This window comes from Streptomyces sp. NPDC030165 (genome assembly GCF_055573595.1).
In genome coordinates, this window is the sequence record NZ_JBVIBD010000008.1 from 54,388 (window position 1) to 110,765 (window position 56,378).

At 71.3% G+C, this 56,378-nt stretch carries 51 protein-coding genes, 1 tRNA gene, 1 pseudogene and 1 riboswitch (2 of these 54 only partly in view); of the genes and pseudogenes, 25 read left to right on the top strand and 28 right to left on the bottom strand.

Going from position 1 to position 56,378, the window contains the following annotated elements; genetic code table 11:
- From asnB to ACZ4Z1_RS16950, 3 genes are all read left to right on the top strand, one after another.
- Positions 1–362 carry the 3' end of an asparagine synthase (glutamine-hydrolyzing) gene (gene asnB, locus ACZ4Z1_RS16940; protein ID WP_468487377.1) on the top strand. 1,585 nt of this gene lie to the left of the window's left edge, so the window shows 362 of its 1,947 coding nt (coding positions 1,586–1,947); its start codon lies beyond the left edge, outside the window; its stop codon occupies positions 360–362.
- A gap of 113 nt (positions 363–475) precedes the next feature.
- Positions 476–1,897, top strand: a complete 1,422-nt coding sequence (locus tag ACZ4Z1_RS16945; protein ID WP_468487378.1) for a cytochrome P450 family protein — start codon at positions 476–478, stop codon at positions 1,895–1,897.
- A complete protein-coding gene (locus tag ACZ4Z1_RS16950) occupies positions 1,894–2,904 on the top strand; it encodes an L-tyrosine/L-tryptophan isonitrile synthase family protein (RefSeq protein WP_468487379.1) in 1,011 nt (336 codons plus the stop codon). The genes ACZ4Z1_RS16945 and ACZ4Z1_RS16950 overlap by 4 nt, the downstream gene beginning before the upstream one ends.
- On the opposite strand, the gene ACZ4Z1_RS16955 is transcribed toward ACZ4Z1_RS16950, so the two are convergent.
- The 3 genes from ACZ4Z1_RS16955 to ACZ4Z1_RS16965 form a co-directional block, all read right to left on the bottom strand.
- Positions 2,814–3,659 (bottom strand): ABC transporter ATP-binding protein, encoded by an 846-nt coding sequence (locus ACZ4Z1_RS16955; RefSeq protein WP_468487610.1) that lies wholly within the window; start codon positions 3,657–3,659, stop codon positions 2,814–2,816. The genes ACZ4Z1_RS16950 and ACZ4Z1_RS16955 overlap by 91 nt on opposite strands.
- A gap of 80 nt (positions 3,660–3,739) precedes the next feature.
- Positions 3,740–4,849, bottom strand: coding sequence for a FecCD family ABC transporter permease (locus ACZ4Z1_RS16960; protein ID WP_468487380.1), 1,110 nt, complete (start codon positions 4,847–4,849; stop codon positions 3,740–3,742).
- Positions 4,849–5,952, bottom strand: coding sequence for an ABC transporter substrate-binding protein (locus ACZ4Z1_RS16965; RefSeq protein WP_468487611.1), 1,104 nt, complete (start codon positions 5,950–5,952; stop codon positions 4,849–4,851). Before ACZ4Z1_RS16965 ends, ACZ4Z1_RS16960 begins: the two co-directional genes overlap by 1 nt.
- A 201-nt stretch (positions 5,953–6,153) precedes the next feature.
- Positions 6,154–6,366, top strand: a riboswitch (cobalamin riboswitch).
- Here ACZ4Z1_RS16965 and nicT point away from each other — a divergent pair.
- A complete protein-coding gene (gene nicT / locus ACZ4Z1_RS16970; RefSeq protein WP_468487381.1) occupies positions 6,365–7,585 on the top strand; it encodes a Nickel transporter NicT in 1,221 nt (406 codons plus the stop codon). It overlaps the preceding riboswitch by 2 nt.
- A gap of 94 nt (positions 7,586–7,679) precedes the next feature.
- Here nicT and ACZ4Z1_RS16975 read toward each other — a convergent pair whose 3' ends face one another.
- From ACZ4Z1_RS16975 to ACZ4Z1_RS17000, 6 genes are all read right to left on the bottom strand, one after another.
- Positions 7,680–8,180, bottom strand: a complete 501-nt coding sequence (locus ACZ4Z1_RS16975; RefSeq protein ID WP_468487382.1) for a VOC family protein — start codon at positions 8,178–8,180, stop codon at positions 7,680–7,682.
- 86 nt (positions 8,181–8,266) lie between these two features.
- Complete coding sequence (locus ACZ4Z1_RS16980; protein WP_468487383.1) at positions 8,267–8,818, bottom strand: DoxX family protein; 552 nt, start codon at positions 8,816–8,818, stop codon at positions 8,267–8,269.
- Between the two features lie 211 nt (positions 8,819–9,029).
- Positions 9,030–9,263 carry a hypothetical protein gene (locus tag ACZ4Z1_RS16985; RefSeq protein WP_468487384.1) on the bottom strand — a complete coding sequence of 78 codons (234 nt, stop codon included), beginning with the start codon at positions 9,261–9,263 and terminating at the stop codon, positions 9,030–9,032.
- Between the two features lie 187 nt (positions 9,264–9,450).
- The gene (locus tag ACZ4Z1_RS16990) at positions 9,451–11,757 is read right to left on the bottom strand and encodes an NHL repeat-containing protein (protein WP_468487385.1); all 2,307 of its coding nucleotides are present in this window, start codon (positions 11,755–11,757) and stop codon (positions 9,451–9,453) included.
- 178 nt (positions 11,758–11,935) lie between these two features.
- On the bottom strand, positions 11,936–13,186 hold the full coding sequence (gene wecB / locus ACZ4Z1_RS16995) for a non-hydrolyzing UDP-N-acetylglucosamine 2-epimerase (RefSeq protein WP_468487386.1): 1,251 nt from the start codon (positions 13,184–13,186) through the stop codon (positions 11,936–11,938).
- 643 nt (positions 13,187–13,829) lie between these two features.
- Positions 13,830–13,901 (bottom strand) — tRNA-Val (locus tag ACZ4Z1_RS17000).
- A gap of 177 nt (positions 13,902–14,078) precedes the next feature.
- Between ACZ4Z1_RS17000 and ACZ4Z1_RS17005 the strand changes: the two genes are divergently transcribed.
- The 5 genes from ACZ4Z1_RS17005 (at position 14,079) to ACZ4Z1_RS17025 (ending at position 18,495) form a co-directional block, all read left to right on the top strand.
- Positions 14,079–15,473 (top strand): hypothetical protein, encoded by a 1,395-nt coding sequence (locus ACZ4Z1_RS17005; protein ID WP_468487387.1) that lies wholly within the window; start codon positions 14,079–14,081, stop codon positions 15,471–15,473.
- 365 nt (positions 15,474–15,838) lie between these two features.
- Positions 15,839–16,480, top strand: a complete 642-nt coding sequence (locus ACZ4Z1_RS17010; protein ID WP_468487388.1) for a DUF4383 domain-containing protein — start codon at positions 15,839–15,841, stop codon at positions 16,478–16,480.
- Between the two features lie 98 nt (positions 16,481–16,578).
- Positions 16,579–17,724, top strand: coding sequence for a galactonate dehydratase (dgoD, locus tag ACZ4Z1_RS17015; protein WP_468487389.1), 1,146 nt, complete (start codon positions 16,579–16,581; stop codon positions 17,722–17,724).
- A 131-nt stretch (positions 17,725–17,855) separates the two neighbouring features.
- Entirely contained in the window at positions 17,856–18,110 is a 255-nt protein-coding gene (locus tag ACZ4Z1_RS17020; RefSeq protein WP_468487390.1) for a hypothetical protein, read from the top strand.
- A gap of 166 nt (positions 18,111–18,276) precedes the next feature.
- Entirely contained in the window at positions 18,277–18,495 is a 219-nt protein-coding gene (locus ACZ4Z1_RS17025) for an FmdB family zinc ribbon protein (RefSeq protein ID WP_468487391.1), read from the top strand.
- A gap of 226 nt (positions 18,496–18,721) precedes the next feature.
- Here ACZ4Z1_RS17025 and ACZ4Z1_RS17030 read toward each other — a convergent pair whose 3' ends face one another.
- The 3 genes from ACZ4Z1_RS17030 to ACZ4Z1_RS17040 are packed head-to-tail and all read right to left on the bottom strand — an operon-like array spanning position 18,722 to position 21,174.
- Positions 18,722–19,381, bottom strand: a complete 660-nt coding sequence (locus tag ACZ4Z1_RS17030; RefSeq protein ID WP_468487392.1) for an O-methyltransferase — start codon at positions 19,379–19,381, stop codon at positions 18,722–18,724.
- A gap of 9 nt (positions 19,382–19,390) precedes the next feature.
- On the bottom strand, positions 19,391–20,047 hold the full coding sequence (locus ACZ4Z1_RS17035) for a response regulator (RefSeq protein WP_468487393.1): 657 nt from the start codon (positions 20,045–20,047) through the stop codon (positions 19,391–19,393).
- Positions 20,038–21,174 (bottom strand): sensor histidine kinase, encoded by a 1,137-nt coding sequence (locus ACZ4Z1_RS17040; RefSeq protein WP_468487394.1) that lies wholly within the window; start codon positions 21,172–21,174, stop codon positions 20,038–20,040. The genes ACZ4Z1_RS17035 and ACZ4Z1_RS17040 overlap by 10 nt, the downstream gene beginning before the upstream one ends.
- 108 nt (positions 21,175–21,282) lie before the next feature.
- On the opposite strand from ACZ4Z1_RS17040, the gene ACZ4Z1_RS17045 reads away from it, so the two are divergent.
- Positions 21,283–21,912 carry a DedA family protein gene (locus tag ACZ4Z1_RS17045; RefSeq protein WP_468487395.1) on the top strand — a complete coding sequence of 210 codons (630 nt, stop codon included), beginning with the start codon at positions 21,283–21,285 and terminating at the stop codon, positions 21,910–21,912.
- On the opposite strand, the gene ACZ4Z1_RS17050 is transcribed toward ACZ4Z1_RS17045, so the two are convergent.
- From ACZ4Z1_RS17050 to ACZ4Z1_RS17060, 3 genes and pseudogenes are all read right to left on the bottom strand, one after another.
- Positions 21,875–22,696 (bottom strand): HAD family hydrolase, encoded by an 822-nt coding sequence (locus tag ACZ4Z1_RS17050; protein ID WP_468487396.1) that lies wholly within the window; start codon positions 22,694–22,696, stop codon positions 21,875–21,877. The genes ACZ4Z1_RS17045 and ACZ4Z1_RS17050 overlap by 38 nt on opposite strands.
- Positions 22,693–25,233 (bottom strand): annotated as a pseudogene (locus tag ACZ4Z1_RS17055) (phosphoribosyltransferase). The gene ACZ4Z1_RS17050 and the pseudogene ACZ4Z1_RS17055 overlap by 4 nt, the downstream one beginning before the upstream one ends.
- 72 nt (positions 25,234–25,305) lie before the next feature.
- Positions 25,306–26,478, bottom strand: coding sequence for an HpcH/HpaI aldolase/citrate lyase family protein (locus tag ACZ4Z1_RS17060; protein ID WP_468487397.1), 1,173 nt, complete (start codon positions 26,476–26,478; stop codon positions 25,306–25,308).
- 219 nt (positions 26,479–26,697) lie between these two features.
- Between ACZ4Z1_RS17060 and ACZ4Z1_RS17065 the strand changes: the two genes are divergently transcribed.
- Positions 26,698–27,942: a TerD family protein gene (locus tag ACZ4Z1_RS17065; protein ID WP_468487398.1), complete on the top strand. Its 1,245-nt coding sequence runs from the start codon at positions 26,698–26,700 to the stop codon at positions 27,940–27,942.
- A gap of 329 nt (positions 27,943–28,271) precedes the next feature.
- Here the strand turns inward: ACZ4Z1_RS17065 and ACZ4Z1_RS17070 are convergent, their stop codons facing one another.
- The 6 genes from ACZ4Z1_RS17070 to ACZ4Z1_RS17095 all read right to left on the bottom strand — a co-directional run bounded on the left by ACZ4Z1_RS17070 (position 28,272) and on the right by ACZ4Z1_RS17095 (position 33,209).
- Positions 28,272–29,009, bottom strand: a complete 738-nt coding sequence (locus ACZ4Z1_RS17070; RefSeq protein WP_468487399.1) for a TerD family protein — start codon at positions 29,007–29,009, stop codon at positions 28,272–28,274.
- A gap of 175 nt (positions 29,010–29,184) precedes the next feature.
- On the bottom strand, positions 29,185–30,363 hold the full coding sequence (locus tag ACZ4Z1_RS17075) for a DUF475 domain-containing protein (RefSeq protein WP_468487400.1): 1,179 nt from the start codon (positions 30,361–30,363) through the stop codon (positions 29,185–29,187).
- A 54-nt stretch (positions 30,364–30,417) separates the two neighbouring features.
- Positions 30,418–30,993: a TerD family protein gene (locus ACZ4Z1_RS17080; RefSeq protein WP_030023140.1), complete on the bottom strand. Its 576-nt coding sequence runs from the start codon at positions 30,991–30,993 to the stop codon at positions 30,418–30,420.
- Positions 30,994–31,253: 260 nt separating this feature from the next.
- The gene (locus ACZ4Z1_RS17085) at positions 31,254–31,829 is read right to left on the bottom strand and encodes a TerD family protein (RefSeq protein WP_365834545.1); all 576 of its coding nucleotides are present in this window, start codon (positions 31,827–31,829) and stop codon (positions 31,254–31,256) included.
- Between the two features lie 274 nt (positions 31,830–32,103).
- Positions 32,104–32,562 carry a peroxiredoxin gene (locus ACZ4Z1_RS17090; protein ID WP_468487401.1) on the bottom strand — a complete coding sequence of 153 codons (459 nt, stop codon included), beginning with the start codon at positions 32,560–32,562 and terminating at the stop codon, positions 32,104–32,106.
- A gap of 206 nt (positions 32,563–32,768) precedes the next feature.
- Complete coding sequence (locus ACZ4Z1_RS17095; RefSeq protein ID WP_468487402.1) at positions 32,769–33,209, bottom strand: DUF3052 domain-containing protein; 441 nt, start codon at positions 33,207–33,209, stop codon at positions 32,769–32,771.
- A gap of 469 nt (positions 33,210–33,678) precedes the next feature.
- On the opposite strand from ACZ4Z1_RS17095, the gene aceE reads away from it, so the two are divergent.
- On the top strand, positions 33,679–36,411 hold the full coding sequence (aceE, locus tag ACZ4Z1_RS17100) for a pyruvate dehydrogenase (acetyl-transferring), homodimeric type (protein WP_468487403.1): 2,733 nt from the start codon (positions 33,679–33,681) through the stop codon (positions 36,409–36,411).
- 144 nt (positions 36,412–36,555) lie between these two features.
- Here aceE and ACZ4Z1_RS17105 read toward each other — a convergent pair whose 3' ends face one another.
- From ACZ4Z1_RS17105 to ACZ4Z1_RS17115, 3 genes are all read right to left on the bottom strand, one after another.
- The gene (locus ACZ4Z1_RS17105; RefSeq protein WP_468487404.1) at positions 36,556–36,885 is read right to left on the bottom strand and encodes a small hydrophobic protein; all 330 of its coding nucleotides are present in this window, start codon (positions 36,883–36,885) and stop codon (positions 36,556–36,558) included.
- Positions 36,886–36,953: 68 nt separating this feature from the next.
- On the bottom strand, positions 36,954–37,358 hold the full coding sequence (locus ACZ4Z1_RS17110) for a peptidase inhibitor family I36 protein (protein WP_468487405.1): 405 nt from the start codon (positions 37,356–37,358) through the stop codon (positions 36,954–36,956).
- Positions 37,359–37,705: 347 nt separating this feature from the next.
- Positions 37,706–39,310, bottom strand: a complete 1,605-nt coding sequence (locus ACZ4Z1_RS17115) for an MFS transporter (RefSeq protein ID WP_468487406.1) — start codon at positions 39,308–39,310, stop codon at positions 37,706–37,708.
- 114 nt (positions 39,311–39,424) lie between these two features.
- Between ACZ4Z1_RS17115 and ACZ4Z1_RS17120 the strand changes: the two genes are divergently transcribed.
- The 7 genes from ACZ4Z1_RS17120 (at position 39,425) to ACZ4Z1_RS17150 (ending at position 47,673) form a co-directional block, all read left to right on the top strand.
- Positions 39,425–40,153 carry a TetR family transcriptional regulator gene (locus ACZ4Z1_RS17120; protein WP_468487407.1) on the top strand — a complete coding sequence of 243 codons (729 nt, stop codon included), beginning with the start codon at positions 39,425–39,427 and terminating at the stop codon, positions 40,151–40,153.
- Positions 40,154–40,406: 253 nt separating this feature from the next.
- Positions 40,407–41,630: an alpha/beta hydrolase gene (locus ACZ4Z1_RS17125; RefSeq protein WP_468487408.1), complete on the top strand. Its 1,224-nt coding sequence runs from the start codon at positions 40,407–40,409 to the stop codon at positions 41,628–41,630.
- A gap of 203 nt (positions 41,631–41,833) precedes the next feature.
- Positions 41,834–42,730: a DUF4429 domain-containing protein gene (locus ACZ4Z1_RS17130; protein ID WP_468487409.1), complete on the top strand. Its 897-nt coding sequence runs from the start codon at positions 41,834–41,836 to the stop codon at positions 42,728–42,730.
- A 210-nt stretch (positions 42,731–42,940) separates the two neighbouring features.
- Positions 42,941–44,281: a sensor histidine kinase gene (locus ACZ4Z1_RS17135; RefSeq protein WP_468487410.1), complete on the top strand. Its 1,341-nt coding sequence runs from the start codon at positions 42,941–42,943 to the stop codon at positions 44,279–44,281.
- A complete protein-coding gene (locus tag ACZ4Z1_RS17140) occupies positions 44,278–44,958 on the top strand; it encodes a response regulator (RefSeq protein ID WP_468487411.1) in 681 nt (226 codons plus the stop codon). The genes ACZ4Z1_RS17135 and ACZ4Z1_RS17140 overlap by 4 nt, the downstream gene beginning before the upstream one ends.
- 262 nt (positions 44,959–45,220) lie before the next feature.
- Positions 45,221–46,387 (top strand): alpha/beta hydrolase, encoded by a 1,167-nt coding sequence (locus ACZ4Z1_RS17145; protein WP_468487412.1) that lies wholly within the window; start codon positions 45,221–45,223, stop codon positions 46,385–46,387.
- 59 nt (positions 46,388–46,446) lie between these two features.
- Entirely contained in the window at positions 46,447–47,673 is a 1,227-nt protein-coding gene (locus ACZ4Z1_RS17150) for an acyltransferase family protein (RefSeq protein WP_468487413.1), read from the top strand.
- A gap of 49 nt (positions 47,674–47,722) precedes the next feature.
- On the opposite strand, the gene ACZ4Z1_RS17155 is transcribed toward ACZ4Z1_RS17150, so the two are convergent.
- Both ACZ4Z1_RS17155 and ACZ4Z1_RS17160 read right to left on the bottom strand, forming a co-directional pair.
- Positions 47,723–48,751: an aldo/keto reductase gene (locus ACZ4Z1_RS17155; RefSeq protein WP_468487414.1), complete on the bottom strand. Its 1,029-nt coding sequence runs from the start codon at positions 48,749–48,751 to the stop codon at positions 47,723–47,725.
- Between the two features lie 7 nt (positions 48,752–48,758).
- The gene (locus tag ACZ4Z1_RS17160; protein WP_468487415.1) at positions 48,759–49,226 is read right to left on the bottom strand and encodes a MerR family transcriptional regulator; all 468 of its coding nucleotides are present in this window, start codon (positions 49,224–49,226) and stop codon (positions 48,759–48,761) included.
- A gap of 199 nt (positions 49,227–49,425) precedes the next feature.
- On the opposite strand from ACZ4Z1_RS17160, the gene ACZ4Z1_RS17165 reads away from it, so the two are divergent.
- The gene (locus ACZ4Z1_RS17165) at positions 49,426–50,244 is read left to right on the top strand and encodes a serine hydrolase domain-containing protein (RefSeq protein WP_468487416.1); all 819 of its coding nucleotides are present in this window, start codon (positions 49,426–49,428) and stop codon (positions 50,242–50,244) included.
- A 53-nt stretch (positions 50,245–50,297) separates the two neighbouring features.
- Here ACZ4Z1_RS17165 and ACZ4Z1_RS17170 read toward each other — a convergent pair whose 3' ends face one another.
- Positions 50,298–50,969: a pirin family protein gene (locus ACZ4Z1_RS17170; RefSeq protein ID WP_468487417.1), complete on the bottom strand. Its 672-nt coding sequence runs from the start codon at positions 50,967–50,969 to the stop codon at positions 50,298–50,300.
- Between the two features lie 73 nt (positions 50,970–51,042).
- On the opposite strand from ACZ4Z1_RS17170, the gene ACZ4Z1_RS17175 reads away from it, so the two are divergent.
- The 5 genes from ACZ4Z1_RS17175 (at position 51,043) to ACZ4Z1_RS17195 (ending at position 56,040) form a co-directional block, all read left to right on the top strand.
- On the top strand, positions 51,043–52,233 hold the full coding sequence (locus ACZ4Z1_RS17175; RefSeq protein WP_468487418.1) for a PucR family transcriptional regulator: 1,191 nt from the start codon (positions 51,043–51,045) through the stop codon (positions 52,231–52,233).
- A gap of 89 nt (positions 52,234–52,322) precedes the next feature.
- Positions 52,323–53,264 (top strand): ACP S-malonyltransferase, encoded by a 942-nt coding sequence (locus tag ACZ4Z1_RS17180; RefSeq protein WP_468487419.1) that lies wholly within the window; start codon positions 52,323–52,325, stop codon positions 53,262–53,264.
- Between the two features lie 13 nt (positions 53,265–53,277).
- A complete protein-coding gene (locus ACZ4Z1_RS17185) occupies positions 53,278–54,324 on the top strand; it encodes a beta-ketoacyl-ACP synthase 3 (RefSeq protein ID WP_468487420.1) in 1,047 nt (348 codons plus the stop codon).
- A gap of 120 nt (positions 54,325–54,444) precedes the next feature.
- Entirely contained in the window at positions 54,445–54,693 is a 249-nt protein-coding gene (locus ACZ4Z1_RS17190; protein ID WP_468487421.1) for an acyl carrier protein, read from the top strand.
- 78 nt (positions 54,694–54,771) lie between these two features.
- A complete protein-coding gene (locus ACZ4Z1_RS17195) occupies positions 54,772–56,040 on the top strand; it encodes a beta-ketoacyl-[acyl-carrier-protein] synthase family protein (protein ID WP_468487422.1) in 1,269 nt (422 codons plus the stop codon).
- A gap of 89 nt (positions 56,041–56,129) precedes the next feature.
- Here the strand turns inward: ACZ4Z1_RS17195 and ACZ4Z1_RS17200 are convergent, their stop codons facing one another.
- A protein-coding gene (locus ACZ4Z1_RS17200) for an NAD(P)-dependent oxidoreductase (protein ID WP_468487423.1) crosses the window boundary here: on the bottom strand, positions 56,130–56,378 show its final stretch. Its footprint extends 621 nt past the window's final position; the window shows 249 of its 870 coding nt (coding positions 622–870); its start codon lies off the right edge, out of view; its stop codon occupies positions 56,130–56,132.

Here is a 56,378-nt window from a genome sequence, read left to right on the forward strand (position 1 = left end):
ATCACCGCCTCGTCGAGTACGCCTTCAACGCCCCGGCCGCGCTCCAGGACTTCGACGGGCGGGAGAAGAGCCTGCTGCGCGCCGCCGGCGCCCGCCTCGCCCCGCACTCCGTACTCCACCGCCCCAAGAACCACTACCCGGCCACCCACCACCCGGCGTACAACCGCGGCCTCCAGGACATGGCTCGCGACGCGCTCGCGGCCGGTCAGGGCCGCGTCCGCGACCTGGTGGACGAGGGCGTCGTCAAGACCTGCCTCGACACCCCGCCCGAGCACCTCCAGTGGGGCCACCGCCTGCGCCTGGAACGCGTCGTCGACCTGGCGCTGTGGCTGGAGGACCACCGGCCGGAACTGGCCTTCTGATCACCGATCACCGTCCGGCGTCCGGCGTCCGCCCAACGGCCGTCAGACGGCCCTGCCCACCTGCCCGCCCCGACTGCCCCACTCCGTCACCCACCACCAAGGAGACGCGCCCCATGTCCCTCCCTGAACCACTCCCCCTCTACGGAGAGGGCTACAAGCGTGACCCGTACCCCCTCTACACCGAGCTGCGCGAGCGCGGTCCGGTCCACCGCGTCCGGTTCCCGAGCGGCGTGTGCGCCTGGCTCATCACCGGTCACGAGGCCGCCCACCAGGCACTCAACGACCCCCGGCTGGGCAAACACCACTCCCGGGGCAACGCGGCCTGGCGCGCCCGCGCCTCGATCATGCCGGAGCCGCAGCACTCACAGCTCCAGGTACACCTGCTGCACCAGGACCCGCCCCGGCACACCGCCCTGCGCCGGCTGATCACCGACGCCTTCGCCCCCAGACGCGTCGCGGAACGCCGCCCGCGCTTCGAGGCCCTGGCGGACGCGCTGCTGGACGAGCTGCCGCCCGCCGGCCCGGCCCCGCACGACGCCACCGTCGATCTCGTCGCGTCGTTCGCCGCCCGCTTCCCCTTCCTCGTACTCGCCGAGGTCATCGGCCTGCCGGACGAGTTCGCCCGGCGCTTCGACCGGGACTGGGGCAAAGTCGTCCAGCCCGTCGGGCCGGAGGATCCGGGCCGCCCGGCGTACGAGGCGAGACTGCGCGGCCTTCAGGACTACATCGCCGAGCTGGTACGCCACAAGCGGGCCGGGCTGGAACGCGACAAACAGCAGCAACTCGACAAGCCACTGGAATGCGACGAACAGGAACGCGGCAAACGGCAGGACCGCGGCACCGACCTGCTCTCCCGCCTCGTCGCCGCCCACGACGAAGGAGCCCTGGACGGAGCCGAACTGGACTCCATGATCTTCCAGCTCCTCGTCGCCGGACAGGAACCCGTCACCAACCAGATCACGACGGCCCTGATCGCCCTGCTGCGCCATCCCCACCACCTCCCGGCACTCCGCGCCGACCCCGCCCTCCTCCCCCGCGCCGTCGAGGAACTGCTCCGTTACGACAGCGCTTTCGAGCTGACCACCTGGCGCTTCCTCGCCGAGGACGCGGACGTGTCCGGCACCCGCGTCCCGGCCGGCGACTCCGTGATCGTCTCGCTGTGCGCGGCCAACCGCGATCCCGCCCGCTTCCCCGCGCCCGACACACTGGACCTCGGCCGGTCCCCCAACCCCCACCTCACCTTCGGCCACGGCATCCACTTCTGCCCGGGCGCCACGCTGGCCCGTACCGAACTGCACATCGCCCTGGAGACGCTGCTCCGCCGCCTGCCGGGCCTTTGCCTGGCCGTACCGGACCGCGAGCTGAACTGGATACCGGCGGTGCTCGCACGGGGTGTCGGCGAACTTCCGGTCACGTACGGCTCCCTCGCGGCGGAACATCGCACGGCAGAACGTCCCCCCGTGAGGCATCTCCCGGCAACACGTTCCGGTGCCGCTCGCGGCTGCCCCTTCGGCGCCACCGGAGACGCCCGATGACCAGCACGGCGACCACCATCCTCACCACCCTCCTCCCGCACCGCCGCGCCCTGGAGATGCCGGCCGCAGGCCAGGCCGCCCCCGACCACTTCCCGTACCAACTCCGTCAGCTGGAAGAACTGGTGGCCGCCCGCCGCCCCATCCGCTTCACGCTCCCCGGCTTCCCCTGCAAGTCCCCCAACCCCGCCAAGGTCGTCGGCCGCCTCCCCGACGAGGGCGAACGCCTCGCCCTGCGCTTCCTAGACGGCCTCTGCGCCGCGATCGGCGAGGTGTACGCGCCGGGCGCGCAGCTCGTCATCTGCTCGGACGGGCACCTCTTCAGCGATCTGATCGGCGTCCCGGACCCGCACGTCGACGCGTACAACGACGCGCTGCGCGCCATGATCAGTACGGCCGGGCTGTCCCACCTCGGCACCTTCGACCTGCGGGACGTGTACGCAGACCTGCCCTGCGACGCCAAACGCGCGGAGGTGCACCGCCGGTACGCCCCGTCCCTGGGCTCCCTGCGCGCCGAGACCCGGGGTACGCCCGCCCCCGACGGCGAGGCGGACAGCGAGACACTGCGCCTGTACCGCGGCATCACCCGCTTCCTCTTCGAGGACACCACCGGCTTCACGGGCACCCGCTCCGCCCTGCAACGCGCCTGCCGCAGCCGTGCCTACGGGGTCATCCAGCGCAGCCGCGCCTGGGGCGCGCTGATCGCCGAGCACCATCCGGACGCCGTACGGCTGTCCATCCACCCGCAGCCGCGTGGCGCCGCCAAGTTCGGCATCCGGCTGCTCGACGCGCCCGACGTGTGGATGACGCCGTGGCACGCGTGCGTGCTGCGCGACGCGGACGGCGGCGTACGGCTGATGCGTGCGGCGGACGCGGCGCGGCACGGGCGGCTCGTGCACCGGGACGGCCGCCCGAGCCACTACGCGGAGGAGGCCGGGCGGCCGGTGCCGGGTGAGGACGCCGGGCGGCCGGTACCGAGTGAGGAGGCCGCGCCGGCGGTCTGCCGCTGATCGACGGCGATCAGCGGATCACCCGTCAGCGGGTGGTCGACCACCGCCGCCCGCACCCCGAACACCTCGGCCAGCAGCTCCGGCGTCAGCACGTCGCGCGGCGCGCCAGACGCCACCACCGTCCCTCCGGAGAGCACGTGGAGCCGGTCGCAGACGGAGGCCGCCGCGTTCAGGTCGTGCAGCGAGACGAGCGTCGTACAGGCCCGGCCGCGCAGCAGGGCCAGCAGCTCGACCTGGTGCCGTACGTCCAGGTGGTTCGTCGGCTCGTCCAGTACGAGGACGTCCGGGGCCTGCGCGAAGGCACGGGCGAGCAGGGCCCGCTGCCGCTCCCCGCCGGAGAGCGCCGAGAACCGCCGCCCGCCGTGCTCGGCCAGCCCCACGTCCGCCAGGGCCCGGGCCACCGTCTCCCGGTCGGCGCGGTCGTCGCCCGCGAACGCCCGCTTGTACGGGGTGCGGCCCATCGCCACCACCTCGTGGACGGTGAGTTCGAAGTCGCCGCCGCGTTCTTGGGGCAGGGCGGCGACGTGCCGGGCGGTGCGCGTCGGCGGCATGGCCCGGATGTCCTCCCCGGCGAGCAGCACGCGGCCCGCTTCGGGGTGCAGATGCCGGTAGACCGTACGCAGCACCGTGGACTTGCCGCTGCCGTTCGGGCCGACCACCCCCGCGATCTCGCCCGGCGCGGCCATCAGACGCACCCCGGCCACCACACACCGGCCGGCGTACGACACCCGCAGGTCCTCGATGTCGATCCGCATGCCGGCGGCTGCTTCCGCGCCCGCGCCTGCTTCTGTGTCCCTGCCCGTACGCACGCTTGCGCTCATCCTCCCGTTTCCGCTCACCCTCCCGCTCCCAGCCGCCGGTCCAGCACGTACAGCAGCACCGGCGCGCCGATCAGCGCCGTCACCACGCCCACCGGCAGTTCCTGGGCGTCCATGGCGGTACGGCACACGATGTCCACCACGACCAGCAGGAGCGCCCCGGTCAGCGCGGCCAGCGGCAGCAGCCTGCGGTGGTCTCCCCCGACGATCAGCCTGCACAGATGCGGCACCATCAGCCCCACGAAGGCGACCGCGCCGGACACCGAGACCAGGACGCCGGTGAGCAGGCTGGTCACCACGAACAGCGTGCGGCGCAGCCGGACGACGTCCACGCCGACGCTCGCCGCCGTCTCGTCCCCCATCGTCAGCGCGTTCAGCGCGCGGGCCCTGCCCTGGAGGACCAGCAGTCCGGCCGGTACGGCGAGGGCCGGCAGGAGGAGCGTGTCCCAGGTGGCGCCGCCGAGGCTGCCCATCAGCCAGAACAGCACGCCGCGCGTCTGCTGCTCGTCCCCGGCCTGCAGCACGAGATAACTGGTGAACCCGGCCAGGAACTGCCCGATGCCGACTCCGGCCAGCACCAGCCGCAGCGGCGCGAAGCCGCCGCCCCGGCGGGCCAGCGTCCACACCAGCGCGAACGAGGCGAGCGCGCCGGCGAAGGCGGCCGACGACAGGCCCACACCCCCGCCCAGGCCGAACGTGCTCCCCGCGCCGAACACCCCGCCCGTCCCCGCCACAGCGCCCGCGCCCAGCACGATCGCGGCCACCGCGCCCAGCGACGCGCCGTTGGAGATACCCAGCAGGTACGGGTCCGCCAGGGGGTTGCGCACCAGCGCCTGGGTGGCCGTACCGACGAGCCCGAGACCCGCGCCGACCAGCGCGGCGAGCAGCGCCCTCGGAACCCGTAGCTGCCAGACGATCAGATCGTCCGTACCCGGCCGGGGCGGCGCCCCGCCCAGCCGCCGGAACACCACCGACCACACCTCGGCAGGAGCGATGTCGGTGGCACCGAGCGCGACGGCCGCGGTCAGCGCGGCGAGCAGCGCGATCAGCAGGCCGACGGCGAGCCCTGCGGTACGCGCCGCGCCGGCGGTGCGAGCCTCAGCCGCGGCACAGGCCGACGGCCCCATCAGCGCCCCGCCCCGGCCTCGTCCGGACGCTCCCCGGCCGGACGGCCCTTGCCCAGCCGGTCCGGGTAGAGCGTCTTAGCGATCCGCCGCACCGTGTCCGCGTTCCCCACTCCGGCGATGGTCGTCTGCTCGGAGCCGATACGCAGGAATTTTCCTTCCTTCACCGCGCGCAGCCCCGCCGTGGCCGGAAACTCCTTGAGGAACTTCTCGGCCTCGTCGAATGCCTTCTCATTGGCCGCGGCGCTTCCCCGGTTCCGTACGCCGAGCTGAATCCAGTCCGGGTTCTTTCCGACCACGTCCTCCCACGACACCGGTTTGAAGTCGCTCGCACAGTCCGCGAAGACGTTCCGTGCCCCGGCTTCGGTCATCACCGCGTTGGCCACCTGCCGGTTGCAGACCGCGACGGGCTGTTTCGTTCCCGCGTCGAAATCGAAGAAGAAGTACGACGGCCGCTTGCCCGCGGGGACGTCCGCGATGGCTTCGCGTACCGAGGAGATCTTCTTCTCCATCTCCGCCACCAGCTGCATCGCGCGCTTCGAGGCGCCCGTGATCTGTCCGAGCCGCCGGATGTCGCCCTCCACGGCGGACAGGTCCCGCTGCGGCACCTTCTTGCGCGGCGCACACGCCGTCGAGGCCAGGTAGACGTGTCTGATGCCCGCCGCGCTGAATTCCTCCTCGGTCGGGCCGGCCGCCGCCCCGCCCATGTTGCCCATGGAAGCGAACGTGTCGATATAGACGTCGGCGCCGGAACCGAGCAGCTTCTCCTTCGGAATCACCGTCTTCCCCAGTACCGGGACGCGCTGCGCCCGGGCATCGAGATCAGGTGGCAACGTGCCCTTTCCCGGCGGGAATCCGGTACCGACGACCCGGTCGCCCACTCCCAGCCGGAGCAGCATTTCCAGGCTCGCCGCGTTGCTCGTGACGATTTTCCGCGGGGCCTCGGAGAATGTCGTCCGCCGCCCGTCGCAATCGCTGACCGAGACGGGAAAGCCACCCGCTCCGCCGCCCCGGCCGTCCGCGGCACCCGCTGCCGTACGTCCGTCACCGCTGCCGCAACCAGTGGCCAGCCCGGCCACTGCCAGCGTCGCCAGCACCGCCGCCATCGACCGCCCACCGGCCACCGGCCACATCGACCCCGCTCGGCTCACTCGCCCCACCAGACCCACACGAGAACGCATACGTCCGCTCTCCCTGCCTCTCGACTGCCCGACGGCCCGCCCTTGCGGGCCCAGGACCAGGTAGTCGAGCGGAGAGCGCTGCGGGTTCCCGGCACATTGATCCGATGACCATGCCGCCACCGGACGTTAGAGTGTCCGGGCCGTGGTGTCGGGAAGACCGGTGAAGTCCTTCGGGTCCAGACCGGAGCGGCCCTCGCCACTGTGATCGGGAAGTTCCCGCCCCTTTCCGTACGCGCCCCGCGCCCGTACGGAGCCACTGGCCGCAGCCCGCGGCCGGGAAGGCCGGGGCGGGCGCGTACACCCGTCAGCCAGGAGACCGGCCACGGCATCTCACGAAATGATCCACGAGGTGCTGGAGCGTGACCACCGGATGTCCCTGTCCGCCGATTCCCCTTCGCCGTCCCCGGCTTCTTCGCCGTCCCCTTCCCCTACCCTCACTTCACCCGCGTCCGTTCCTTCCGCCTCCTCTCCCCCGCCCTCCGGTTTCCGCTGGCGGCGTCAGGACACCGTGCGGACCGCGGGGCTGATGGCGGTCATCGCCGCGCTGCACGTCGTCGCCTTCGGCGTGCTCTTCCTCCTGGTCGTGCCGAACCACTACACCGTGGGCTCGCAGGTCTTCGGGGTCGGCCTCGGCGTCACCGCGTACACCCTCGGCATGCGGCACGCTTTCGACGCCGACCACATCGCCGCCATCGACAACACCACCCGCAAACTGATGGCCGACGGCAAGCGCCCCGTCTCGGTGGGCTTCTGGTTCGCGCTCGGGCACTCCAGCGTGGTCGTCGCCATGGCGGCGCTGGTCGCCGGCGGCGCGCAGCTGGCCGGCACCCTGCTCGACGACGGATCGAGCGCCCACCAGGTGCTCGGCACCGTGGGCACCACGGTCTCCGGCACCTTCCTCTACCTGATCGCAGCGCTCAATCTCGTCGCGCTGGCGGGCATCTGGCGGGTGTTCCGCGCGATGCGGCAGGGCCGGTACGACGAGGCGGAGCTGGAGCAGCACCTCGACTCCCGCGGCTTCATGAACCGCGTCCTGGGCCGCTTCACCCGCTCCATCACCCGGCCCGGCCAGATGTACCCGCTCGGCCTGCTCTTCGGCCTCGGCTTCGACACCGCGACCGAGGTGACGCTGATGGTGATGGCGGGCAGCGGCGCGGCGGCCGGGCTGCCCTGGTACGCGATCCTGGTCCTGCCGCTGCTGTTCGCGGCGGGGATGAGCCTCTTCGACACGCTGGACGGTACGTTCATGAACTTCGCGTACCAGTGGGCGTTCTCGAACCCGGTGCGCAAGGTGTACTACAACCTCACGATCACCGGCCTGTCGATCGCCGTCGCCTTCTTCATCGGGACCATCGAACTGGTCACCGTCCTGCACGAGAAGCTGGCCCTGACGGACGGCCTGACCGGCTGGATCTCGTCGATCGACCTGGACAACGTGGGCTTCATCATCGTCGGCCTGTTCGTGGTCGTCTGGGCGGCGGCCCTGGCGTACTGGCGGCTGGCCGGGGTGGAGAAGCGCTGGTCGGCGCGGGCGGCGGAGGCCCGGGAGGCGGCCTGAGCCACCGGGGCCGCCGGATCTGCCGGGGCCCGCCGGACCGCTGGGGCCCGCCGGACCCGTCGCCGGGAGGGCGGGCCCCGCCCTCCCGCCGCCCTCAGGTGGCCGAGCCGGCCGCCGCGCCCGTCTTCAGGTCGCGTCCCCAGCGCGCCAGCTCGGCTTCGAGATCGAGCGGACGGATCCGGTCCGGTTCGTCCGGGCCCGGCCAGTCCGTACGCGGCACCCGCCACATGACCTCGAACTCGTTGCCGTCCGGGTCCTTGGCGTACAGCGACTTGGACACCAGGTGGTCGGAGGCACCGACCAGCGCGCCCCGCGCCGCCAGGTCCGCGGCCGTGTCCGCCAGCTCACCGAGTGTGCCGACCTCCCAGGCCAGGTGGTAGAGCCCCACCCGGCCGTGCTCGGGTCCCGGCGCCTCGGCGCCGACCGCGAACAGCCCGAGATCGTGATCGTTGGCGGTCCCTTCCGCGCTGAGGAACGCGGCCCTCCCCGGAATCTCGGAGTCCACCCGGAAACCCAGCGTCTCCGTGTAGAAGGCCACCGCGCGCGCCACGTCCCGTACGTAGAGCACCGCGTGATTCAGCCGCCGCACCGCCACGTCAATCCCTCACCTTCCGCTTCTCACCGCTCACACCGCTTCACTTGCCCCACTTGGTGCCGCTGCGCCTCGCCCGACGCTCGGACTCAGTCACGCACCAGCAGCATCACGAACGCCACGACCACCCCGAACACCAGGGCGGCCGCCCCGTACGCGAGCCGGTGCGTACGCAGGGCCGGCAGCAGCCGGTCGACCGCGTACCGGCCGGGGCCGGTCAGCGCCAGGGCTGCCGCGCCCGCCGTGAGCAGCAGCTCGTACTCCACACCCTCGGGCGCGAAGAAGCCGCCGCCCCACTTCACCGCCAGCGCGTTCACCATCGTTCCGACGACCGCCGCGCCCGCCAGCGGCGTCAGCAGCCCGAGGACCAGCCCGAGGCCGCCCAGCGTCTCGCTGAGGCCGGCCACCACGGCCATGGCCTTGCCGGCCGGGTAGCCGCTGGCCGTGAAGAACTGTCCGGTTCCGTCCAGCCCGGCCCCGCTGAACCAGCCGAACAGCTTCTGCGTGCCGTGCGCGGCCATGATCAGGCCGACCGCGAGCCGCAGCAGGAGCAGGCCGACGTCGTACGCGTGCGGCGTGGCGGCGTGGCGGTCGTCGACGCCGCTGCCGTAGTCACGGAGGGGGCTGAGGGGGGAGGACATGCGCGTGCTCATTTCTGTCTGGTCGTTCCCGGGCCGGCGGGCCCTGTGGGAGGGCCGGACCGTCCCCGCCGAAGTACTTGAAACTTCAAGTCACACGTCGACGATACACACCACTTGAAAGACGAACAACAGCGCCGCGCCCCGCACCCTCACTCTTCGGACACCCGCCCGCACGGTACGTAACCCTTGTACCTACCCTCCCCCAGGCCATTCAGCCCTCCCCCTCCGCCCCCGTCCACGTGTCCTTGTCGCCCCCGCGCCACTCCACGAGCCCCGGCGCATCCAGGTCGATGTCCTCGGCGTCCGGCGCCAGCCCGGCGTGCCGCAGGAACTCGGCGACATCACCGCGCCCGTGTGCCAGCCCGACGATCTGTCCATGGACGGTGACCCGCCGTCTGCCGGACGGCGAGGGCGGGTGGACGATCACCGGCGGATGCTCAGCCATGCTTTCAGCGTGCACCGGGACCGACCACCACGCATGTCGGCCGCCGCACCGGCTCCGAACACGCCCGTCCCAGCAGGCCCCGCCCGGCCGGAATCCCGTAGGGAAACCGGCCGGACGGGGCCTGCGCGCCGTCGACGGATCAGCGGATCAGCGGATCAGCAGGTCAGCGGGTCAGCGGGTCAGCGGGTCACAGCACCCGGGCGGTCAGCTGCACCGGCGCGAGACGGCCCACATTGGCCCGCCCGTCGGTGGACTGGGTGCCCGATTTCGCATCGGACTGAGCCTTGACCGAAATCGTGTGGATCAGAGCGGTCTTGTCGGTCGTCCCGGTGTTCAGGTGCGGGTTGGAGTGGATGACCAGCGTCTTGCCGCCGTCCTCCAGGCGGGTGTCGAGATTCCCGGTGACGTACGGCTTGACGTTGTAGTAGCCGTACGAGGCGCCGCCCGTGAAGACGAAGCCCGTCGGGGCGGTGAGACGCTGCTCGATCGTGCCGGGATTGACCGGCTGGTTGCCGAGCGAGCGGATCTCCAGGTTGAACTTGCCGGTCTGGCCCGGCGCCAACGAGGGCACCGAGGCCTGCACCACGCGCAGCGCGGTCTCGTCCTGTGCCGTACCGGTGACGGTGCCGGAGAGCTGGACGGGCGTGTGCCGGCCGATGCTGGCCGACCCGTTGTCGTACCGCCCGGGCACGGCGTCGGCACGGGCCTGCACCGGAATGGTGTAGATCACCGAACCGGCGTCACTGGACGTGGTGTTGACGTGCGGGTTGGCCGTGATGACCAGGGTCCGGCCGTCGTCCTCGACGCGGTGGCCGAGGTCCCCGGCGATGACGCCGTGGATGGTCTCGTAGTACGCGTACGACGGCCCGCCGGTGAAGACGAAGCCGGTCGGTGCGGTGTACCGCTGGACGATGGTGCCGGGGTTGACGGGCTGGCCCGTGGCCGAGACGTACCGCATGGTGAAGACCGTGCGCTGGCCCGGCGCGACGTCCGGCACGGTGTCCTGGTAGATCGTCAGAGCCGTCTCGTCCGCCACCGGGGCGGGGACGACGACCGTGACGGGCAGCCTGAAGGTGTTGTCCTTCAAATTCAGATCCCCGCCATACTGGATCTCCAGCGTGCACTCGTACGTGCCCGCCGGCGTACCCTCCGGCGCGCTGATCCGGAACACGCCGTCCAGCAGGCCCTGGTACGGGACGAGTTCCTGGCCGGTGAACGTACGGCTGAGCCGCCGCCCCGACGTGCCGGGGCCGCCGGACAGCCCGTCGGCCAGCGTCAGCACCACGGTCACGAGGCCGCCGTCGGCCGGGTTCGGGCCCCGGTTCCCGACCCGGGCACCGAGGTCGAACTCCTGGCCGCGCTGCACCCGGTACGGGCTGACGACCTCCCCGTACAGGTCGGCGGTCGGCGGGGGCGGCGGAGTCATGCTGGCGACGCCGGTGACACCACGGATGCGGTGGTTGGCGTAATCGGCGATGTAGAGGTTGCCGGCCCGGTCCAGCGCCAGCCCGAACGGGTGGTAGAGGCGCGTGCCCGCGGCGGGCCCGCCGTCGTCCACGTACCCGGCGACGCCGTTGCCCGCCACCGTCGTGATGATGCCGTCCGAAGTGACCTTGCGGACCCGGTGGTTGTGGCCGTCACCGATGTACAGATTGCCGGCCTCGTCCAGGACGACGCCCCAGGGATAGTGCAGGCGGGTGCCGACCGCGGGCCCGCCGTCGGAGACGTACCCGGCGGTGCCGTTGCCCGCCACCGTGGTGATGATGCCGTTCGGAGCCACCTTACGGATGCGGTGGTTGTGCCGGTCGGCAATGTACAGGTTGCCGTCGGCGTCCACCGTCACGCCCAGGGGGTAGTACAGACGCGTCGAGATCGCCGGGCCGCCGTCGGACACGTACCCGGCAGTGCCGTTGCCCGCCACCGTGGTGATGATGCCGTTCGGCGTCACCTTACGGATGCGGTGGTTCCCGTGGTCCGAGATGTAGAGATTGCCGCTGCGGTCCACGGCCACCCCGTGGGGGTGCGAGAGCCGAGTGGCGATCGCGGGCCCACCGTCGGACACGTATCCGGCCTGCCCGTCACCCGCCACCGTGGTGATGTTGCCGTTCGGGGCCACCTTACGGACACGGTGGTTGAGGGTGTCGGCGATGTAGAGGTTGCCCGAGTCGTCCACCGCCACGTCCGCGGGGTGGTACAGCCGAGTGGCGACGGCCGGTCCGCCGTCGGACATGTACCCGGCCTGCCCGTCACCCGCCACCGTGGTGATGTTGCCGTTCGGGGCCACCTTGCGGACACGGTGGTTGTTCCGGTCGGCGATGTAGAGGTTGCCGGCCTTGTCGACGGTCACGCCGTAAGGGGCGTTGAGCCTGGTCAGCGGCCCGGGTCCGCCGTCGGAGATGAATCCGGCCGCGCCGTTGCCCGCCACCGTACCGATGGCGCCTTCGACGAGCCCCGCGGGCTGCGGGCCGGTTCCGGTGCTGGATGTGGTTGCCATGAGTGGGTGCTCCTGCCTCTGGTTCGGGAGAAATGAGCGCTCGGGGAGGGAGGAATGCGGCTGGGGAGGGGGCCAAGGCGCATCTGGAGGCCCATGGGACCGGAAGGTTCAGGCACGTCCGGAAGGCTCACGGGGCGGAAGGTCCGGGCACGTCCGGAGGCTCACAGGGACCGAAGTCTCATGCCTGCCCCCTGCCGGACGCCACGCCCGCCCCCCAGCCCGACACCACGCCTGACGACACGCCCGCCCCCACGTGCGGGGCCGCGTCCTCCCCCATGTCAGGAGGCCGGGAGGCCAGCCCCAGCAGCCAGCCGCACGCGGCCGCACAACGCCGGGCCGCGCGCCCGTCGCCGTAAGGATTGCGGCGCGGAAAGGACCGATGCGCCGCCACCGACAACGCGCCTTCGTACGCGAATTCCTTTTCCGCCGCCGCCACGATCTCCGGCTCCCGCGTACCGACGAGCCGGGCCAGGCCGGATTCGACCCCCTCGGTGCGCTCGGTACTGTCCCGGGTCACCAGGACCGGCACGCCGAAAGCGGCGGCCTCTTCCTGAATACCGCCCGAATCCGTGACGGCCAGAACGGACCGGGCGAGCAGCCGGGCGAAGGCGTCGTACGGAATGGGGCCCGGCAGATGCACATTGGGCCGCCCGTGCAACGACTCCTCGACGGCCGCGCGTACCGACGGATTCATGTGCGCCGCCACCACGAAACCGACTTCCGGATATTGACGGCTGAGTATCGCCACCGCCCGCCCGATACGCCGGATCGGTTCACCCCAGTTCTCCCTGCGGTGCGCGGTCACCAGCACCAGCGGGGCGACATCGCGTTCGATACGGCGCAGAGCGGGGTCGTCGGTGGTGGGCGGGCACCGGCTCGCGGTGACGACCGCGTCGATCACGGTGTTGCCGGTCACCAGGACCCGCTCGGCCGCCACGCCCTCGGCGAGCAGATTCCGGCGGGCGGCACGGGTGGGCGCCAGGTGGAGGTCGCTCACCCCCGCGATCATCCGGCGGTTCGCCTCCTCAGGGAACGGATAGCGCAGGTCACCGGAGCGCAGCCCCGCCTCCACGTGCACCACGGGGATCGCGGAGTAGAACCCGGCCAGCGCCCCGGCCAGCGCCGACGACGTGTCCCCCTGGACGACCACCGCCTGGACCGCCGGCGCCCGCAACTGCTCGCCCAGCCTGCTGAGCAGCCCGGCCGTCAGCTCACTCACGGAATCCGCGCCGGGCGCAGGGGGTAACTCGACCTGCGCGCGCAGCCCGAAACACGCGAGGGTGTCACGCACCACCGCACCGTGCTGCCCGGTCGCGACGAGCACCGGCTCCGCCCAGCGCCGCCGGTGCAATTCTCTGACGAGCGGCGCAAGTTTCACGGCCTCCGGCCGGGTCCCCACAACAATGGCGATGCTTCGTCGGCTGTTCAACGTCCCCTGCTCTCCGTCCGTCGCACGCGGAATACGGCAGCATCCCTGACGGCGTCACCAGAAAGTCAGCACAAAAAATCCCCCCACCCGCACTACGAAAGATCACGCGGCAGCGCACAGATACGCGCCCATGAGCCCTGCACGCCCTGCCGCAAAAGTTGAAACAGGCACCTTCGCGCCTGTGCCGATCAGCGCACGAAGCGAACTCCGCCGCTGAAGCTAACCCCGGTTCCGCACACCGTGCAATGCCACCCACTCATCATGAACGATCGGTTCCGGACAGTCTCCCCTCCCACCTTCCGAAATACCCGCCAGCCCCCCGGCCCCGATCCCCCTTTTCCAGCCACCACCCCAATCCCCCTCACAACTCCCTCCCCCTCCTCCACAAATCCCTCCCCCCAATAAACCTCCCCCAACAAACACCCCACAGCCCCAAAACCCCCAGTCCCAACCCAGCCCCAACCCAGCCCCCACAACCACCACAGAACCAAACACCCCACAGGCCCCCGCCCCCACTCCATGGGACCGGCCGAACCCCACCGAAGACGATGTGGACTCTCAGCGGACCCACACCACCAAAACGGCCCCCGATCACTCCTGATCGGGGGCCGCGCTCCAGCCGCTCACCTGCGGACTGGCCATGTGGGCACAACAGGATTTGAACCTGTGACATCTGCTTTGTAAGAGCAGCGCTCTACCGCTGAGCTATGCGCCCTGGCTGAGCCGACAGACTACCTTGCTTCCTGGGCTGCACCGCAAACCAGGGGCGCGGGCCCCGGGGCGGGACCGGTGAACCGGGCACCGAGATCGCGAACCAACCGGCCGCTGTGTTCGTTCCTACTGGGTGGGAGAATGGCAGCCGGGCCTGGGGCGATGCGATCGGGAGAGGGATGTGACGGCGACACACACGCAGCCGCACGAGCAGCGAGCACGCCGTGCAGTACGCCGCCGCCCTCGAAGAGGCGCGTTCCGGGACACGATGGCCCTGCTCCTGCTGCCGCTGCCGTTGCTGGCGGCCGCGGCGCCGGCCGCGTTCGCGGGCGGGGGCACGCGGCGCTGGTTCGGGCGCGGGGAGAGCCAGCGTGCGGATGCGCAAGCCGCGAAGGATGCCGCGGCAGCGGCTTTCTACGAGCTGGACACGGCCCAGCGCGATCTTCGGATCTCCATAGAGACGATCACGGCGGTCGACAGATCACCGGCGGCCAGACGGGCCGCGGAGGACTACGAGAACTTCGGGCGGCGGATCGACGAGGTCAGCCAGGGCTACATCACCGCCGTCGACGCCCATGACCTCGACCGGGACGACCTCGACGCCGGCGCCGCCTCCCGGGCCCGCGCCGACCTGACCCGGGCCAAGGAGGAGCTGGAGCGGGTCAAGGCCGACCTCGACCGTTTCGCGCAGGGGCTCGGCCCGCTCCTGCAGACCGCGGAGACGCAGCTGGCCCGGCTCGCGCCGGCGGTGGAGCGGGCCCGGCAGGCCCTGCTCGCCGCGAGCAACGCCCTGGACGCCGTCCGCGCGCAGGACTACAAGGCCGACGATCTGGCGGCCCGGCTGGCCGCCCTCTCACCCGAGCTGACCAAGCTGAACCAAGGCGCCGGACAGCACGGCGTGCAGGAGACGATCCGGCGCGCCGACGACGTACTGCGCCAGGCCGAGTCCGTACGCGCCGAGGCGGAGCGGCTGCCCGAGAAGGCCGCGGAGATCGACAAGCGGCTGGTGTCGCTGCGCACCCGGGCGCAGGCCATCACGACCCGGGCGAGCAACGTCGACCCCGTACTGAGCGAACTGCGGCGGCGTTACAGCGCGGCCTGCTGGCAGGACCTCCAGCACGTACCGGCCCAGGCCGCGGACGCCGTCGCGCAGGCCGAGGCCAAGGTGCGGGAGGCCCAGCGGGCCCGGGACGAGCAGCGGTGGGCCGACGCCACGAGCCTGCTGGCGACCGTACGGGCCCTGCTGAACACGACCGACGAGGCGGTCTCGGCGGCCGGCGACCGGCTGCGGCGGCTGGACGAGGTCTCCTTCGACCGTGAGAAGGAGGTCGAGCGCACACGCTTCGCCGTACGGGACGCGCAGCGGCTGGCCATGGCGGGGCGCAGCACGCCCGACCCGCGGCACGCGCGGCCGCTGGACGACGCGGTGGCGCGTCTGGACCGCGCGATCGCCGGCCTGGAGGGGCGGCATCCGGACTGGTGGCACTTCCTGACCGAGACGGAGGCGGTCCGGCAGACCGCGGCCCGGGTCGTCCAGGAGATCCGCGACGAACGGGGCGGCGGCACGGCGGGCTGAGCCGCCTGGGGCGGCTGACGCGATGACGGCGATGGCGGCGGTGACCAGCCCTCCGGTCCGTCGTCCGGGTCTGGCCTGCCGGTCCGGCCTTGGCTCCTGTATCGGCCGGTGCCGGTCCCGGTCTGGTGCCAGTCCCGCCCCGGTGCCGGTCCGCGCCCGTTGCCCGTCCGCCTTGGTGCCGGTCCCGCTTCGGTGCCGGTCCCACCCTGCCCGTCCCGCCCCGGTACCCTTCCCGCCCCGGTCGGCCGCACCTCGCTCAGCCGCGGGTAGCGCCCATGACCTGGCCCTATGGCGTTCCGCCGGGGACAGGCGGATGCTGGAGTCAGGCACGGCCCAGGCGGTTCATCGCGCTAAGGAGGCCGCACATGGACGCTGGCCAGGCTCTGCACGGGCCCTCCCGGACGCTGCACGGCAAGGTGCGGCACACGCGGCTCGACGAACACCTACCCGTCGATCACCGGCTCAGCACCGTCTACCGTTTCGGCGCGGGACTGATGGGCCTGGTCCTGGTCGCCTTCGGCATCCTGGGGCTGATCGACAAGATCGGATTCTTCGACACCGGCGGTGACACCGTCGCCGGCCTGAACACCAACGGCGCACTGAGCGTGCTGTCGATCATCGTGGGTCTGGTCCTCTTCGGCGGCATGGTGATCGGCGGCAACTTCGCCTCCACCCTCAACATCGTGCTCGGCATGGCGTTCCTGCTGAGCGGCTTCGTCAATCTCGCCATCTTGGAAACCGGCTTCAACTACCTGGCGTTCCGCCTCCAGAACGTTCTGTTCAGCTTCGTCGTCGGCCTGATGCTGCTGGTCTTCGGCATGTACGGACGGGTCTCCGGCGGTCTCTCGCACGACAACCCGTACTGGCGCGCCCGTCACCCGGAAGTGGCCCGGCAGCAGCCCCGGCGCCCCCTCCCACCCCGCACCGGCGCCCACGCGACACCGCGGTACGCGGCCGTCACGGACAACCGCCACCGCCGCCCGAAGCACCGCAGACACACCGTGTGAGGCCCCGCCCCACCCCTGCCGTCCCCCTCCCTGATTGATAACCCCGCCCCCACATGCCAGCCTCTGACCAGCCACAGTCGGAGGAAGGACAGCGGCCTGTGAGGATCAGCCGTGTCGAGACGTTTCTGGCCCCGCCGCGCTGGCTGTTCGTCCGCGTGGAGACCGACGAGGGGCTCGTCGGCTGGGGCGAGCCGGTGGTCGAGGGCCGCGCCGAGCCGGTACGGGCCGCCGTCGAGGTCCTGTCCGAGTATCTCCTCGGCCAGGACCCGTCACGCATCGAGGACCACTGGCAGGTCATGACCAAGGGCGGCTTCTACCGCGGCGGCCCGGTGCTCTCCTCCGCCGTCGCCGGGCTGGACCAGGCCTTGTGGGACATCAAGGGCAAACAGCACGGCGTGCCCGTCTATCAACTCCTCGGCGGCCCCGTACGAGAACGCGTCCGCGCGTACGCCTGGATCGGAGGCGACGAACGGGACGAGATCCGCGACGCACTGACCGCCCAGGTCGAGGCAGGTTTCACCGCCGTCAAGATGAACGGCTGCGGGCCGATGACACCGGTCGCCACCCGCGCGGAGGTACGCGACTGCCTGCGCCGCGCCGAGACCGCCCGTGCCGTGCTGGGCGACGAACGGGACTTCGGCCTGGACTTCCACGGCCGCGTCTCCCCCGCCAACGCCCGACGCCTCCTTCCCCTACTCGCCGAGTACGCGCCGATGTTCGTGGAGGAACCCGTCCTCTGTGACCATCTGCACGCGCTTCCCGACCTGGTCAACGCATCCAACATCCCCCTCGCGCTGGGCGAGCGGCTCTTCACCCGCCAGGAGTTCCTGGCTCCTCTCCAAGCCGGCGTCGCCATCCTCCAACCGGACATCTCCCACGCGGGCGGCATCTCCGAACTGCGCCGGATCGCCGCGCTGGCGGAGACGTACGGAGCCCAGCTCGCCCCGCACTGCCCACTCGGCCCGGTCGCCCTCGCCGCCAGCCTTCAAGTCGCCTTCACCACCCCCAACTTCCTCATCCAGGAACAGTCCATCGGCATCCACTACAACCAGGACGCCGAACTGCTCGACTACGTGACCGACCCGGAACCCTTCCGCTTTCACGCCGGCTCTCTCTTGCGCACCGACCGTCCCGGGCTGGGCGTGACGGTCGACGAGCCGGCCGTACGAGCCGCCGACAGACGGGGGCACGCCTGGCGCAACCCGGTCTGGCGGCACGCGGACGGCTCCTTCGCCGAGTGGTGAGCCCGGCCACCCACGCCATCCCGGTGTCCCCCGACCAGCAAGCACGCCCCCGAAAGGCACGCTCCCCAGAGACACGCGCCCGAGTGACACACGCCCGAAAGGCACACACCCGAAAGGCACGGGCCCGCCGTATGAACTCCGCCGACGCGCTGCGCACCGCGCGCTTGGTCGCCATCGTCCGTGGCACGGACGCCGTCGCACCGTTCCGTACGGTCATGGCACCGGCCGAGGCGGGCGTCTCCCCGATCGAGGTCTCTCTCACCGGACGGGACGCCCTCCACGTCATCCACCGAGCACGCGCCGAACTGGTCGCTGACGCCTGGCCGGATACCTCTCCGCTCTGCTGGATGGCGAGGACGTCGCCGGGCGCCTCGAACGAGCCGTGACGACCAAGGCCTTCGCGGTCGCCTCGCCCGGCGACTGGTAGGGCGCACCCACCCGTGCCGAACTGAGCCTGCTCAGCGCGCCGCCCGGCACGGTCGTACGCTGACCCGGGCCTCTTCCGCCTCACGTCCCACCCCCTCCTTCCCGCTCGCGGGCTAATCTGTCGCCATGCCTCGTTACGAATACCGCTGCCGTTCCTGCGGCTCGACCTTCGAGCTGAACCGCCCGATGGCCGAGTCCTCCGCCCCGGCCACCTGCCCGGACGGCCACGAGGACACGGTCAAGCTGCTGTCCACGATCGCTGTCGGCGGCACCGCCGCAGCTCCCGCCCAGGCGCCCAGCGGCGGTGCAGGCGGCGGCTGCTGCGGAGGCGGCTGCTGCGGTTAGTACCGGTAGAGCCGATAGCGCCGACAGAGCCGGTAGCGGTGGCAGCACCGTCGGCCAGTCCGGGCCCCGGGCGACGGCCCTCGCCACAGCCCGGCGCTCGGCTCTCACCTGCTGACTGCCGACTGCCCCTACCGCCTGCCGCCCCTTACCCGGAGCCGCACCCGCACCGCCCCCGGCCTGGTACCGGCACTGACACCGGCGCCGGGGCGGACTATCGCCGCATCCATCACGATCTCCGTGCCACAGTCAGTCCGTCTGCCACGGTGAGCATCACCGCCTCCACCCGCTCGTCCGCCGTGACGTGCTCGTTGAACTTCCTGATCGCCGCGGCCGCCCCTTCCGCATGTGGGTCGACAACGGCCCCGCCGAAGAGGACGTTGTCCGCGACGATCAAGCCGCCGGACCGCAGGCGCGGGACCAACTCGTCCCAGTACGGGATGTAGTTGCCCTTGTCCGCGTCGAGGTACGCGAAGTCGATGTGCGGCTCGGCGGACATTGCCCGCAGCGTGTCCAGTGCGGGGGCGATCCGTAGACCGATCCGGTCCGCCACACCGGCCTTCTCCCACGCCTCGCGGCCGTACGCCGTCCATTCCTCGGAGATGTCGCAGGCGATCAGCTCGCCGTCCGGGGGCAAGGCCTGCGCCATCGCCAAGGTCGAGAAGCCGGTGAAGGTGCCGACCTCCACAATCCGGCGCGCCCCGCACAGGCGGACCAGGAAGGCCAGCAGTGGGCCCTGTTCCTGGGCCGACTGCATCTGTGCCTGGTCGGGGAAACGCTGATATGTGGTCTCCACCAGCTCCCGCTGCACGGCGTCCAGCGGGGGGTTGTGCGCGAGGACGTAGTCGTACAGCTCCTCCGTGATCGTGGTGGTCTTGCTCTTGGTCACCGGTGCTCCTCAGGTCCCCAGATAGCGCAGTACGGCCAGAACGCGGCGAGAGTAGCCCGAAGTGCCGGTCAGTCCGAGCTTGTCGAAGATCGCGTTGGTGTGCTTTTCCACCGCACTCTGCGAAATGTGCAGCCTCCCGGCAATGGCGGCATTGGTGTGGCCCTCGGCCATCTGGGCGAGCACCTCACGCTCACGGGCCGTGAGCGAGTTCAGCGGGTCGGTGCGACTCCTGCGCGAGAACAGGACACGTACGACTTCCGAGTCGAAGGCCGCCTTCCCGGAGCCGACCCGCTCCAGCGCGTCCAGGAACTCGTCCACCTGGACGACTCTGTCCTTGAGCAGGTAGCCGACCCCCTCGCTGTCCTCGGTGAGCAGCTCGGCGGCGTAGCGCCGCTCGACGTACTGCGACAGGACGAGCACACCGACATCCGGCCAGCGCTCACGGATCTGCACCGCCGCTCGCAGCCCTTCGTCCGTGTGCGTGGGCGGCATCCGTACGTCCACGACCACCACGTCGGGCCGCTGCTCCGCCGGCGCGCGCTCCAGAACGGTCATCAGTTCAGTGGCGTCTCCGACCGCGGCCGTCACCTCGTGCTCCTCTTCCGTCAGCAGTCGTACCAGGCCCTCTCGGAGCAGGGTCGAATCGTCGGCAAGTACTACGCGCACGGCAACTCCGCGGTGATCGTGGTGGGCCCGCCGACCGGGCTGTCCACCCGTAACCGGCCGTCGAGGGCGGCGACCCGGCGGGCCAGCCCGAACAGACCGCTCCCCGAAGCGTTCGCACCGCCCCAGCCGTCGTCCTGGATCCGAACGGACAGGATGTTCTCGGCGCGGTCGACGGTGACGGTTATCCCTTCCGCGCACGAGTGCTTGACGGCGTTGGTCACCGCCTCGGAGACGACGAAGTAGGTGACGGACGCCACGGCGGTCTCGGGCTCCTGCGTGAGGCGGTAGGTCAGCCGGACCGGGACCGCGGAGCGCTCCGCGACGGTTTCCAGTGCGGCCTGCAGTCCGGCCTCGTCCAACACGGTCGGGTAGATACGCCAGGCGACCTCGCGCAGCTCGGTCAGCGCCTGGCGGCTCTCCGCATGAGCCTGGCGCAGCAGCTCGGCCGCGTGCACTTCGTCCTTGCTGCGCAGCGCACGGCCGAGCAGCATCCCGAGGCCCACCAGTCTCTGTTGGACACCGTCGTGCAGGTCGCGCTCGATGCGGCGGCGTTCGTCGTTGACCGCGGCGACGACTCCGGCCCGGCTGGAGGCCAGTTCCGCGACCCGGCGCTTCAGCTCTCTCTCGTGTGTGGGGCCGAGGAAGTGGCGGGCCAGCCGGGCTTCCAGGGCCGCCACCCCGAACACCGCCTGCAGGCTGAGGAAGAGCAGGAAAAAGGCGCCCACGCCGGTCTCCGCGACATCGACCGGATGCTCGATGCGGGAGAACATCCATGCCGTCGACGCCCACACGACCACGGTCGCTCCCGTGAGCGCGGCGAACACCACTCCCGCGCCCAAGAGCCCCAACAGCCAGCGCACCGCGAGGTACTTGAGGGCCCGCTCGTCGTCGTACCCGTAAGAGAAGTCGGCTCCGCCGAACCGCAGCCGACGGCGCGCCGACTCGATGAGCCACCGGGCCATGGCCGTCACCGGCTCCAGTACCTTGCGTCTCCCGCGCGGCCAGACGAAGACGCAGAGCAGCGCGAGCCCTGAGAGCACGATGAACGGAAGCTCGACCGCCACCGTGCCCGCGCCGACCAACAATCCGACCGTGAGGCGCATCCCGCGCCGTGCCATCCCCCGCATGATCGAAACGCTAGTGGCTGCGCCGGCGCCACCGCACTGCGGAAAACCGCAGTGTTCCGTGCGGTTTTCCGCAATGTGCCGACGCGTGCGAATTTCTAGCGTCGAAGCATGAACGAACACGCGGAAACCAGCTGGATCACCGGACTCATGGACACCCTCGGCGCGCCCGGCGCGGGCCTGGCGATCGCCGCCGAGAACCTCTTCCCGCCGCTGCCCAGCGAGCTGATTCTGCCCCTCGCGGGCTTCGCGGCGGGCCAGGGCCGGATGACCCTGTTCTCCGCGCTCTTGTGGACGACGCTCGGCTCGGTGCTCGGCGCGCTGGCTCTCTACGGCGTGGGCGCGCTGCTCGGCCGGGACCGGATGCTCGCGATCGCGGCCAGGCTGCCGCTGGTCAAGGTCTCCGACGTCGAGAAGACGGAGCGCTGGTTCCAACGGCACGGCACCAAGGCGGTGTTCTTCGGGCGGATGGTGCCGATCTTCCGCAGCCTGATATCGGTCCCGGCCGGTATCGAGCGGATGTCGATACCGGCCTTCCTCGTCCTGACCACACTCGGCAGCCTGATCTGGAATTCGATCTTCGTCCTCGCCGGCTACGCGCTCGGCGAGAACTGGGAGGAAGTGACCGGCTATGTGGACGCGTACTCGAAGGTGGTGCTGGTGGCCGCCGTGCTGGCCATCGTGGCCTTCCTCGTCGTACGGCTCAGCAAGAGCGGGCGGGGGCAGCGACGCCGCGGGTGAAGGACCGCAGGATCTCCTCGCCTGCCGCGGCTCCGCGCTCTTGCAACGCGGTGACGTGCGGCGCACTCCAACCCGAGTCCGCCAGCTCACCGTGGCCGGGGCGCCATCCACGGTCCGCCGCCAGCAGCAGGTCGGCGTCCAGCAGCGAGTCACCGGCGGCGAGCACCTGCGCGGCCCCGGTCCGGCGGACGACTTCGGCCACGGCAGCGCTCTTGGTCAGCGGTTTCGGCACGGCGTAGATCTTCCGGCCCTGGAGCGAGACGGTCCAGCCGCGGGCGTCCGCCCACTCGGCGAGTTCCTTCACCCAGGTCTGCGGCAGCAGCGAACGCTCGACGACGAGGTAGGCGAAGAGGTCTTCGGCGACGCGTTCCTTGAGCAGCCATGCCGGGTCGGCGGTCCGCAGCAGATGGGTACGGATCTCGTCGAGCGAGGCGCACTCCGCGCTCAGCCGGGCGGCGACGGCGCGCTGCCAGTCCCGGTCGGATTCTCCGTCGACGAGCAGGTGGCCGCCGTTCGCACAGATGGCGAACCGCGGGGCGCGGCCCGGGAGGTGGATGCGTCCGTACTGCTCGCGGGTGCGCGTGGTCGTGGGGACGAACGTGGAGGCGTCGGCGAGGCCGGCGAGCAGTTCCGCCGCCGTCTGCGTCATGTAGGAGAGCGGTCTGTGTTCGTAGACCTCGACGCAGAGCAGGCGTGGCGCCTCGGCGTCGGGCATGGCCAGGTCCAGTGCGGCGGCCGAATAGATCAGGGTGCGGTCCAGGTCGCTGGCGACGACCGTGCTCACGGCGCGGTCACCGCCTTGCCGTCCGCACCCGTCGCGCCCCGCGTGAAGCGGGGGTGGATCAAACCGACACAGGTGTAGGGGAGTTCGTCGACCTCTTCGACGGGCACGCCCCGCTGTTCAGCCAGGAGACGCACATGATCGAGGTCCGTTCCGGCACCGCGCCGGGCAAGAATCTTCCAGGGGACGCGCCGGAGCAGTACCCGCGTGGTCTCACCGACACCCGGCTTCACGAGGTTGACGTCGTCGATGCCGTACGCCTCACTGATCCGCTCGACCGCGGCCCAGCCCGCCCACGTGGGTGTCCGGTCGGCCGTGGCCAGCTCCTTCACGTCGGCGGCGACCTGCTCGGCGACCTCGTCGAACCGCGCCGCGACCGTGTCGATGAGCGCCCGCGACAGGTCGGCCGACGCGAGGTCGCGGTAGAACTTGGCGCCGTGGAAGTCGTCGGGGCCCACGAGGTCGTCGCGGAGCACGGTGCGCGAGATCAGGCCCGACACGGTCGAGTTGAGGCACGCGGAGGGGATGAGGAAGTCGTCGCGCGTGCCGTAGGTGTCCACACAGCCGCCGGGATCGGCGAGCACGGCGATCCGCGGGTCGAAGCCGGGGAAGTCGCGCAGCGCCTGCGCCAGTTCCCGGGTGATGGCGCCCTTGCCCGTCCAGCCGTCGACGAAGACGACGTCCGCCGGGTCGTGGTGGGCGGCGAGCCAGCGCAGCGCTGTGGTGTCGATGCCGCGGCCGCGCACGATCGAGACGGCGTAGTGCGGCAGGTCGAGCCCGTAGGCATGCTGCGCCCAACGGCGTATCAAGACGCCCACCGGGGTGCCGGCGCGGGCCAGCGAGACCAGCACCGGGCGGGGGGAGCGCTCGGCGATCACCGTCTCCGTGACGGCGCCGACCGCCCGCGCGATGCGGCCGGCCGAGGTTTCCAGGGCGCTGTGGAAGAGCGCCTGGTACTGCTCGCTCGGCTGGTATTCGACGGGCAGCGACTCGGCGTAGTGCGCGCCACCGGCCTGTATCGCCTCCTCGCGTTCCTCGGTCGGCGCTTCCAGGCTGATCGAGGACAGGTCCTGGAGCAGCCATCCGACCTCGTCAGGGGCGTAGGAGGAGAAGGCGGGGCCGCGCAGCGGCTCGGGGAGGGGCATCGGTCAGACCTGTCGTCGCGTGGCGTGGTGCGTGGGCTTCGGGGCGGGCTCCGGCGTGGGCGGCAGCGGGTACGCCGGTGTGTAGGAAGGGATGACGGCGAGCAGCAGCCGGTCGGTGTGTGCCGCGAGTCGGCTCAGGAGACCGTCGGCGCCGTGGAGTTCCGGGGTGTCGCCGTGCGAGTCGGTGACGGCGACGATCGCGTCGAAGCGCCGCTGGGGGTCCGCGCCGGCCGCGACGTTGTACGCGTACCGCTCCCCCGGCCCGTCGGCCGGCCGGTCGTGGGCGGGAAAGGCCAGCCGGGTGCGTATGGCGTAGCCGGGATCGTCCACGGCGAGGACCGGCGAGCGGGTGGTGGTCGAGAAGTACGCCTCGGCCGGTGTGGAGTCGTCCAAGGCTCCGGCCAGGCGCAGCGGCGCGTACATCAGCTCTTCGTTGCCGAGGACCAGCACCCGGCGGGCGCCGGTGAGTCCGTCGGCGATCCGGGCCGCCATGCCGGGGAGCGCGGCCTCCAGACGTTCTCGGTGATCGGGGGTGAAGCCGTGGCGTCCGCCGTCCGGCAGGCCCTCCGGCCAGCCGAGGTCGATACGTACGGTTCGCGACGGGCCGCTCGGCACCGCGGTCCCCGGGGCCCGGCTCGCCGGCGTCGGCGTGGGCGTCGCTTCCCGGTGGGCGGCCACGAGTGCCTGGCCGCGTTCGAGGACGTCGGCCGGGAGCCGTACGCCTCCGGCGGCCAGGGATATCAGGTCGACCCGTGCGCCGAGGTCCGCGGCGAACTTCTCCAGGTGGCCGCGGTCCGCGTCCGAGCGCATGTCGACCAGGGCGACGACGACGTACCGCTCGCGGGGGAAGCGGGCATGCAGCGCCTTGATGGTGTTCAGGACCGTGCGGCCGGTGGAGAACTCGTCGTCGACCAGGACCAGGGGCCCGTCGCTGGCCAGCAGGGCCGGGTTCTCCGGAAGGAGCAGGTGCGAGGTCGCGTGACTGTGCTCCTCCTCGAAGCCGCCCGCCTGCTCGACACCCGCGACCGGCCGCCGCGTGGAGTGCAGATACGGCGCGAGGGCCAGCCCGTCGGCCACACTGTGCCCGAGGCCCGTGGCGGTCTCGGCGTACCCCAGGACGACGGCGCGCGCCGCCTCGGTGTCGCCGAGCAGGTCACGGACCTGGCGCCCCAGGCCGAGGCCGGCGCCGTAGACCGTGTCCGGCCGTTGCGGCACGTGCTTGCCGAGCACATTCGACACGAGCAGGTGAGCCCGCTTGGGGTTGCGCCGCAGCGCCAGTCCCAGCAGCCCGGGCAGCTCTGTCCCGCCGCTCAGCGAGACACCGAGCCGCTGGGCGACCCACTCTCCCGTCCACACCACTGTGCCCGTCTCCTTCGTCTCTTCCGCCGTCGTCATCGTCCGTTGCTTCCTGGGCGTTGTCGGCCCGGTGGGGCGGTATCCGCCAGGTCTCCTGAACCGTTCGCCGTCTCAGGTGTGCGGAAGGCTGGCCGTCAGCAGTTCCACGAAGCCGACGCCCTCGCGGGCGACGCCGAACGCGTCGGCGCGCAGCAGGGTCCGCTCGGCCCAGGCACGGTGCGGCTTGATCTCGTTCATCTTGTTCGTGTACGCGGAGCGCAGTACGCCGCCGGCGCCCCGTTCCGGCCGCAGGATGTCCACGGCGTCGCTGAACTCCTCGTGGCTGACGACCGAGAGGGCGTGCACCGGCGCCACGTGCGAGGGGTGGATGCAGGTCTTGCCCTGCAGGCCGTTCGCGCGGTCGAGTTCGATCTCGCGCAGCAGCCCGTCCATGTCGTGTTCGATCAGGGCGGTCCGCAGTTCCTCCGCCCGGCCCAGGAAGGGGCTCTGCCGGAGTTGCGGCTTGAACATCCGCTCGTGCAGTCGGAAGTACTCCCACACCGGGCCGGTGACGGTGAATCCGGTGCCGTCCGCCCGGCCGAGCACGTTCACCACGTCGGCGATCACGGAGGCGACGATCTGCACGTCGTACGCGGTCATGTCGGGAGCCCGGCGCAGTCCGTAGGCCGAGCAGAAATCGGTGACGCCGAGCCGCAGCGCCAGTATGCGGTCACGGTATTTGTCCACCGTGCGCGCGATGCCCCGCAGTGTCTCGCCGCGGCTCTCCAGGTGGAGCAGATCGGGCGATTCGAGCACCGGCATCGCGAACAGCCGCCGCCCGCACTCCGCCTCCGCACCGGTCAGCGCCTCCAGGAACGGGACGCCTCGTTCCTCGGTGAACTTGGGGAGCACAAATCCGGACAACAGTCGCACGTCACGGCCCAGTCGGTGCACCAGGTCGGGTATCTGCGCGGCCGCACGTACCCGGATGAACAGCAGGGGGAGGTCCGTGCCGTTCTCGGCCTCCTCGCCGAGGGCCGCGAACTGCCGTACGAGATTCTCCTCGCCGGCGACCACGTCCGCGTCGCTGATGGAGTCCTCCAGGCACAGCACCATGGACACCACGCCACGGCCGGCCTGCTTGACGACGTCCTCGGCGAGCCGTGGACGGGTGGCAGGGCTGTAGAGCGTCGCGCCGAGGGCGACCGAGAGCGTGCCGGGCGGGGAGTCGGCGGTGAACTCGACCGGCTCCTGGTGGAACAAAGCGTTCCGGATATCGGGCGCAAGGTGCCCAAAGTGACGCATAGAACTCCCCGTGAGCAGGCGGGGCCGGGGCCACCCCGCGTCGACTCGCTGTCTGGATCCGGCCGGTAATCGTACGTGCGGCCGCAGCGGGAAAGTTCCCGCCCAGGTGAAAAGCGCGTAACCCGCACACGACGGCCGGGTGTCGCGAGCACCGGGCGGGCCACGCCGGGAAGGCCCCCGCGTTGTCCCCCCGACCTCCGGGAAGGCAGGATTACGGACATGACGCACGCGATGCTGAAAGGGTCGAACGTACCCCTCGACACCACGGCGGTCCGGGCCGTACTGCGCTGGGCCCCCGGCGCGGGAGTGCCCGATGTCGATGCCTCGGCCCTGCTCCTCGGTGCCGACGGGCGCGTGCGTTCGGACGCGGACTTCGTCTTCTACAACCAGCCCCGGCACCCCAGCGGCCTGGTGCGGCACCTGCCGAAGATGCAGCTGGCCGACGGAGTGGCGGACACGATCGAGGCGGACCTGTCCGGGCTCGACGCGTCGGTGGACCGGGTCATGCTCACCGCGTCGGCGGACGGCGGCACCTTCGCGCACGTACGGGAACTGCGCGTATTGCTGCACGATGCCTCCTCATCGGACGACGAGCCGGTCGCGGTCTTCGACGTGGTGCCGGAGACAGGCAAAGAGACGGCCCTGATCTGCGGCGAGTTGTACCGGCGCGGCGATCAGTGGAAGTTCCGTGCGCTCGGGCAGGGGTACGAGAACGGGCTGATCGGCCTGGCCACCGAGTTCGGGATCTCGGTGGAGGAAGAGGACGGGTCCGCGGCACCGGAGGCCGGCACGGCCGCGTCCGGACAGCCTGCCACCACCGCCTCGCCGGACGGTGCCTCGCCCACCGCTTCGCCGGACGGTTCCGCGTCGGACGGTTCCGGGGAGACGGAGGCGCTGTCGCCCCCTGCGGACCCTGAGGCCGCGACGCAGCACCTCCCCGACCCGGGCCCGACGCCGACCCCGGCATCGCCCCCGGCCGCGGCAGCATCCCCGGCAACACCCCCGGCTTCGGCACCGAACCCGGCACCAGCTCCGGCCCCGGCCGCGCAGGCGGCCCCGGACTCCTTCCCGCTGCCGCCGCCCACCGCTCCGCCCGCGACTGCTCCGCATGCGGCCGCGCCGGCCGCCGCGTTTCCGCCTCAGCCGCAGCCCACCGGCGGAGGCTACGGCTATCCGCAGCACGCTCCGAACATCCCGCCGCCTCCGGCGCAGCCCCCGGCCCAACCCGCGTACGGATATCCCGGCCCGATGCCGCAGCAGCCGCAGCCCTCGTACGGCTATCCGCAGCCTCCGCAGCAGCCCCAGCAGCAGCCGTATCCGACGGGGCCCGTGGGCCCGGCCGTCCCGGCGCCTCCGGCCTACGGCTACCCGCAACAGCCCCCCGGCCCTGGCCCCGCACCCGGCCCCGGACTGGACCCGAATTTCGTCCTCCCGCCGCAGGGACCGCAGTTCCAGCACCGCTGACGGCCGCGAAGCAGCGGCGGCCAGCCAGCTCCCGAATGCCTGCCCGAGGGGGCCGCGGCATCCGGCGACCGCAGCCGCCGCGCGGCCGTGGCGCGCGGCACCGGCCTCGGTCACGCGGCCATGGCCAGGAGGCCGGCCTGGGCTGCTCAGGCGCGCGCAGCCCAGGCCTGCGCCCACAGGCCTGGGGGCAACCCCGGCCCCGGGCCCGGGTGGCGTACCCCCGAGCCCCAGCCCCGGACGCCCCTCCGCCCCAGCCGTAACGTTTTCCCACCCGTCCCCCAGACGCGCCCTCCCCCAGCGCATCCGCGGCCCCCGCACACCCCCGCCCCTCACACCTTCGACTTGTACCCCCGCCCCCACTGCAGGCCCCAGCCGTACAGGCGGTCCAGTTCGGACTGGAAGCCGTAGACGTACTTCACCTCGCGGCGGACGGTGAGTTCGCCCTTGTTGTTCTCCAGCATGAAGATGGCGCAGGAGCGGGCCTGTGGCGCGCGTTCGTCCAGGCTGATCTCCACGCGGGGGCCGTTGCTCGGGTAGAGCGTCACGACGGCCTGGGTACGGTCGAAGGCCGGTGTGCCGTCGTAGATGTAGACGAAGATCAGCAGGCGCTTGATCTCGTCGCGGTGGTCGAGGTTGATGTAGAGCGTTTCGCCGGAGGGCGAGCCGAACCGGTCGTCGCCGCTGAGCTTCACGTACGGCGCGGCGTTGATGTCCCCCAGGAAGTTGCCGAGGGGCTGCACCACGCCTTTGGTGCCGTCCTTGAGCTCGTACAGGCAGGCCAGGTCCAGGTCGATCTTGACGACCGCCGGTCCCTGCGCCTGCACCACCTCCGGCTTGAACATCTTGACCGGGTTGCGCAGCAGGCTCCCGCTCCGCTGCGAGCCACGCATCCCGATGTCGGACGTGCGCATCTGCCAGGACAGGTTGACCCGCAGGTGGCCGGAGGCCGCGCCCTGCTTCGTCAGCGAGACGACCGGATTGCGTTTGGTCAGCTCGACCACGTACGACGCGCCACCGGCTTCGAACTTCGGCGCCCCGCCCCGACGCCAGTTGTCCAAGAACGACACCTTGCCCCACCCCATCGATCCGACCCGAAGGCCGCCCGCCCCGATGGCCTGACGGCCTGACTGCTTCTCGTCCCGGCTGTCCCGGCCGCCCCATGGCCCGGTACGGCCGCGGGGCGGCCATGGAGTGAGCACTCCATGGCCGCCCCGCTGAGAGCGTTCCTCAATCAGAGCGTCGTCACACTCCGGAGGCAACTTCCGACTTTGCCGCGGAATCTTCTCCCGGTTTGCCGTCCTTCCGGTTCTTGCGCACGGACGACCAAAACGACAGCACGATCAGCATGATTCCGATCATTCCGGTGATGACTTCGTGGATCTCGTACTTGATCGTGATGAGCAGGATGACGGCCAGCGCGCCGATGGCGTAGTGAGCGCCGTGCTCCAGGTAGACGTAGTCGTCCAGGGTGCCCTTGCGGACCAGGAAGACCGTCAACGAACGGATGTACATCGCGCCGATGCCCAGACCCAGTGCCATCTCGAAGATGTCGTTGGTGATGGCGAAGGCGCCGATGACGCCGTCGAAGGAGAACGACGCGTCGATGACCTCCAGGTAGAGGAACAGGAAGAACGCGGCCTTGCCCGCGAGTCCCACGCCCGAGACCGAGCCGCTCCGGGAGGCCGCGCCGTTCGGGCCCGCCTCCGAAGCGGCCACGGCCGCCTTCGCCGAGCCGTTCTCGTCTTCCTCGTCCTCGTCCTCCTCGGCCTCCTCCAGCTTGTCCTCGAAGTAGCCGGAGATGCCGCCCACGACCAGATAGGTGAGCAGACCGGCGACACCGGACAGGAGCACCGTCGCACTCTTGTCACCACCGCCGTGCGCGACGTCGGTGGCCACCGTCATCGCGACGACGAGCAGGACGACCAGCGCGATGATGACGGACAGCATGTCCAGTTTGCCCATTTTGGCCAGCGGCCGTTCCAGCCAGCCCAGCCACTTGTGCTCGCGCTCCTCGAAAATGAAGTCGAGGAAGATCATGAGCAGGAACATGCCACCGAAGGCCGCGATGGCCGGGTGGGCCGCCGTGACCAGGTGCTCGTACTGCGCCTTGTCGTTGATCGCCAGATCGACGGCTTCGATCGGCCCCATCTTCGCGGTGATCGCGACGATGACGATCGGGAAGACCAGGCGCATGCCGAAGACGGCGATCAGAATGCCGATGGTCAGAAAGATTTTCTGCCAGAAGGCGTTCATCTTGCGCAGGATTCCGGCGTTGATGACCGCATTGTCGAACGAGAGCGAGATCTCCAGGATCGACAGGATGCCGACGATCGCTAGCCCCTGCCACCCCCAGAGGACGCCGGCCAAGGCCAGTCCGGCCGCCGTGACGGCGAACGACCAGCCAAAGGTTTTCAGGAGCACTGCCTAACCCAATCCCTCGCTGTATGGGGTCCCCCGCGCGCAGCGCGCGGCGCTTTACGAAACGTTGACCCCGAAGTCTAGAGCGATGCCTCGCAACCCCGACGCGTACCCCTGGCCCACCGCGCGGAACTTCCATTCACCGCTGTACCGGTAGACCTCCCCGAAGATCATCGCGGTTTCGCTGGAGGCGTCCTCACTGAGGTCGTAACGGGCCAGCTCACTGCCGTCCGCTTGGTTGACGACCCGGATGAAGGCGTTGCTGACCTGGCCGAAGCTCTGGCCGCGGACATCCGCCTCATGGATCGATACCGGGAAAACGATCTTGTCGACCTCTTCGGGGACCGTGCTGAGGTCGACGAGGATCGATTCGTCGTCCCCCTCGCCCTCGCCGGTGAGGTTGTCGCCGGTGTGCTCGACCGAGCCGTCCGGACTCTTCAAATTGTTGTAGAAGACGAAGTACTCGTCGCCGAGCACCCGCCCCGACCTGCACAGCAGCGCGCTGGCGTCCAGGTCGAACGGCGCTCCCGTGGTCGAGCGCGCGTCCCAGCCGAGGCCGACCATGACCTGCGTGAGATTCGGAGCGGCCTTGGAGAGGGAGACGTTGCCTCCCTTGGCGAGCGTGACGCCCATGGTGTTCGCATCCTCCCCGGTGACGGTGGTGCCGCGGTTGCCCACGGCTTTCATGCGGGTTCGTACAGGGCCCGTACGAGACGGACACGGCCTCGGATACGCCACCTTTACGGCGCGCGCGTGGACCGTGCGCGGTACGCGCACGCCGCGCTCCGGGACCCGTGTCCCGTACGGCCTGCGTACGGGCTCCAAGCGCGCCCGGCGCCGTACTCCCCGGACAGGGGTGTACAGCGCCGGGTGCGGAAGGGTTACGGCTCGGCTCAGACGTTGACGCCGAAGTCCTGCGCGATGCCGCGCAGGCCCGAGGCGTACCCCTGGCCGATGGCCCGGAACTTCCACTCCGCGCCGTTGCGGTACAGCTCGCCGAAGACCATGGCGGTCTCGGTCGAGGCGTCCTCGCTCAGGTCGTAGCGCGCGAGCTCGTTGCCGTCGGCCTGGTTGACGACCCGGATGAACGCGTTGCGCACCTGGCCGAAGCTCTGCTGGCGGTTCTCGGCGTCATAGATGGAGACCGGGAACACGATCTTGGCGACGTCGGCCGGCACGCCGGCCAGGTTCACCTTGATCTGCTCGTCGTCGCCCTCGCCCTCACCGGTGATGTTGTCGCCGGTGTGCTCGACCGAGCCGTCCGGGCTCTTCAGGTTGTTGAAGAACACGAAGTTCTGGTCGTTGGCGACCTTGCCCTGGTCGTTCGTCAGCAGCGCGCTGGCGTCCAGGTCGAAATCCGTACCGGTGGTGGTACGGGCGTCCCAGCCCAGACCGACGACGACCGCGGTCAGATTGGGGGCTTCCTTCGTCAGCGAGACGTTGCCGCCCTTGCTGAGGCTGACTCCCACGAGTCCTCCCTGGGTTCGAGGGGTACGAATTGCTTTGCGCCCCCATCGTGCATGGCATCAGATCAACGATTTGATCCTAGTGACCGGTTCCCACCGATTACAGGTACCGGTACGGACACCGCGCCGATGTCGTGGCGGGAGCCGCCCTCGGCAGGTCCGGCCGCCGGAAGAGGCCGGCTGAGGACCGGCCGGACACCGGCCGGGGACCGCGCCGGAGCAGCCCCGGGGCCTGTCCCGGACCGGCCTGGCGCCCGGAATCGGAGGGTGTCGAGAATCAGAGGGTGTCGAGCGCCTTGAGGTAGTCGTTGAGGTCGCGGGCGTCGGGCAGGCCGTTGACGACCGTCCAGCGCACCACGCCCTCCTTGTCGATGATGAAGGTCCCGCGCACCGCGCAGCCCTTCTCCTCGTCGAAGACGCCATACGCCCGCGAGGCCTCGCCGTGCGGCCAGAAGTCCGACAGCAGCGGGTACTCCAGGCCCTCCTGCTCGGCGAAGACGCGCAGCGAGAAGGGCGAGTCGTTGGAGACGGCCAGCAGCTGCACATCGTCGTTGACGAACTTCGGCAGCTCATCGCGCAGGGCGCACAGCTCGCCGGTGCACACGCCGGTGAAGGCGAAGGGGTAGAAGAGGAGGACGACGGCCTTCTCGCCGCGGAAGTCGGAGAGCCTGACCAGCTCGCCGTGCTGGTTCTTCAGCTCGAATTCCGGAGCCTTCGTGCCGACCTCGATCGCCATGGGGACCGTTCCCTTCGCAGACACCGGGCGCGGACGCCTTCGCCGTGCCCGGTGCCGTCACGGCGTGCGGCGCGGGGCACCGTCGGCAGCGGCCGCTCCGGCGGATTCCAACAGGTTGCGGTCAACCCTACGCGCCGGGGCGCACACGCCGAGCCCCCCACCGGATCGGCCGGCGGAGGGCTCGGTACGGAACGTGGGGGCGCAGCTCAGCGCTTGCCCGACTTGGCACTCTTGGGGGTGACCAGGCGGCTGCCGCTCCAGTCCTTGCCCGCGTTGATGCTCTTGGTCTGGGTCAGGCCCGCGGTCTGCGCGGCTTCATTGATGTCGCTCGGCTCGACGTACCCGTCGCGGCCGGTCTTGGGGGTCAGCAGCCAGACCTCGCCGCCCTCGTCGATCAGACCGATGGCGTCCACCAGCGCGTCCGTGAGGTCGCCGTCTTCGTCCCGGAACCACAGCAGGACGACGTCGGCGACGTCGTCGTAGTCCTCGTCGACGATGTCCTGGCCGGTCACGGCCTCAATGCCTTCTCGGAGCTCCTGCTCGACGTCGTCGTCGTAGCCGATCTCCTGGACCACCTGTCCGGGCTCGAACCCCAGCCTGGTGGCAGGGTTGGTCCGCTCCTCCGCGTGGTCCGCGGTCGCGCTCACGGATTGCCTCCTGTCATGTTTCGGTAAATGACTTGCACCCACGCGTGCGCGGGGCATTGGGCGTAGTCCACACGGGCCGGGCGGATCGCGCAAGTACCCGGCGTCCGAGACCGTCGAAACGGTGACGATTACCGCCGTCTCGCCGCAACTACGACCCCGCGCGCACGACGGGAAGTGATTCACCCCACACTGCTTTGCCACCTTTATCAGGTTTTGTCAGGGGACTGGGCTCTTTGGGGGGCGTCACTCGGCGCGCGGACTTCTTCTCGGGGTTCGTACGACCGTACGGCGACCGGTTCCGGCGTGGGCGTATGGTTGCGATTTGGCCGACCTCAAAAACCGGCCTCAGAGCGCCCGTCTCTTAGGGAGTGGTTACCCACCGGTAGAGATGACGTATCCCGGCGAGCCGGTACACGATGGAAGACGGCGCGACACCAAGCAGAGCAAGACCGAACAGCGAAGGAACAGCGTGGCTTCCGGATCCGATCGCAACCCGATCATCATTGGCGGCCTTCCCAGCCAGGTCCCGGACTTCGATCCCGAAGAGACCCAGGAATGGCTCGACTCGCTCGACGCAGCCGTCGATGAGCGAGGCCGGGAACGTGCCCGCTACCTCATGCTCCGCCTGATCGAGCGTGCCCGCGAGAAGCGCGTGGCCGTGCCCGAGATGCGCAGCACGGATTACGTCAACACCATCGCGACCAAGGACGAGCCGTTCTTCCCCGGCAACGAGGAGATCGAGCGCAAGATCCTGAACGCGACCCGGTGGAACGCCGCGGTGATGGTCTCCCGGGCGCAGCGCCCGGGTATCGGCGTCGGCGGCCACATCGCCACCTTCGCGTCCTCCGCCTCCCTGTACGACGTGGGCTTCAACCACTTCTTCCGGGGCAAGGACGACGGCAAGGGCGGCGACCAGATCTTCTTCCAGGGCCACGCCTCCCCCGGCGTGTACGCCCGCGCCTACCTCCTGGACCGCCTGAGCGAGGCGCAGCTCGACGCCTTCCGCCAGGAGAAGTCCAAGGCCCCGAACGGCCTGTCCAGCTACCCGCACCCGCGGCTGATGCCGGACTTCTGGGAGTTCCCGACCGTCTCGATGGGCCTCGGCCCGCTCGGCGCGATCTACCAGGCGCGGATGAACCGCTACATGGAGGCGCGCGGCATCGCCGACACCTCCGACTCGCATGTGTGGGCCTACCTCGGCGACGGCGAGATGGACGAGCCGGAGTCGCTCGGCCAGCTGTCCATCGCGGCGCGCGAGGGCCTGGACAACCTGACCTTCGTCGTCAACTGCAACCTGCAGCGCCTGGACGGCCCGGTCCGCGGCAACGGCAAGATCATGCAGGAACTGGAGTCGCAGTTCCGCGGCGCCGGCTGGAACGTGATCAAGCTGGTGTGGGACCGCAGCTGGGACCCGCTGCTGGCCCAGGACCGCGACGGCATCCTGGTCAACAAGCTGAACACGACCCCGGACGGCCAGTTCCAGACGTACGCGACCGAGACCGGCGCGTACATCCGCGAGCACTTCTTCGGTGACGACCACCGCCTGCGCGCGATGGTCGAGAACATGACCGACCACCAGATCCAGCACCTGGGCCGCGGCGGTCACGACCACAAGAAGATCTACGCGGCGTACGCGGCGGCCAAGGCCCACAAGGGTCAGCCGACGGTGATCCTCGCGCAGACCGTCAAGGGCTGGACGCTCGGTCCGAACTTCGAGGGCCGCAACGCGACCCACCAGATGAAGAAGCTGACGGTCGACGACCTGAAGATGTTCCGCGACCGGCTGCACCTGCCGATCCCGGACAAGGACCTGGAGGACGGCCTGCCGCCGTACTACCACCCGGGTCGCGACTCCGAAGAGATCCAGTACATGCACGACCGCCGCAAGGCGAACGGCGGGTACGTCCCGACCCGTGTCGTGCGCGCCAAGCCGCTGCCGCTGCCGGATGAGAAGGCGTACGCGGGCGCGAAGAAGGGCTCCGGCCAGCAGAAGATCGCCACGACCATGGCGTTCGTGCGGGTCCTGAAGGACCTCATGCGGGACAAGGAGATCGGCAAGCGCTTCGTGCCGATCGCGCCGGACGAGTACCGTACCTTCGGCATGGACGCGTTCTTCCCGTCCGCGAAGATCTACAACCCGCTGGGCCAGATCTACGAGTCGGTCGACCGCGAGCTGCTGCTGGCCTACAAGGAGTCGCCGACCGGCCAGATGCTGCACGACGGCATCACCGAGGCCGGCTGCACCGCCTCGCTGATCGCGGCGGGCTCCGCCTACGCGACGCACGGCGAGCCGCTGATCCCGGTCTACGTCTTCTACTCGATGTTCGGGTTCCAGCGCACCGGTGACCAGTTCTGGCAGATGGCCGACCAGCTCGCGCGCGGCTTCGTGCTGGGTGCGACCGCCGGCCGTACGACCCTGACCGGTGAGGGCCTCCAGCACGCGGACGGCCACTCCCAGCTGCTCGCCTCGACCAACCCGGCGTGTGTCGCCTACGACCCGGCGTTCGGGTACGAGATCGCGCACATCGTCAAGGACGGTCTGCGCCGGATGTACGGCGAGAACAGTGAGGACGTCTTCTACTACCTCACCGTCTACAACGAGCCGATCCAGCACCCGGCCGAGCCGGCGGACGTGGACGCCGAGGGCATCCTCAAGGGCCTGTACCGCTTCAAGCAGGGCGAGAAGGGCGAGCACGCGGCCCAGATCCTCGCCTCCGGCGTGGCGGTGCCGTGGGCACTGGAAGCCCAGCAGATCCTGGCCGACGAGTGGAACGTCAAGGCGGACGTCTGGTCGGCGACCTCCTGGAACGAGCTGCGCCGCGACGCGGTGGAGGCCGAGGAGCACAACCTGCTCCACCCGGAGGAGGAGCAGCGCGTCCCGTACGTGACGCGGAAGCTCGCCGACGCCGAGGGTCCGAAGGTGGCCGTCTCCGACTGGATGCGTGCGGTTCCCGACCAGATCGCGCGCTGGGTACCGGGCACGTACCAGTCGCTGGGCGCCGACGGCTTCGGCTTCGCGGACACGCGTGGCGCGGCCCGCCGCTTCTTCCACATCGACGCGCAGTCGATCGTGCTGGGCGTGCTCACCGAGCTGGCCAAGGAGGGCAAGGTCGACCGCTCGCTGCTGAAGCAGGCCATCGACCGCTACCAGCTGCTGGACGTCGCGGCCGCGGAGGCCGGCGAGGCCGGCGGCGACGCGTAGTCGCCAGCGGGAGAGCTGACACCGCGAGGCGCCCCCGGCCGGAGAGATCCGGCCGGGGGCGCCTCGCGTCGCTGTTGCGGTGGCCCTGCCCGCCGGTGGCTCGGAGGCGGGCAGGTGATCGCGTACGGCCGTGGCGAGGTCCGCTCAGAACGGGGCCCCGACGGCCATGGTGGTGATCCGGATGATCGCGAATACTGTGTCGATCACACCGAGGACGACAGCCACCAGCGCCGGGAGCGCGTGGCTCCCGCTGCTCCACCGGCGGCCCATCGCGAGCCAGCCGAGGAGCACGGACACCGGCCCGAGAACGATGCTCAGGATGAAGAATCCGGCGACCGCGCAGATCAGTCCGATCACGCCCAGCGTCGCGCGGTCCGGCCCGGTCCGAGGCCCCGTCCGGTCTCGTGAGCGGGGGTTGCTCCGCAGGTGGGTACGCCATCGGGTACGGCTGTGCTGTCCGAGGCCCGCCATCATCCCTCCCGGGGTCGCGTGGTTCGGGCTCGGATCCCGGGTACCCCGCGTCGCCGTACCCACTCCCCCGGTCAGCGCTCCCAGATTTTGAACGCCCTGACCTGGTACGGGGATTCGGGGACCCAGCTGCCGCCGCCCGGGTAGGTGTCGAACTCCCCGGTCTCCTCGCACTCGGCGCTCTGGTACGTGGTGACGGGCCGGCCCGTGCGGTTGGCGAACGAGACGGCGCGGGCCCCGGCGGGCAGTGTGACGCAGCTTTCGATGTCGGTGCCGGACAGTTCGTAGGTCTGCCGCTTGCCGCCGAAGCCGCGGCCCGGCCAGACGCAGAACTGGCCGGTGGCGCAGTCGCCCGCGGCCGGCCCCGGATGGGCCCGTGGCCGTTGCTGCGGCGCTCCGTGCGCGGACGGTACGCCGAGGTGGGCGGCGGCCAGTGCGGCGGCTCCCGTCAGCAGCGCGACGGTGTGGATCGTACGCATGTGCATCACTCCCCCGTGGGTTACGAAGTGGCCTGGCACGGCGGGCGGTTGCCCGCCGCTGGTCGGTGCTCCGAGCTTGGCCGCGTGCGGGCGCCGGAGCCAAGCCCGCGCCGGCCGGCCCACCCGGATAGGCGATGCGCTGCCGCCGGGCCTTCAACACGGTTGGGAAGGCGGGGCGTTGACGCCTGTTCTCCCTGCGCACGGCCGGTCGGCGCACGCCGGGGGTGCGGGAAGCCGCAGGCCCGTACGGGGGACCGCGCGCCTGTGGAGAAACGAAACGCGCGGCCGGCCGGAGCGGGAAGCTCCGGCCGGCCGCGCGTCGACGCGACCCGGTCGTCCGGCGGACGTCAGATGTGACCGACGCCCGCGCCCGCCTCCGCGTTGGCGCCGCGCTTGGTGAACAGCGCGACGACGGCCGCGACGACCGCCACGGCGCAGGCCACGGCGAAGGCCAGGCCCATGCCCGACACGAACGTGTCGTGCACCGCGGTGCTGATGCGGCCGACGATCTGCGGCGTCATGCCCGGGGCCTGCGCCACCTGCGGCGGCACCGCGCCGACCTCGGCGGCGGCCTTCAGCGCCGGGTCCGGAGCGCCCGGCAGGCCGGCCTTGGTCCAGTTGCCCGCGAAGTCCGAGCTGACCTTGCTGGACATCACCGCGCCGAGGACCGCCGTACCGAGGCTGCCGCCGACCTGCATGGCGGCCTGCTGGAGGCCGCCCGCCACGCCGGAGAGCTCCAGCGGCGCGTTGCCGACGATGACCTCGGTGGCGCCGACCATGACCGGCGCGAGGCCCAGGCCCAGCAGCGCGAACCACAGGGACATCGTCAGCGTGCCGGTCCCGGTGGTCAGGGTGGTCATGCCGAACATGGCGACGGCGGTGAACACCATGCCGCCGACGAGCGGGATGCGGGGGCCGAACTTGGTGATCAGCGCGCCCGCGGCCGGCGAGCCGACGATCATCATCGCGGTCAGCGGCAGCAGGTGCAGACCGCTGTCCACAGGGCTCAGACCGTGCACGTTCTGCAGGTAGAAGGTGACGAAGAACAGGCCGCCCATGAAGGCGAAGGCCATCAGCACCATCAGGACCGTACCGGCCGTCAGCGGTACGGAACGGAACATCCGCAGCGGGATCAGCGGCTCGCGGACCTTGGTCTCCAGCACCGCGAAGGCGGCGAAGACGACGACCGCGGCGGCCAGGAAGCCCAGTGTCCTGGCGTCGCCCCAGCCCCACTCACCGGCCTTGATCAGGGCCCAGATGAGGCAGAACATGGCGCCGGAGAGCAGCACGATGCCGGGGATGTCGAAGGAGCGCGGGGCGTTCTGGGCGCGGTGGTCCTTGAGGATCGCGAGGCCCAGTACGAGGGCGAGGACGCCGACCGGCACGTTGATGAAGAACACCGACTGCCAGTTCACGTGCTCGACGAGCAGACCGCCGACGATCGGGCCGCCCGCGGTGGAGGCGCCGATGACCATGCCCCAGATGCCGATGGCCATGTTGAGCTTCTCGGCCGGGAAGGACGCGCGCAGCAGACCGAGCGCGGCGGGCATCAGGAGCGCGCCGAAGATGCCCTGCAGCACGCGGAAAGTGATGACCAGCGAAACCTCGCTGGACAGACCGATGGCTCCGGAGGCGAGTGCGAAGCCCACCACGCCTATCAGGAACGTCTGCCGGTGGCCGAAGCGGTCACCGAGCTTGCCGGCCGTGATCAGCGAGACGGCGAGGGCCAGCAGATAGCCGTTGGTGATCCACTGGACGTCGGCGAGCGACGCCTTGAGGTCCGCCTGGATGGCCGGGTTGGCGATAGCGACGATGGTGCCGTCGAGGGCCACCATCATCACGCCGATCGCGACGGAGAACAGGGTCAGCCACGGATGGCCCCGGAGCCCCTTGCGAGGCTCCGGTGCGGAAAGGTCCGGCGCGGCTTGGGCAACCGGGGTCTGAGAGCTCATTCCACGAGGCTAATGTCAGCCACTGACAGTTGACAAAGTAATTCAACAGTCGGTAACTGTCATTTAGCTCACAGGTATTCTGAGCAGCGGCAACAACGAGAAAGGCGGCGCAGGATGACCGGCTCCACGCCGCAGGTGACCCGACCTGAAACCGTCTGGCCCCGCGGAGGCGAACCCTCCGCCCCCACCGGGACCGGCGGTCTGCGCGAGCGCAAGAAGCAGCGCACCCGGGACGCACTGATCCGCTCCGCCCTCGAACTGTTCACGGCGCACGGCTACGAAGAGACGACGATCGACGAGATCGCCGAGGCCGTCGACGTCTCGCAGCGCACGTTCTTCCGCTACTTCGCGAGCAAGGAGGAGGTCGTCTTCGCCGTCCAGGAGATGGTGGAGGCGCGCTTCATCGAGGAACTGGAGCGGCGGCCGGCGGCCGAAGTGCCCCTGGAGGCGCTGCACAGCGCCGTGATGACCTCGTGGGACGACATCGGTGGCGCGATCCAGTCGGTGATCCCGCTGGAACTGCACATGCGGACGTACCGGATGATCGAGTCGACGCCCGCGCTCGTCGCCGCCCACTGGCGCCGTTACTCGGAACTGGAGGAGCAGATCGCGCGGCTCATCGCGCGGCGCGAGGGGCTGGACGTGTCGGCCGATCCGCGGCCGCGGGTGGTGGTCGCGGCGTTCAGCGGCGTGATGCGGGTCGCCGGGAAGGTCTGGGGCGAGGGCGAGGACGTCAGCGTGGAGTCGATCCGCGAGATCACCGAGGAGTACCTCGCGAAGATCGGCCCGGCCGTGTGCGGGGAGTGGCGCGGCCGGGGGACGGCTGAACCGCAAGACCGCTGAACCGGGAAACCGCTGAACCGGGAGGCGGTCGGCCGGAGGACCACTGAGCGGACACCGGAGGCGCGCCTCCCGGTGGCGGAACGTTTCGGGTGCTCCGGCGGCCGCCCGAGTGTCCGCGTGAGTGCGTTTCCGCACGTCTGAGCGATGGGCCGGGCCACACCGTGTCCGAACTGGTCCCATATGACCAGCGCGAAACGTGATATCTCTCACCCCCTCAGCGGGCGCCCCGTCACTTCTCCTAGGGTGGCCCGCGGTGACTTCTTCCTTTCCGGGGCTCGGCGCCCCCTCCTTCGGTTTCCTGCAGTCCAGCGTCTGGCGTGCCGCGCTCGCCCTGGCGGTGGTGTTCGTCATGCTCGCGATGACCGGCTGGACGGCCGTCAGAGGCAGCAAGGACGACGCGAATCCGCTGGCCACCGCGCGGTCCGCCTGGGAGCACGCCTCCTTCCGCGGCCACCGGCTGCCGGACACCGACGCCGCGCCCGGCACGCTCGCCGCCTTCTTCCGGAAGCTGAACCGCGCCGACCGGGCCGCGCTCGCCGACCGCTTCCCGCTGGTGGTCGGCAACATGGGCGGCGCCCCCGTGGACCTGCGCTACCAGGCCAACAAGGAGGCTCTGCGGCAGGCGGGTGAGGTGGAGCAGAAGCGGATGCACGACCGGCGGCTGACGCCGGTGGGCCGCCAGGAGGCGGGCCGGCTGATGCACCGCTTCGAGTCGATGCGCAGTTCCGGCCGGCAGATCCTCGCGTTCGACCCGGCCGGCGGCGGCCGGGCCGCCGAGGTCTTCGGCGACCTGCGGCAGGCGCGCCGTGTCTCCGTGGTGGTGCCCGGTGTGGACACCAACCTCGCGACCTTCGAGCGCACCGCGCGGGCGACGAGCGCGCCCGCCGGCATGGCCAAGTCGCTGTACGACGCCGAGCGGTCCGTGCGCGGCAGTGACTCCCGTACGGCCGTGATCGCCTGGGCCGACTACACGGCGCCCGCCGGGCTCGGTGTCGGCGCGGCCACCGGGCAGCTCGCCGAGGCGGGCGCCGTACGGCTGAACGCGCTGGTGCGGGCGCTGCCGGAGTCGACTTCCGTCTCGCTGATGTGCCACAGCTACGGCTCCGTGGTGTGCGGCGTCGCGGCTCACCGGCTGCCGTCCAGCGTCAGTGACATCGCGGTGGCGGGCAGCCCCGGGATGCGGACGGAGACCGCCGCCGGGCTCGGTACGCACGCCCGGGTCTGGGCGATGCGGAACGCCGACGACTGGATCCAGGACGTGCCGTACATGGAGGTCGGCGGGCTCGGCCACGGCGCCGACCCGGTCACCGAGGCCTTCGGCTCCCGGGTGCTGTCGGCCGCCGGCGCGGAGGGGCACGCCGGGTACTTCGTGCCCGGCACGCAGAGCCTGCGCAACTTCGCGCGGATCGGGGTGGGCGCGGTCACCTCGGTCGACTGCGCCGCGCAGGACCGGGACTGCTCGGCCGACCTTGCCTGAGCAGCGGGCGTGCGGGCCCGGGGACGGGTGGCGTCGTGCCGGGTGCGAGAGGCGCGGTGCCGGGCCCCGGTGGCGCGTGTCAGGGTGGCGCGTACAGGACGGGCCGGGCGCGGGAGCGGCATGGGGCAAAAGCGGCTTGACGCGCGTAGCGCATGATGTCCGGAAGGGGGACGGGCGGGCGACCGCCGCTTACGATGAGCCGCATGGGTGATGTGCTGGCCGGTTTTCACGCCGTCTGGGAGTTCGACACGGACTCCGTGCTCATCCGCTTCGAACGGGGGATACGCAGGCCGAAGCTCTTCCAGGCGCTCGGCGAGCGGCGCGTCCCCTACGAGGCGCTGAGGTCCGTCGAGCTGACGCCGGGCAGACGCGGCACGGTCGTGCTGCGCGCGGTGCCCCGGCCGGGCGCCGACCCGCTGATGGAGGCCGCCGACGGCCAGCTCAAGGATGATCTCGACCCGTACCGTCTGGCGCTGCCGGCCGACCGCGAGACCCTCGCCGAGTACTACCGCGACGAGCTGCGCACCGTACTCGGGCCCGCCGCCGCGCTCCCCGCCGACGAGCATCTGGTGGCCGCGCCGGAACCGCCGCTGACCTTCAAGGCGTACGACGGCAAGGCCTCCTTCGACGGCAGCTCGGTCGCCTTCCGCTGGTTCTGGACGGGAGCGTCGTCGGCCAAGTGGAAGTGCGGCGACCAGCACTTCCCCGTCGGCGAGCTGACCGGGGTGGAGTGGCGCTCGCCGGAGGGCGGCGCCGGGGTGCTGTCGGGCAACGGGTACCTGCGGCTGGTGGAACGCGGCGCGGAGGGCCGGCGGCCCGGCGAGGCGGACCAGGACCCGGCCTCGGTGGTCTTCGGGCTGGGGTACGGGCCGGTGCACGAGTCGCTGCCGTTCGCCGCCTCGGTCCTCCAGGCGGTACGGGCGGCCGCGCCCGGCGCCGGCGCGGCGCCGTGCCGGCCGGTGCGGACCCGTGCCGACGAGCGCCGCGATCCGGCCGACATCGCCGACCGCATACGGCAGCTGGGCGAACTGCACACGGCGGGCCTGCTGACGGACGACGAGTTCACGTCGAAGAAGGCCGAGCTGCTGGCGGAGCTGTAGCGGCGCGGAGAGAGGGAGAGGGGGTGCGGGATTCTGGTGTGCGGGGCTCGGACGGGCGGACTGCGGGCCGTACAGCAGGGCAGTACGGAGCGGAGGTACGGGCCCGTACCGTGGTATGACGCCCGCTCTCCCCGTACCGGGGTATGACACCGGAGGCCAGCCCTCGGTATGACGCCCCGGCACCCCGCCGCCGCATACGCTGACCAGGCCATGAAGACCACACCACGCCCCCCGGGCGACCGCCGCTCCCCCCGCACCCGCGCCCTGCGGGCCGGGCGGCAGGCGCTGCGCACCCTCGCCGAGGACCTCGGCAGGCCGACCGGCCCCGGCGCCCCGCTCTTCGGCCAGGTGCAGAACCGCTGGCTGCGCCTGCTGCCGTACGTCGTCGCCTTCACCTTCATGGTCTCCCTGCTGCCCTCGTCGGTGAACGTCTTCACGCACGACTACGGGCTCGGCGGCGGACCGGCCGGCGCCCTGGCCACCGCCCAGACCGTGCCGCTGCTGCTCGCGGTGACCAGACCGCTCCAGGCGTGGTGGGTGATCTTCGCGGCGGATGTCGTCGGAGGTATCTTCCTGGCCGCCGAACCGGCGGGCGTGGGCCGCGTCTGGCCCTGGCCGGCCACGGTCATCATCGGCTATCTGGTCCTGATGCTGGCGCTCTCCCTGCGCGAGCGGCGCCGGACGCTGACAGCCGTCTGGGGAGCGACCGGCGCCGTGAGCGTCCTGTTCGAGCTCGCCAGACCGGAGCGCAGCGACGGCACCTGGGTGCTGATGTTCGTCCTCGCCGGTGTCGTGCTGCTGGTCGGCGGCGCGCTCCGCGAGCGCGGGGCGGCCCAGCGCAAGCTGATCGAGCAGGAGAACATCAGCGAGGCGGAGCGGGCCATGCGCACCCTGCTGGAGGAGCGCACGCGCATCGCCCGTGAGCTGCACGACGTCGTCGCCCACCACATGTCGGTGATCACGGTCCAGGCGGACAGCGCGCCGTACCGCATCAGCGGCATACCGGAAGCGGCCCAGGAGGAGTTCAGTACGATCGCCGCCACGGCGCGGGAGTCGCTGGCCGAGATGCGGCGGCTGCTGGGTGTGCTGCGCAGTGAGGAGACGGAGCGGCACGGCGGCCCGGAGAAGGCGCCGCAGCCCGGCCTGGCGCAGCTGCCGAAGCTGGTCGAGGGGACGGTGCGGGCCGGCGTGCCGGTCGAGTTGGCGCTGCCCGACGAGCCGGTGGTCCTGGCGCCCGCGGTGGACCTGTCGGCGTACCGCATCGTGCAGGAGGCGCTGGCCAACGTCGTGCGGCACGCGCCGGGCGCGCACACCCGCGTCTCGGTCACGGCCGACGAGAACGGCGGCCGGCTGACCGTGCTGGTGGTCAACAGCGCCCCGCCGCGCGCCGCCGCACCGCTGGAGCCCTCCGGTACGGGCCACGGGCTGGTCGGTATGCGCGAGCGCGTACGGCTGGTGGACGGCACCCTGGACATCGGGCCGCTGCCCGACGGCGGCTTCCGCGTCGCCGCCCAACTCCCCATAACAGCAAAGGACCACCATCCAGCATGACCACTCGGGTGATCATCGTCGACGACCAGGCCATGGTGCGCGCCGGCTTCGCCGCGCTGCTCGCCGCGCAGAGCGACATCGACGTCGTCGGTGACGCGCCGGACGGCGTGCAGGGCGTCGAACTGAGCCGCCGTGCGCACCCGGACGTGGTGCTGATGGACGTCCGCATGCCGGAGATGGACGGGCTGGAGGCGGCCCGGCAGCTGCTGGACCCGCCGCCCGGCGTCGTGCACCGGCCGAAGGTGCTGATGCTCACCACGTTCGACGTGGACGATTATGTGTACGAGGCGCTGCGGGCCGGGGCGTCCGGGTTCCTGCTCAAGGACGCGCCGCCGGCCGACCTGATCTCGGCGGTACGGGTCGTCGCGGCGGGTGAGGCGCTGCTCGCGCCGTCCGTGACGCGGCGGCTGATCGCCGACTTCGCCCGGCAGCGGCCCGCGCCCCGCAAGGACCGGTCCGCGCTGCGGCTCAACGGGCTGACCCCGCGCGAGACGGAAGTGCTGGAGCTGATCGCCCGCGGACTGTCGAACCAGGAGATCGCGGAGGCGCTGGTGCTCGCCGAGCAGACCGTGAAGACCCACATCGGCCGGGTGCTGGCCAAGCTGGAGCTGCGCGACCGCGCGCAGGCGGTGATCTTCGCGTACGAGTCGGGGCTGGTGTCGCCGGGCGTGAACTGACACCCGCCCGCCCCCTTCCCTACGGGGCAACGGGGCGAGCCGTCCGCCCGGTGAGCGCCGTCGCCGTGCAGGCCGGCGCGGCCGGTGGTGGGGGTAGCCCCCCTGGAGCGCCTGGTGGTGGCCGGTCGTGCTGAAGGACGAGCAGGTCAGGCACCCCCTACCCCGGTATCAGCGGACAGTTGGCTCCGCGGTGTGACGCCGTGTCACCCACCCGCTTTCTACGTTTCCCTCCGTCACGTCAACGGCAGAGGGAGACCCCACCATGTCCAAGCTGCGCCGGTTCACCCCACGCGGTAGGCGCACGCTCGTCGCGGTCGCGCTGGCGGCGGCGGTCGTCGGCGGCACCGGCGGCTGGGCGGCGGGGTCCACGCAGGAGGCCGTCACCGGGCCCGCGCCCGGGGCCACCGCCTGGCGCGCGGACCACTCACTGGGCATGCGGCTGCCGGATCCGGCGACCGCCTCCCCGGCGGACGTCGCCCGGTTCTTCGCGTCGCTGAGCGAGGCTCGGCGGCAGGAGCTGGCGGCCCGGCACCCGTTGACCGTGGGCAATCTGGACGGCGCGCCCGTGGCCCTGCGCTACCGCGCCAACGCCCTCGCGCTGAAGGCGGAACGCGACCGACAGACGGCCCGCGCCACCGATCCGGCCGGCACCCTCCAGGACCACCGGGAGGCGCGCCGGCTGGCCGACCGGTACGCCGAACTGCTGCGCCCCGGGCGGCAGATCCTCGCCTTCGACCCGCGCGGCCGCGGCCAGGTGGCCGAGGTGTTCGGGGACCTGGTGGCGGCGCAGCGTACGTCCGTGTTCGTGCCGGGTTCGGACATCGACCTGTCCTCGTCCGACCGTGAGCGCGACCCGTACGGCACGCCGTCCGGCATGGCCAAGTCGCTGCGGGCCCGGATGGCCGCCGAGGCGCCCGGCGTCCGTACGGCCGCGATCGCCTGGACCGGTTACACCACGCCGGTCGGCCTGGGCCCGGACGCCGCGACCGGCCGGCTCGCGGAGGCCGGCGCCCCGCGCCTGGCCCGCTTCCTGGACGGTCTGGCCGCCGTCGGCGTCCGGGCGCCCGCCCTGCTGTGCCACAGCTACGGAACGGTCGTGTGCGCCCAGGCCGTACCGCTGCTGGAGCAGGGGCGGATCGCGGACCTCATCGTCTTCGGCTCCCCCGGTATGCGTACGGACAGTGTGGCGGCGCTGCACACCACCGCCCGGGTGTGGGCCGCCCGCGACGCCTCCGACTGGATCGGCAACGTGCCGAACGTCGAGTTCCTGGGCCTGGGTCACGGTACGGACCCCACCGACCCGGACTTCGGCGCGCGCCGGGTGCCCGCGAGGACGGCCGAGGGGCACACCGGCTATCTCGCGCCCGGCACGGACTCGTTGCGCAACTTCGCCGACATCGCGCTCGGCCGCTACGACCAGGTGCGCTGACGGGCGTCGGACACCCGCCCCGCCGCTGCCCTCCCCGACCACCTCGAAGAGAGGCCCTCATGGCCACCCCGCTCCTGGCCCCCGTCCGCAAGGCCGTCCGCACCATCGAGGGCCGTACCCCCGCCCACCGCGACCGTGCCGTCGACGGCCTGCGCGCGCTCGCGCTGCTCGCCGTGCCGACCGGGCACTGGCTGCTCGGCGGCTTCACCCTCGGCCCCGGCGGCGCGCTGCACAATGCGAGTCCGCTGTCCTCCTTCGCCGCCTTGGCGCCCGCGAGCTGGGTGCTCCAGATGCTCGGCATCTTCTTCCTGGTCGGCGGGTACGCCTCGGTGCTCTCCTTCCACCGGGCCGCCGCGCGCGGTGAGTCGACGGGCCGCTGGCTGCGGGCCCGCCTGGCGCGGCTGGGCCGTCCCGTTCTCGGTGTGACCGCCGTGTGGGCGGCGTTGATTCCCGTACTGTCCACGTTCGGCGTGCCGGAGGCCACGCTGCGTACGGGCGCGACGCTGGTCATCCAGCCCCTGTGGTTCGTCGGCGTCTACGCGGGGATCACCGCGCTCACGCCGTACTGCGTGCGCGCGGCACGCCGGGCGGGTGTCTGGGCCGCGGCGCCGCTCCTGGCCGCCGTCGCCGTCGTCGACTTCCTGCGCTACGGGCCGTACGCCGACGCCATGCCGTCGTGGCTGAGCCTTTTGAACCTGCTGCCGGGCTGGATGTTCGCGTACCAGCTGGGCGTGTCCTGGGGAGAGAAGCGGCTCGGCCGGCGTGCCGCCTGGGTGCTGCTGCTGGGTGGCACCGCCCTGTTCGCCGCGCTGCTGCTGTTCTTCCACTATCCGGTGAGCATGGTCGGCGTCCCGGGCCAGGACCGTACGAACTCGCACCCGCCGTCGCTGCTGGTGCTCGCGCTGGCCGCCGCCCAGTCCGGCGCCGCGATCCTGCTGCGCGACCGCATCGCCCGGCTGCTGCGCCGTCCCGCCCTCTGGGCGCCCGTGGTCGTCGTCAACCTCTGCGCGATGACGGTCCTGTGCTGGCACCAGACGGCGATGTTCTCGGCGGCCGTTCCGGCGTCGTTCCTGGGGTCCGTGCCCGGTCTCACCACGGCGCCGGACACCGTCGGCTGGGTCCTGGCGCGCGTCGCCTGGCTGCCCGTGTTCGCCGTGGCACTGCTGCTCATCGGCCGTCTGACCCGCCGCTTCGAGGCGCCGTGGACCGGTGTCACGGCGGCCCGCCGGGCGATCGCGGGGACGCTGGCGGCGGCCTTCGCGGTGTTCGCGCTGGGGCTCGCCTGAGCCGGTGCGCGACTGGCCCCGGCCCGGGTTCCGGGCCGGGGCGCGCGTGCTACTCCCTGCCCGCCGAGGTGGACGACATGTCCGCGTACCGGTCCCCCGCGACCTTCCCCGCGACAGGTTCCAGCAGCGCCAGCTCCTCCTCGCTGAGCACGATGCGGGTGGCGGCGGTGTTCTCCTCGATCCGGCTGCGCTTGCGCGTCCCCGGGATGGGCACCACGGCCAGGCCGTGCACCTGCGCCTGCTGCTGCACCCAGGCCAGCGCGACCTGCCCGAGCGAGGCCCCGTGGGCCGCGGCGACCTCGCGGACCGGCTCCAGCAGGGCGGCGTTGGCCTTCGCGTTGTCGCCCGTGAAGCGGGGCTGGCGGCGGCGGAAGTCGTCCTCGCCCAGCTCCTTGTCGGCGCTGACGAACGAGCCGGTCAGGAACCCGCGGCCGAGCGGCGAGTACGGCACGAAGCCGACGCCGAGTTCGCGCGCGGCCGGCACCACCCCGTTCTCCACGTCGCGGCTGAACAGCGACCACTCCGACTGCACGGCGGCGATCGGGTGCACGCCCTGGGCCGCGCGCAGTTCGCCGCCGGTGACCTCGCTCAGGCCCAGGTGCTTGACCTTGCCCTCGGCCACCAGCTCGGCCATCGCGCCGACCGTGTCCTCGATGGGGACGGCCGGGTCGCGGCGGTGCATGTAGTACAGGTCGATCGTCTCGACGCCCAGGCGGCGCAGGCTCGCCTCGACGGCCTGGCGGATGTACGGACGGTCGTTGCGGATGATCCGCCGGGCCGGGTTCAGCGGGTCGGCCGGGTCCGCGGCGATCGCGAACTTCGTCGCCAGGACGACCTCGTCGCGGTGCGCCCGGATGAACGGCGCGATGAACTCCTCGTTGTGTCCCATTCCGTACATGTCGGCGGTGTCGAAGAGCGTCACGCCCAGTTCGAGCGCCCGCTCCAGCGTGGCCCGCGCCTCGCCCTCGTCCTCCGTGGGGCCGTAGGCGAAGCTCATGCCCATGCAGCCGAGGCCCTGGACCCCGACCTGCGGTCCGGAGGCGCCCAGCTGAACGGTGGCTGTCTTCTCGGTGGTCATGCCGTCCTCAGACTCTCTCCGACGCCCGGCGGGCGTCGGCGTAAATGTCGATCTTGTAGTCGAGGACCTGGAGGGTGCTCTGCAGCTCGGCGATCCGCTGCCGTACGTCCTCGCGGTGCGCGGTCAGCAGCCGTTCCCGCTCGGGGAAGGTGTGGGCGCCCTCGCGCACCAGCTCGGCGTAGCGGACCATGTCCGCGACCGGCATGCCGGTCAGGCGGAGCTTGGTCACCAGGTCCAGCCAGTCCAGGTCGCGGTTGCTGAAGCGGCGCTGGCCCGTGTGCGTACGGTCCACGTGCGGCATCAGCCCGATCCGTTCGTACCAGCGCAGGGTGTGCGCGCTCAGTCCGGTGTGCTCGGCGACCTCGCTGATCGTGTACTGGTCGCGGCCGTCGGGCCGCGGGTGCAGAACCGTTCCCTTGCAGGCCGTCGGCCGTGCCGTTTCCGCCACCGTCCGGTCCGTCGCCGTCACCGTCATGCCGCGCCTCCCGTAGTCGCCGGATGCCCCGGTACCGCCGGGACGCCTTCTCCGGATCTCTCACGACGGCTTCAACGCTAGAGACTTGGAGTGCACTCCAAGCAAGCGAAGTCTTGACCCGGTCTTGAGGAGATCCGCGGACGCCCGCCCGTTCCCGGCCCGTCCCGACCCCGCCCCCGGGAGCGTTAGGCTCGTGGCCATGCCCTTGCAGAGCCTTCGGATGATCGAGAACTGGCCGGTGCCGACCGCGGCCGTCACTGTCGTACGGACCGACGGGACGGTGGCCGGATCGTACGGTCCCCAGGAGCACCGCTTCCCGCTGGCCTCGGTCACCAAGCCGCTCGCCGCGTACGCCGCGCTGCTCGCCGTCGAGGAAGGGGCCGTCGAGCTGGACGAACCGGCCGGGCCACCGGGCTCGACCGTCCGCCACCTGCTCGCGCACACCGCGGGCCTGGCCTTCGACGAGGACCGCGTGCAGGCCGCGCCGGGCGAGCGCCGCCTGTACTCGAACGCGGGCTTCGAGGCGCTCGGCGACCACATCGCCAAGGCCACCGACATCCCCTTCCCGCAGTACCTGCGCGAGGCTGTCCTCGAACCGCTCGGCATGACCGCCACCGACCTGCCGGGCTCGCCCGCCAAGGACGGCGTCTCGACCGCCGCCGACATGGCCCGCTTCGGCGCCGAACTGCTCGCGCCGCGGCTGCTGGCGCCGCAGACGCTCGCCGAGGCGACGTCGGTGGTCTTCCCCGGGGTACGCGGTGTGCTGCCCGGGTACGGAATGCAGAACCCGAACGACTGGGGCCTGGGCTTCGAGATCCGCGACGGCAAGTCGCCGCACTGGACGGGCGCTACGTCGTCGCCGCGCGCCTTCGGGCACTTCGGGCAGTCGGGGACGTTCCTGTGGGTGGACCCGGACGCGGGCGCGGCCTGCGTCGCGCTGGCCGACCGGGCCTTCGGCCCCTGGGCGATCGAGGCGTGGCCGCCCCTCACGGACGCGATCCTCGCCGAGCTGCGCTGAACACCCGCAGCGGTGCCGCGGGAGCCCGGGCCGTACGGCGGCCCGCCGCCCCCTCAGCCGTACGACGGTTCGCCCGGCATCTCCCACAGCAGGCACTCGGCGGCGCCCTCGGCGGCCAGCTCCAGGTCCGCCGCGTCCGTGATCCGCGCCGCGTCCCCGGCCGCCAGGCGCTCGCCGGCCAGCCGGACCGCGCCGCGCACGACGTGCACGTACACCCGCGGCCCGTCCGGCACGGCGGACCGTTCGCCGTCGGCCAGCCGCCGTACGTGCAGCATCGAGGCGGCCCTGGCCAGCGCGTACGGCGTGCCGTCGGCGATGCCGCGCACCACCTCGTACTCCGGTTCGCCGCCGAACCCGGTGGGCGCGAGCCACATCTGCACGAACGTCAGGGGCTCGGCGCCGTCGTTGCGCTCCTCGTGCCGCACACCGTCCGCCGAGCTGAGCCGCTGCACGTCGCCGGGCCGCACCACCGTCCGGTGGCCGGTGGTGGAGTCGCGGTGGGTCAGCTCCCCCTCGACGACCCAGGTGACGATCTCGGTGTCGCGGTGCGGGTGCTCGTCGAAACCGCAGCCGGGTGCCAGCCGTTCCTCGTTGCAGGCGATGAGCGCGCCGAAGCGCAGGTTGTCCGGGTCGTAGTGCGGGCCGAAGGAGAAGGCGTGCCGGGTCTCGATGCCGGCCACCTCGCCGCCCGGATAGCGTTCGTCGCCTCTGTGTACCTGGGTCACCCGACCACCGTAGCTCCCGCCCCCGAGAGCCCACCGCGCCATCACACCGCCCCGATAAGGCAGGCTTGTCCCCGTGTCTGAACCCGCACCGCGCGACCCGCACCCGCATCCGCACACCGCGACCCTCCGCCGCCTGGAGAAGTCCTCCGGCAAGCTGGCTGCCAACGCCATCGCCCGCATGGACGCGCAGCTGCCGTGGTACCGCGCCATGCCGCCGGAGAACCGCTCGTGGATCGGGCTGGTGGCCCAGGCGGGCATCGCGGCCTTCACCGAGTGGTTCCGGCATCCGGAGACGCCGCAGGCGATCAGCACCGACGTCTTCGGCACGGCGCCGCGCGAGCTGACCCGGGCGATCACCTTGCGCCAGACCGTGGAGATGGTCCGTACGACCATCGAGGTCATGGAGACGGCGATCGACGACGTGGCGGCCCCCGGCGACGAGGGCGTGCTGCGGGAGGCGCTGCTCGTCTACGCGCGGGAGATCGCCTTCGCCACCGCCCAGGTGTACGCGCAGGCCGCCGAGGCGCGGGGCGCGTGGGACGCGCGGCTGGAGTCGCTGGTGGTCAACGCGGTGCTCTCCGGGGAGGCCGACGAGGGGGCGGTGTCGCGGGCCGCCGCGCTCGGCTGGAATTCTCCCGAACATGTGTGCGTTGTGCTGGGTACGGCCCCCGACGGGGACAGTGAACTGACGGTGGAAGCCATCCGCCGTGCGGCCCGCCACGCCAAGCTCCAGGTGCTCACCGGCGTCCTGGGCAGCCGCCTGGTGGTCATTGCGGGCGGCTCGGACGATCCGCTCAAGGCGGCGAAAGCCCTGATCGGACCGTTCGCGGCGGGCCCGGTGGTGGCCGGTCCGGTGGTCGCGGACCTGCTGGCCGCGACCCGCTCCGCGCAGGCCGCGGCGGCGGGCCTGAAGGCGTGCGCCGCTTGGCCGGATGCGCCCCGTCCCGTACTGTCCGACGACCTGCTGCCGGAGCGGGCGATGGCGTCCGACCCGGCGGCGCGTGAGCAGTTGGTGGAGGAGATCTACAGGCCGCTGGAGGAGGCAGGCTCGGCGCTCCTGGAGACGCTGAGCGTGTATCTGGAACAGGCCAGCAGTCTGGAGGGCGCGGCGCGGATGCTCTTCGTGCACCCGAACACCGTGCGCTACCGGCTGCGACGTGTGACCGACGTCACCGGGTGGTCACCTTCGGACGTACGCTCCGCCTTCACGCTGCGCATCGCACTGATCCTGGGGCGTCTGGCCGACGGTGACAGCCAACTCTAGTCTTTTGTAGAACACCGACAATTCCCCTGATGGTTCTTCGTCCCTGTCCCCACGGGCGGGCGGGACCTCCCACAAGAGAGAGTGTGAGGGTGCTCGTACTCGTCGCTCCCGGCCAAGGCGCTCAGACGCCCGGCTTCCTGACCCCCTGGCTCGACCTCCCCGGAGTCGAAGACCGGCTTCGCGCGTGGTCGGCCGCCATCGACCTGGACCTGGTCCACTACGGCACGAAGGCCGACGCGGACGAGATCCGCGACACCGCGGTGGCACAGCCGCTGCTGGTGGCGGCCTCCCTGATCTCCGCCCGGCAGCTGTTCGCGACCGCCGAGGACTTCTCCCGGCTGGTCGGCGCCGCCGCCGGACACAGCGTCGGCGAGCTGGCCGCCGCGGCCCTGACCGGCGTACTGACCGAGGACGCCGCGCTGGAGCTCGTACGCAAGCGGGGACTGGCCATGGCCGACGCCGCCGCCGTCACCGAGACCGGAATGGCCGCCCTCCTCGGCGGCGAGCAGGACGTCGTCCTGCCACACCTGGAGAAGCTGGGCCTGACCCCCGCGAACGTCAACGGCGCGGGCCAGATCGTGGCCGCGGGCACCGCCGGGCAGCTGGCCGCGCTGGCCGAGGACAAGCCCGAGGGCACCCGCCGCGTCGTACCGCTGAAGGTGGCCGGCGCCTTCCACACCGTCCACATGGCTCCGGCCGTGACGGTCCTGGAGGAAGCGGTCGCGCAGGTCACGCCCGCCGACCCGCACACCCGGTACGTCTCGAACAAGGACGGCGGCGTCGTCGCCGACGGGCAGGACGTCGTGCGACGCCTGGTGGGCCAGGTGGCCAACCCGGTGCGCTGGGACCTGTGCATGGAGACGTTCAAGGAGCTGGGCGTCACCGGCATCATCGAGGTGAGCCCCGGCGGCACCCTCGTCGGCATCGCCAAGCGCGCCCTGCCCGGCGTCAAGACCCTCGCGCTGAAGACCCCCGACGACCTCGACGCGGCCCGCACGCTGATCGCCGAGCACTCTGCCCAGGCCGAATAGGAGCCCCGAGAGCATGACCTCGAAGATCAAGCCCGCCAAGGGCGCCGCGTACGCGCGCATCATGGGTGTCGGCGGTTACCGCCCGACCCGTGTGGTGCCGAACGAGGAGATCCTCAAGCACATCGACTCCTCCGACGAGTGGATCCGCTCACGCTCCGGCATCGCCACCCGTCACTGGGCCGGCCCGGAGGAGACCGTGGCGGCCATGTCGGTGGAGGCGGCCGGCAAGGCCATCGCGGACGCCGGCATCACGCCCGAGCAGATCGGCGCGGTGGTCGTCTCGACCGTCTCGCACTTCAAGCAGACCCCGGCCATCGCCACCGAGATCGCCCACAAGATCGGCGCGGGCCGGCCCGCCGCGTTCGACATCTCCGCCGGCTGTGCCGGATTCGGTTACGGCCTGACCCTCGCCAAGGGCATGATCACCGACGGCAGCGCCGAGTACGTGCTGGTCATCGGCGTCGAGCGGCTCTCGGACCTGACCGACCTGGAGGACCGGGCCACCGCGTTCCTCTTCGGCGACGGCGCCGGCGCCGTGGTCGTCGGCCCCGGCAAGGAGCCCGCGATCGGCCCGACCGTCTGGGGCTCGGAGGGCGACAAGGCCGAGACGATCAAGCAGACGTTCGGCTGGGACATCTACCGACGCACCCCGGTGCCCGGCGGTGACGGCCCGGACGCCCGCCCGGCACTGGACGAGATCCGCTACCCCGCCATCACCCAGGAAGGCCAGGCGGTCTTCCGGTGGGCGGTGTTCGAGATGGCGAAGGTCGCCCAGCAGGCGCTGGACGCGGCCGGAGTCAGCCCGGACGACCTGGACGTCTTCATCCCGCACCAGGCCAACATGCGGATCATCGACTCGATGGTGAAGACTTTGAAGCTGCCGGAGAGCGTCACGGTCGCCCGTGACGTGGAGACCACCGGCAACACCTCGGCCGCCTCGATTCCGCTCGCCATGGAGCGGCTGCTGGCGACCGGGCAGGCCAAGAGCGGAGACACCGCGCTCGTCATCGGCTTCGGGGCGGGTCTCGTCTACGCCGCGACGGTCGTTACCCTCCCCTAGGCAAGATTCGCGCGGCGTCACCGTGTCCCAGCGTCCCGGTGGCCGCACGGACCTTGTTCCATGACCCGGAACTGCAGACTTTCTACCGTTCCCCCGACAAATTACCGAAGGAGCGCCATCATGGCCGCCACTCAGGAAGAGATCGTCGCCGGTCTCGCCGAGATCGTGAACGAGATCGCCGGGATCCCCGCCGAGGACGTCCAGCTGGACAAGTCCTTCACCGATGACCTGGACGTCGACTCGCTGTCCATGGTCGAGGTCGTCGTCGCCGCCGAGGAGCGCTTCGACGTGAAGATCCCCGACGACGACGTCAAGAACCTCAAGACGGTCGGCGACGCGACCAAGTACATCCTCGAGCACCAGAGCTGATCCAGCTCCGGCGCATGTCGCCACCCCGCGGTGGCGCCGTCGATTCTCAACCCCTCAACCTGTGGAGTAGGAATTTCCGTGAATGCGACCAATCGCACCGTGGTCGTCACCGGTATCGGCGCAACCACACCGCTGGGTGGCGACAGTGCCTCGACCTGGGAGGGGCTGCTCGCCGGCCGTTCCGGCGTGGCCGGCCTCGACCAGGACTGGGCGGCCGACCTTCCGGTCCGCATCGCCGCCGCGGCAGCCGTCGACCCGGGTGAGGTCATCCCCCGGGCGCAGGCCCGCAAGCTGGACCGCTCGGCGCAGTTCGCGCTGATCGCGGCCCGCGAGGCGTGGGCGGACGCCGGTTTCCAGGCCCGGGCCGGCGAGGACTCGTCGGTGGACCCGGACCGGCTCGGCGCGGTCATCGCCTCCGGCATCGGCGGCGTGACCACCCTGCTGAACCAGTACGACATCCTGCGGGAGAAGGGCTCACGCCGCGTCTCCCCGCACACCGTGCCGATGCTGATGCCCAACAGCCCGTCGGCCAACGTCGGCCTGGAGGTCAACGCGCGAGCCGGTGTGCACACCCCGGTCAGCGCCTGTGCCTCCGGCGCCGAAGCCATCGGCTACGCCATCGAGATGATCCGTACGGGCCGTGCCGACGTCGTCGTCGCGGGCGGTACGGAGGCGGCCATCCACCCGCTGCCGATCGCAGCGTTCGGCAACATGATGGCGATGTCGAAGAACAACGACGACCCGCAGGGCGCGTCCCGCCCCTACGACGCGGACCGCAACGGCTTCGTGCTCGGCGAGGGCTCCGGCGTGATCGTCCTGGAGTCGGCCGACCACGCCGCCAAGCGCGGCGCGAAGGTCTACGCCGAGGCCGTCGGCCAGGGCATCTCCGCCGACAGCCACGACATCGTGCAGCCCGAGCCCTCCGGCAACGGCATCGCGCACGCCCTGCAGAACCTGCTCGCGGGCACCGACCTCAAGCCGGCGGAGATCGCGCACGTCAACGCGCACGCGACCTCCACGCCGCTGGGCGACCTGGCCGAGATCAAGGCGCTGCGCAAGGTCTTCGGCACCGACGTCGACCACATGGCGGTCTCCGCCACCAAGTCGATGACCGGCCACCTGCTGGGCGGTGCGGGCGGCGTGGAGACCGTCGCCTCGGTGCTGGCGATCCACCACCGGGTGGCGCCGCCGACCATCAACATCCAGAACCTCGACCCCGAGGCGGCGGACGCGGACATCGTCCGGGACGAGAAGCGCGCGCTGCCCGCCGAGGGCACGATCGCGGTGCTGAACGACTCGTTCGGCTTCGGCGGTCACAACGTGGTGCTGGCCTTCCGGACCGTGTGACCGCAAGACGGGCCCACCGGTCCGTGACACGTGGGAAGGGGCCGTGCCGTCAGGCGCGGCCCCTTCCGCGTACCCGCGGGCCGCGTGCCTCAGAAACTGGCGAAGTACGCCGCCGCGCCGTCCTCGTCGCCGTGCCCCTGCGCCTCCGCCCGCCGGAACCGCTCCGCCGCGGCCGCCGCCAGGTCCAGGTGCACCCCGCCCGCCGCGGCCGCCTCCTCGATCAGCCGGGCGTCCTTGCGCGCGGCGGAGACGGTGAAGCTGGCCGGATACGCGCCGGACAGGATCAGCTCCGACTTCATCCGGAGGTAGGGCAGGTCGAGCGGCCCGCCCTGGACCGC

Bases quoted from the DNA above. Each gene is read 5' to 3' on its own strand.
- ACZ4Z1_RS16945 (WP_468487378.1), top strand. From the start codon at position 476: ATGTCCCTCCCTGAACCACTCCCCCTCTACGGAGAGGGCTACAAGCGT.
- ACZ4Z1_RS17190 (WP_468487421.1), top strand. From the start codon at position 54,445: ATGGCCGCCACTCAGGAAGAGATCGTCGCCGGTCTCGCCGAGATCGTG.
- ACZ4Z1_RS17090 (WP_468487401.1), bottom strand. From the start codon at position 32,562: ATGGCGATCGAGGTCGGCACGAAGGCTCCGGAATTCGAGCTGAAGAAC.
- ACZ4Z1_RS17080 (WP_030023140.1), bottom strand. From the start codon at position 30,993: ATGGGCGTCACGCTCGCCAAGGGAGGCAACGTCTCCCTCTCCAAGGCC.
- ACZ4Z1_RS16990 (WP_468487385.1), bottom strand. From the start codon at position 11,757: ATGGCAACCACATCCAGCACCGGAACCGGCCCGCAGCCCGCGGGGCTC.
- ACZ4Z1_RS16950 (WP_468487379.1), top strand. From the start codon at position 1,894: ATGACCAGCACGGCGACCACCATCCTCACCACCCTCCTCCCGCACCGC.
- ACZ4Z1_RS17135 (WP_468487410.1), top strand. From the start codon at position 42,941: ATGAAGACCACACCACGCCCCCCGGGCGACCGCCGCTCCCCCCGCACC.
- ACZ4Z1_RS17140 (WP_468487411.1), top strand. From the start codon at position 44,278: ATGACCACTCGGGTGATCATCGTCGACGACCAGGCCATGGTGCGCGCC.
- ACZ4Z1_RS17120 (WP_468487407.1), top strand. From the start codon at position 39,425: ATGACCGGCTCCACGCCGCAGGTGACCCGACCTGAAACCGTCTGGCCC.
- ACZ4Z1_RS17155 (WP_468487414.1), bottom strand. From the start codon at position 48,751: ATGACCACCGAGAAGACAGCCACCGTTCAGCTGGGCGCCTCCGGACCG.
- ACZ4Z1_RS17045 (WP_468487395.1), top strand. From the start codon at position 21,283: ATGAACGAACACGCGGAAACCAGCTGGATCACCGGACTCATGGACACC.
- ACZ4Z1_RS16965 (WP_468487611.1), bottom strand. From the start codon at position 5,952: ATGGCGGCGGTGCTGGCGACGCTGGCAGTGGCCGGGCTGGCCACTGGT.
- ACZ4Z1_RS16960 (WP_468487380.1), bottom strand. From the start codon at position 4,849: ATGGGGCCGTCGGCCTGTGCCGCGGCTGAGGCTCGCACCGCCGGCGCG.
- nicT (WP_468487381.1), top strand. From the start codon at position 6,365: ATGATCCACGAGGTGCTGGAGCGTGACCACCGGATGTCCCTGTCCGCC.
- ACZ4Z1_RS17110 (WP_468487405.1), bottom strand. From the start codon at position 37,358: ATGCGTACGATCCACACCGTCGCGCTGCTGACGGGAGCCGCCGCACTG.
- ACZ4Z1_RS16985 (WP_468487384.1), bottom strand. From the start codon at position 9,263: ATGGCTGAGCATCCGCCGGTGATCGTCCACCCGCCCTCGCCGTCCGGC.
- ACZ4Z1_RS17160 (WP_468487415.1), bottom strand. From the start codon at position 49,226: ATGACGGTGACGGCGACGGACCGGACGGTGGCGGAAACGGCACGGCCG.
- ACZ4Z1_RS16955 (WP_468487610.1), bottom strand. From the start codon at position 3,659: ATGCGGATCGACATCGAGGACCTGCGGGTGTCGTACGCCGGCCGGTGT.
- ACZ4Z1_RS17150 (WP_468487413.1), top strand. From the start codon at position 46,447: ATGGCCACCCCGCTCCTGGCCCCCGTCCGCAAGGCCGTCCGCACCATC.
- ACZ4Z1_RS17065 (WP_468487398.1), top strand. From the start codon at position 26,698: ATGACGCACGCGATGCTGAAAGGGTCGAACGTACCCCTCGACACCACG.
- ACZ4Z1_RS17010 (WP_468487388.1), top strand. From the start codon at position 15,839: ATGGACGCTGGCCAGGCTCTGCACGGGCCCTCCCGGACGCTGCACGGC.
- ACZ4Z1_RS17060 (WP_468487397.1), bottom strand. From the start codon at position 26,478: ATGCGTCACTTTGGGCACCTTGCGCCCGATATCCGGAACGCTTTGTTC.
- ACZ4Z1_RS17115 (WP_468487406.1), bottom strand. From the start codon at position 39,310: ATGAGCTCTCAGACCCCGGTTGCCCAAGCCGCGCCGGACCTTTCCGCA.
- ACZ4Z1_RS17025 (WP_468487391.1), top strand. From the start codon at position 18,277: ATGCCTCGTTACGAATACCGCTGCCGTTCCTGCGGCTCGACCTTCGAG.
- ACZ4Z1_RS17145 (WP_468487412.1), top strand. From the start codon at position 45,221: ATGTCCAAGCTGCGCCGGTTCACCCCACGCGGTAGGCGCACGCTCGTC.
- ACZ4Z1_RS17105 (WP_468487404.1), bottom strand. From the start codon at position 36,885: ATGATGGCGGGCCTCGGACAGCACAGCCGTACCCGATGGCGTACCCAC.
- ACZ4Z1_RS17185 (WP_468487420.1), top strand. From the start codon at position 53,278: ATGACCTCGAAGATCAAGCCCGCCAAGGGCGCCGCGTACGCGCGCATC.
- ACZ4Z1_RS17130 (WP_468487409.1), top strand. From the start codon at position 41,834: ATGGGTGATGTGCTGGCCGGTTTTCACGCCGTCTGGGAGTTCGACACG.
- ACZ4Z1_RS17040 (WP_468487394.1), bottom strand. From the start codon at position 21,174: ATGCGGGGGATGGCACGGCGCGGGATGCGCCTCACGGTCGGATTGTTG.
- ACZ4Z1_RS17165 (WP_468487416.1), top strand. From the start codon at position 49,426: ATGCCCTTGCAGAGCCTTCGGATGATCGAGAACTGGCCGGTGCCGACC.
- ACZ4Z1_RS16980 (WP_468487383.1), bottom strand. From the start codon at position 8,818: ATGTCCTCCCCCCTCAGCCCCCTCCGTGACTACGGCAGCGGCGTCGAC.
- ACZ4Z1_RS17020 (WP_468487390.1), top strand. From the start codon at position 17,856: ATGAACTCCGCCGACGCGCTGCGCACCGCGCGCTTGGTCGCCATCGTC.